We start from the raw sequence: 55,879 nt of genomic DNA, 5'->3' as shown, positions 1-55,879 counted from the left end.
GCCTCGCCGGCGAACGCAGCCCCCTGCGAGGACCGCGCGAGTTCCTCGTCGCGGGCGCGCGCCTTGGCGAGCGCGTCCTCAAGGTGAGCGGCGCCCTCGGGCAGGGCGTCGGGGAAGAACTCGATCGTCGGCGTGAGGCGGATGCCGAGACCCTTGCCGACGTGGCTGCGGATGCGACCGCGGTTGTCGGCGAGCGCCTCGGCGGTGGCGGCGCGCTCGGCGTCCGAGCCGAAGACGGTGTAGAACACCGAGGCGTTCTGCAAGTCGCCCGTGACGCGCACGTCGGTGATCGTGAGGAAGCCCACCCGCTCGTCCTTGAGACGGAACTCGACGAACTCGGCGACGAGCGACTTGATGCGGTCAGCGACCTTACGGGCGCGAGCCTGGTCGGCCATGGGATCCTCCTTGAGCCGGGCGACGTTTTCGCCCCAACCCTATGTGATGTGTCGGGGCGTGAGCACCATGGTTTTCGCGTGTGTGGCAGCTGTCGGCTCCGGCGTTTCGCCGAGCAGTTGCCGTGAGACGACGGGGTGCTGAGCCCGCCGTGGTCCGGGTGGGTTCAGCCCTTGCGGGCGACCACGATGTCGCGGTCGATCGAGGCGTCGACACGGTGACGGAACGCGTCCTCGTCGAGGCCGGCGGCAGGTGCCCCGTGGCCGTGGACGACCGAGAACCCGTGCGCGTCGAGCACCTCGGCGAGTTCGGCGGGTTTCACGACGTGACGGTTGTAGGCGAGGCCGACCGTGCCTCCCGTGCGCAGGGTGTCGTGCCAGGACGGCAGCGCTCGCTCGAGGAGCTGCACCGGCGAGCGGTCCAGCTTGTCGCCGTGGGAGCCGTGCTGGACGCCGTAGGGCGTGTCGGCGACGACGACGTCGACGCTCGTCTTGCGCATGACACGCCCGAGCCGGGTGGTGTCGACGTTGAGGTAGGTGACCTGTTGGGTGCGTCCGGCCTTCCAGTCGTCCTTCGTCGGTGCGGTCTCGAGTTCGAGCGCCCGCCCGAGCGTGCGGCCTTCGCGACGCACCTGGCTGGCATCGATCTCGTGCTTGAGGCGGTGGGAGCGAAGCCACGTCGTGATGAACGCCTGGTAGGCCTCGAAGTCCTTCTTGTCGAGGTCGACGCCGGTGACGTCGATACCGCGCAGGAGGCAGGTGTTGAGGGTGGTGCCGCGACCGCACAAGGGGTCGAGCACGTGGAGGGAGCCGTCGAGCAGCGCCTGCGGGCGCTTTGCGAGCGCAGCGGTGACGTTGAGGAGAAGGTGGGTGAACTGCTCGTTCGTCTTGCCCTGGTACTTCTGGATCGTGACGAGGTCGTCGCTGTAGGGGCGACGACGTTCGAGGGCCGTCGGGCGCAGCAGCCCGTCGGCCGAACCGAAGAGGGCGAAGGCGCCGCTGGCCTCGCTCACGACGCGGGTGAGCAGGTCGTCGTCGCCTTCGATGTTGAGGTAATCGACTCCGGCGACGGTGACGGGTCGTACGCGGGCGTCCAGGCCCAGAGCGTCGGCCATGACGGTGATCTCCGCGGCGTTGAGCCGCGCAGCGTCTCCGGCGTAGACGCGGTTCGACGAGGGTGCGAGGAGCAGGAGGCGCCCGTCGGGCGCGGTGTCGAGCGATGAGCGAAGCTCGGGCTGGGTCTCGTCGGCGGCGTTCTCGGAATTCACGGGCTCCAGTGTGCCGCAGTGACAACCCCGACCCCGAATCCGCGGCGTTCGGCCAGGCGACGAAGGTCCAGGCTGCGGGAGCTCAGATCTCCAAGTCGAGAGTGCGGAACGCGGCCACCATCGAACGGAGATGCGACTTTAGAAGCCCACATGCGGAAAGCCCAACACTCCCCATGCCCGAACCACGCTGGAAGCGGACTCCGCAGAACAAGCGAAAGCCCCCACGAACCCCGAGCTTGCGAGGGGTCGTGAGGGCTTTCGCTTGTGATGCGGCCCGAAGGGCTGTCGCACCGAGGCTGAATCCCGAGCTTGCGAGGGATTCAGACCGGAAGACGGCCCAAGGGAACGCACTCAGACCGGAAGACGGCCCAAGGGAAGGACTAATCCCTCGGCTTCTCCCGCATTTCGTACGTCGTGATGAGGTCACCGACCTGGACGTCGTTGTGCGAGCCCAGGTTGATACCGCACTCGAAGCCTTCGCGGACCTCGGTGACGTCGTCCTTGAAGCGACGCAGACCGGCGATCTCGAGGCTTTCGGTGATGACGACGCCGTCACGCGTGATGCGTGCCTTGGAGCCGCGCTTGATCTCACCGCTGCGCACCATGGATCCGGCGATGTTGCCGAACTTGGACGAGCGGAAGATCTCGCGGATCTCGGCGGAACCGAGCTCGTGCTCCTCGTACTCCGGCTTGAGCATGCCCTTGAGGGCCTGCTCGATCTCGTCGATCGCCTGGTAGATGACCGAGTAGTAGCGGATCTCGACGCCTTCCTTCTCGGCGTATTCGGCGTTCTGGCCTTCGGCGCGAACGTTGAATCCGACGATGATGGCGTTGGAGGCGACTGCGAGGTTGATGTTGTTCATCGTGATCGCGCCGACACCACGGTCGATGATCCGCAGGTCCACGTCGTCGCCGACGTCGATCTGCAGGAGCGCGTCCTCGAGGGCTTCGACCGAACCCGACACGTCACCCTTGAGGATGAGGTTGAGGGTTTCGACCTTGCCTGCAGCGAGCTGCTCGTTGAGGTCCTCGAGGCTGATGCGCTTGCGAGCCTTGGCGAGCGAGGCCTGACGGTCTGCCGCTTCACGCTTCTCGGCGATCTGACGGGCCGTGCGGTCGTCCGGGGCCACGATGAACGTGTCACCGGCGCGCGGCACGGAGGCCAGACCCGTGACGAGCACGGGACGGCTCGGGCCGGCTTCCTGAACGTTCTCGCCGTGCTCGTCGAGCATGGCGCGAACGCGTCCGTAGGCCTGGCCGGTGACGATGGCGTCACCGACGCGCAACGTACCGGACTGCACGAGAACCGTTGCGACGGCACCGCGACCACGGTCGAGGTTGGCCTCGATCGCGACACCGCGGGCGTCCTTGTCCGGGTTGGCGCGCAGGTCGAGCGCGGCGTCGGCGGTGAGCAGGACGGCCTCGAGGAGGCTGTCGATGTTCTGCCCCTGCTTGGCCGACACGTCGACGAACATCGTCTCACCGCCGTACTCCTCGGCGATGAGGTTGTACTCGGTCAGCTGCTGACGCACCTTGGCCGGGTTCGCGCCGTCGGCGTCGATCTTGTTGACCGCCACGACGATCGGCACGTCGGCCGCCTGGGCGTGGTTGAGCGCCTCGATCGTCTGCGGCATGACGCCGTCGTCGGCCGCGACCACGAGGATGGCGATGTCCGTGACCTTCGCACCACGGGCACGCATGGCGGTGAACGCCTCGTGACCGGGGGTGTCGATGAAGGTGATGGGACGGTCGACGCCCTCGTGCTCCTTGTGGACCTGGTAGGCACCGATGTGCTGCGTGATGCCACCGGCCTCGCCCTTGCCGACGTCCGCGTTGCGGATGGCGTCGAGCAGGCGCGTCTTACCGTGGTCGACGTGACCCATGACGGTGACGACCGGGGGACGCTGCTCGAGCATCTCGTCGTCCTCGCCCTCGGCCTCGGCCTCGAGGTCGATGTTGAACTGGGAGAAGAGTTCCTTCTCCTCGTCCTCCGGCGAGACGACACGGATGTCGTAGCCGAGCTCGGCACCGAGCAGCTGGAACGTGTCCTCGTCGAGCGACTGCGTCGCCGTGGCCATCTCACCGAGGTGGAACAGCACGGTGACGAGGCTCGCCGGGTTCGCGTCGATCTTGTCGGCGAAGTCCGTCAGGGACGCACCGCGGCGCACCTGGATGACGGTCGAACCGTTGCCGCGCGGGACGCTGACACCGCCGATCGACGGAGCCTGCATCTGCTCGAACTCTTGACGCTTCGCGCGCTTCGACTTACGACCGCGGACCTTGCTGCCGCCGCGACCGAAGGCGCCCTGGGTGCCGCCGCGACTACCGGGGCCACGACCGCCACCGCCGGGACGACCGGCGAAGCCGCCGGGACGACCGCCGCCACCGGGGCGACCTGCGCCACCACCGCGGGCCGGGCGCTCGCCCGGACGCGGAACGGCAGCCTGCGACGGCATCATGCCCGGGTTCGGGCGCGGTGCGCCGGAGCCACCCGCGGGACGGGGGCCACCTGCACCGGCCGGACGCGGACCGCCCGCACCAGCGGGACGGGGACCGCCCGCACCGGCCGGACGCGGACCGCCCTGACCCTGACCACGGTTGCCGGGACGCGGCATGCCCTGGCTGGGCGCGAACGGGTTGTTGCCCGGACGCGGGGAGCCGCCTTCACGGCCGCCGCCACGACGATCGCCCTGCGGACGCTCGCTGCGGCCCATGCCCTGGCTCGAGCTGAACGGGTTGTTACCCGGACGCGGAGCGCCGGGGCGCGGTCCGGGACGTCCGGCACCGGGACGCTCGTTGCGAGCAGGCGCGGCCGGAGCCGGCTTCGGCGCTGCAGGGCCGGGCTTCGCAGCGGGAGCCTTGGGTGCCGGCGCCGGCGTTGCAGCCTCCGACTTCGGCGTCGCGGGCTTCGCCTCGGCGGGCTTGGGAGCCTGGGCCTCGCGCTTGGGCTCCGGCGACGGCGCGGGAGCCGGGGTCCCGGCCTTCGGCGCAGGCTTGGATGCCGGTGCCTTCGGGCCCGGCTTGGGGGCGCCCGGCTTCGCCGCGGACGGCGTTGCCTTCTTCGCGGGCGCGCTGGACTTGTCGTCCGCGGACTCGCCGCCTGCCTTCGTCGGCTTCGGCGGGTTCTCCTTGATCTTGCGCACCACGGGCGCCTCGATCGTGGAACTTGCGGACTTCACGAACTCGCCTTGCGCCTTGAGATGCGCAAGGAGTTCCTTGCTTTCGACTCCGAGCTCTTTGGCGAGCTCGTGGACTCGAACCTTGGCCACGTTTCTCCTGTCGGTTTTCGACGGACCGCCAAGGCTTCGAGCCCGGCAGACCGTCAGTTGAGGGTGCTCATCGCTGAGAACTCATCGGGTGCTCATAGCGTCAAACCCGCTTTCGGTCACTGTCGTGGAAGTCCCCCTGCGGGTCCTTCCGGTGTTTTCGTCGTCGTACGACGTGGAACGGATCTCCCGTTCCACCTGTTCCGCCAGCGCGTCGGTGGAAACCGCCGATCGCAGGCGAAGTGCCCTTCCCCAAGCGCGGCGGGTCGTGGCCTGGGAAAGGCACGTCTCGTCGGCGTGGAGCCACGCTCCCCTGCCCGGCATCGCCTTGAGCGAGTCGAGTACCAGGACGGCATTCTCATCGCACACGATGCGCAGCAAAACGGAACGGCCGCCCTTGCCCCGGCATCCGATGCAGGTGCGCTGCGGTTCGGACTTTCGGGAGAGCTCGACATCCGTGTCGGTCACGTTGATCACGTCACCAACCTTCTGTCTGTCACCGTTCGCCCCCTAGCCTACCTGTTCGCCCCCGGGGCAGGAAAACGCGAAATCCCCCGGGTGCACTCGCACACGGGGGATTTCCGGCCCGGATCAGCGCTCGTCGGCAGCCGCCGGAGCGCCCACGGCAGTGTCCGGACGGATGTCGATGCGCCAGCCGGTCAGCTTGGCCGCGAGGCGGGCGTTCTGGCCCTCCTTGCCGATCGCGAGGCTGAGCTGAAAGTCGGGCACGATGACGCGCGCAGCGCGCGCCTTCGGGTCCGTCACCTCCACGGACTCCACGCGCGACGGCGAGAGTGCAGCCGCGATGAACTCCTCGGGCTGGCGGGAGAAGTCGACGATGTCGATCTTCTCGCCCTGCAGCTCCGACATGACGGCGCGCACGCGCTGACCCATGGGGCCGATGCAGGAGCCCTTGGCGTTGACGCCGGGCTGCGTCGCGTGCACGGCGATCTTCGTGCGGTGTCCGGCCTCGCGGGCGAGCGCCGCGATCTCGACGGTGCCGTCGGCGATCTCGGGCACCTCCATCGCGAAGAGCTTGCGCACGAGGTTCGGGTGGGTACGCGAGAGGGAGATCTGCGGGCCCTTCGGACCGCGTCGCACGGAGACGACATAGCAGCGAATGCGCTCGCCGTGGCGGTAGACCTCACCCGGCACCTGCTCGGCGGCCGGGAGGATGCCTTCGATCGTGCCGAAGTCGACCTTGACGAACCGCGAGTCGTTGCTCTGCTGGATCGTGCCGGCGACGATGTCGCCTTCCTTGCCGACGAAGTCACCGAGGATGGCCTCGTCCTCGACGTCGCGCATGCGCTGCACGATGACCTGGCGCGCCGTGCTCGCGGCGACGCGACCGAAGTTCTTCGGGGTGTCGTCGAACTCGGGGCCCGGCTCGCTCCAGGTGCCGTCCTCTTGCTTCTGCCCGTCCTCGCGCGCCCAGACGACGACGTGTCCGCTCTTGCGGTCGAGCTCGACGCGGGAGCGGCGGTAGGCGCCCTCCTCCTTCTGGTACGCGAGCAGGAGGGCCTGCTCGATCGCCGGGACGATGACGTCCATGGGGATCTCGCGCTCCCGCTCCAGGGCGCGCAGTGCTGCCATGTCGATGTCCATCAGACGTCCTCTCCCACGCCGTCGGTGTCGCCACCGTGCGTGAATTCCACCTGCACCTTGGCACTGGTGATCGTTGGGTACTCGAGTCGGGTCGGCTCGGCCGAGGCGTGGCCGCCGGCCTTCTTGCCGCCCTGCTCGGGGGTGACGACGATCTCGGTGGTATCGGCGGACGTGAGGCGTCCGGCGATCTTCGAGCCGTCGTCGAGGGTGATCGCCACGAGTCGCCCGACGTTGCGGGCGAAGTGGCGGGGTTCGGTGAGCGGGCGGTCGGTGCCCGGGGAGCTGACCTCCAGAACGTAGGGCTGCTCGCCCATGACGTTCGTGGCGTCGAGCTCGTCGCTGACGACGCGGGTGGCGTCGGCGACCTCGTCGAGCGTGACGGGAGCAACCGGCTCCGTCGTGGCCGTGTCCATCGCCACGACGCGGTCGAGGAGGATGCGCACGAGGCGACGCTTGCCCGCGGGCACGACGGTGACGTCCTCGACGAGTATTCCCAGGGGTTCGAGCTTGGGTGCGAGGGTTTCGATGATCGTTCGTTCCGCGCCTGCCACCGGACCTCCTGGAGTTGTCGTCACGCACCCGAGCGAGGGTGCGAAATGCGCGAGCACTCGGCCCGCGCGCGTCCACCTTACCGAACCTGACCCCCACGGGACACGTGCCTTTGGGGTGGGTCGGCTCTGCCTGAGGTCACAGCCCGCCGGCAGTGAGGCCGCGACGACGCAGCAAGCTGCGCTCGATCGGGCTGAAGAGCAGCAGTTCCACGGCCAGACCGACAGCAAGGACGAGAGCGATCGCGGCGACGACCGTCGGCATGTCGGAGTTCGCCTGTCCCTGGCTGAGCATCGAGCCGAGACCGAAGCCCAGTTCGGGCGAGGAGACGATGAGTTCGGCGGCCATGAGGGAACGCCACGCGAAGGCCCACCCCTGCTTGATACCGGCGAGGTAGGTCGGCATCGCGGCGGGAAGCAGGACGTGACGTACCAGCTGCGTGCGCGACGCACCGAGCGTCCGGCCGGCCCGTTCGAGCAGCGGTGGCACTTGGTCAAGGCCGCCGATGAGGCCCATCGCGATCGACGGCACCGCGGACAGCAGGATGACGGCGTAGATCGTCGTGTCCGTGAGGTAGAACATCATGACCGCGAATGGCACCCACGCCACCGACGGCAGGGACTGGATGGCGGCCAGCAGGGGCCGGAAGGCCTTGCGCGCCAACCGGTGACGCCCCACGAGCAGGCCAAGCGCGCTGCCCAACACGACGGCGACGAGGAACCCGATCACCCCGCGGCGAAGGCTCACCCAGATCGCCGAGAGCGCGTCGCCCGAGGTGAGCGAGCGCCACAGCGCGGCAGCAATGTCGCCCAGCGGCGGCAGGGCCCACGTCGGCTTCACCTGCAACCAGACGAGGCACTGCCACCCGAGGGCGACGAGGGCCAGCGCGCCGAGCGGCGCGAGGACGGACGTGAGGTCGACGCGGCGACGCTTGGGTCGCGCCTGGCCCTCAAGACGGTCGAGGCCCGAGGTCACGTCGGCGTCGCTGATCGCCGGCGTGGCGCGCACGACGGAACGGTGTCGGTGCGCATCGACCTCGAACGGGTCCTCCGCGTAGCTACGGCTCGAATCAGGCGTGGGCATGGCGGCTGATCTCCTCTCGCAGTCGGGCGGTGATCTCACGGGAGAGGTCACCCACGCCCGAGTCCTCGATGATGCGCGGGTGTGGCAGCTCGACGTCCCACGTCCGCGCCACGCGACCGGGGCGCGAGGAGAGCAGGACGACGCGCTGGCCGAGGCGCACGGCCTCACGCACGTTGTGGGTGACGAAGACGACTGCCATCTGCTCGCGCTGCCACACCTCGGTGAGCTCGCCGTGCAGGAGGTCACGGGTCATGGCGTCTAGGGCGGCGAACGGTTCGTCCATGAGCAGCACCCGTGCGTTCTGGGCCAGCGCTCTCGCCATCGCGACGCGCTGGCGCTGACCGCCGGACAGCTCGTGCACGCGACGGCCGCCCGCACCGGCGAGGCGCACCGTCTCGAGCAGCTCTTCGGCCCGTTCGCGGCGCTCGGGAGCCGCCACTCCCCCGAAGCGCATCGGGGCCTCGACGTTCTCGCGGGCCGTGAGCCACGGGAACAGCGCGCTCTCCTGGAACATGAGCGCGGGCTGCGGTCCGTCGACCTCCACGACGCCGGATGTAGCGGGTTCAAGTCCCGCAACAATCGACAGGAGTGTCGACTTGCCACAGCCGGAGGCTCCGAGGACCGAGACGAACTCACCCGGCGCGACGTCGAGGTCGATGCCACCGATGGCTTCGACGGCATCCTCGCCGTGGCCGAAGACCTTGCGCAGCGCGCGCAGTGAGACGGCCGGGCGCACGTCGCGCTCTTCCGGGCTCCTCGGCGCGGACCGGCGAAGGTCGGGTCGGGTGTCGGTCATGTCAGGCCTTTCCTCGTGCGCCGTAACCGCCGTCGGCGGCGCGCTCAAGACCGCGTGCGGCGAGCGCTCGGTTGAGCGGCGCGAGATCCGCGATGCCGTGCAGATTCGGTTTCACCTCGATACCGCCTGTGGCCCAGGTGTGCTCGGCCACCTCGGCGATGTTGGTGAGCATCGGATCCCAGCCGAACTCGACACTCGACATGGCGCGATCGATCACGGTGGGCTTGAGCTTCTTGCCAGCGATTCGCTCGATCTCGGAGTTGAGCAGGGTGGCCGCCTCGTCGCGGTGCGCCCGGATCCACCGCACCGTGTCGACATGCGCGCCGAGCAGCGCCTCCACCTGCTCGGGGCAGCGGCGGCGGTAGTCCTCGGACACGACGACGCACGTCGTGGCGAAGCGCCCGCCCGGCCACCTGGTGCGCTCGTCGACGAGGACGTGCGCCCCCGCCTCCTCGACGAGTCGCGACACCCACGGTTCGGCCTGGTAGGACGCGTCGAGACGGTTCTGCTTGAACTGGTCGAGAGTCTGGCTGTTCGCCATCCACAGCACCTCGACCGCGTCCTTGCCGGAACCGGTCGCGATGCCCTTCTCCCGCAGCAGCGTCTTGAGCGCAACGTCCTGAGTGCCGCCGAGCTGCGGCGTCGAGACCCGACGGCCGCGCAGTTCTTCGACGCTCTCGATGCCCTTGCGTGCCACGAGTGCGGCGCCCCCGGAAGCACCACCCGCCACGAGCCGCACGCCCTGACCTTTCGTCCGCACCCACGCGGTGATCGCCGGGTTGGGTCCGAGGTACGCGACGTCCAGTGCGCCGGCGAGCATCGCCTGAACGGCCGAGGGGCCGCTCGGGAAGATCTGTGGCTCGAGACGCACACCGGGCAGACGCTCGGCGAACGTGCCCCGAGCCATGCCGGCCACAGCCACACCGTGCGTCACATTGGCGAAGTAGCCGAGGCGAAGCCTGTGCGGGGACGCCTCCGCTGCACCGCACGCGGTGAGCGCGGGCAGGGCGAAGGGCGCCCCCACCGCTGCCGCGAGAACGGCACGTCGCGAGGGACGATCGAGGGTGGTCATGTCAGCCGGCCAGCCAATCCTCTTCGGACTCTTCCTCCGGCTCCTCACCGGCGACCTGTGCCCCGAGGCCGAGGTCGGCCCCGACCATGCCGCCACCGATCGTGGCCCCGCTCGCAGGATCGATGACGAGGAAGGCACCCGTGCCGCGGTGACGGGAGTAGGCGTCGACAGCCACCGGCTCCGCGAGGTGGAGCACGACCTGGCCGATGTCGTTGAGGCCCAACGAATGCGCCCCGCCGGCCGGGTGCCACGTGCTGTCCTCGACGTCCCAGTGATGCGTGACATCGGTGAGGACGGCTCGCACCACCTTCGTTCCCGCCTTGACGAGAACACGCTGGCGCGGCGTGGTCGAACCTTCGGCGAGCCACGCCACAACACCCTTCAGCTCGCTCGTCACGTCGGGTGCATCCGCCTCGGACTCGACGACGAGGACGTCACCGCGGGCGACGTCGAGTTCGTCGGCCAGGCGGATCGTCACGGATTCGCCGGCGCCCGCCTCCTGCGCCGAGCCCGTGGGTGTGTCGATGCCGATCACCCGTGATCCCAGACCGAGGGTTGAGGCACGCACGACGTCTCCGAGACGCACGACGCCGGACGTGATGCGTCCGGCCATCCCCCGGTAGTCGGGGTGGTCACTCGTTCGCGGGCGGATGACGAGCTGCACCGGCATCCGGAAGTTCTCGACCCGCAGGTCGCGAGCCACCGGAAGGTTCTCCAGCAGCGCGAGCAGAGGCTCGCCCTCGTACCAGGCAGGGGCCGGCGCGACGACGCCCTCTCCCGTGAGTGCCGACAGCGGGACGACGGCGACGTCGCCCGCCAAGCCGACCTTCTCGACGAGGTCACGGGTGTCGCGGGCAACCTCGTCGAAGCGCTCCTCGGACCAGTCCACGGCATCCATCTTGTTGAGCGCGAACACGACGTGCGGCACGCGCAGCAACGCCATGAGAGCCGCATGCCGGCGCGTCTGCGCCGAGACGCCGTGCCGCACGTCGACGAGAATCACCGCCGCGTCCGCCGTCGACGCGCCCGTCACCATGTTGCGGGTGTACTGGACGTGGCCCGGGGTGTCAGCCAGGACGAAGGTGCGCTGCGGGGTCGAGAAGTAGCGGTACGCCACGTCGATCGTGATGCCTTGCTCCCGCTCCGCACGCAGACCGTCGGTCAGCAGTGCGAGGTCGACGGTGTCGGCTCCGCGCGACGTGCTCGCCGCGACCATGGAGTCGAACGTGTCGGCCAGGATGTTCTTCGTGTCGTGCAGCAGACGCCCGACGAGGGTGGACTTGCCGTCGTCGACGCTGCCCGCGACGACGAGGCGCAGTTGTTCCGGAGCCGCCGTGGCACCGCTGGCGTCATCCGGCTGTGATGGCACCGCAGCCTCGGGGCCCGTCACCAGTCGCCCCGTGGGCGTCATGTGGGTCGTTGTCATCAGAAGTACCCCTCTCGCTTGCGGTCTTCCATCGCGGCCTCGGAGAGGCGGTCGTCGGCGCGTGTGGCGCCCCGTTCGGTGAGGTGGCTGGCGGCCACTTCGGCGATGATCTCGGCGGTGGTTCGGGCACTGGATTCGACTGCGCCGGTGCACGATCCGTCACCCACAGTGCGGTAGCGGACGCTCTTGGTCACGACCTTCTCGTCAGGGCGCGGACCGAACCACGGGCCCGACGTGAGCCACATGCCGTCGCGTTCGAAAACCTCGCGATCGTGGGCGAAGTAGATCGGCGGGAGCGCGACGTTCTCGGCCTCGATGTAGCGCCAGATGTCGAGCTCGGTCCAGTTGCTCAGCGGGAAGACGCGCGTGTTCTCCCCCGGCGCGTGCCGCCCGTTGTAGACGTTCCACAGCTCGGGTCGCTGATTGCGCGGATCCCATCCGCCGAGCGCGTTGCGCACGGAGAAGATGCGTTCCTTGGCGCGTGCCCGATCCTCGTCACGACGTGCGCCACCGAGGAGCGCGTCGAACTTCTGCTCGGCGATCGTGTCGACGAGCGGCACCGTCTGCAGCGGGTTGCGCGTGCCGTCCGGACGCTCGGTGAGGCGTCCGTCGGCGATCCAGTCCTCCACGGCCGCGACGTGCAGCCGCAGGCCGTGGCGAGCGACGACCTCGTCACGGAAGGCGATCACCTCGGGCAGGTTGTGTCCCGTGTCGACGTGGAGCAGCGTGATGGGCAGCGGCGCCGGCGCGAGCGCCTTGAGCGCCACGTGGAGCAACACGGCCGAGTCCTTGCCACCGCTGAACAGCAGTGCAGGACGGTCGAACTCGGCGACGACTTCACGGATGATCTCGATGGCCTCCGCCTCGAGAGCGCGGAGCGTCGAGGCTTCGGCGGGGTTCGTCGGGGTGTGCTCGAGCACGGTCATGACAGGGTCCTTTCCGACTCGCCGGACAGAAGGAGGGCGAGCACTTCAGCCGCTGAATCACGCACGCTGCGGCCCTCGGTCTCGAGGCAAAGATCAGGGTCCTCGGGAATCTCGTAGGGGTCGTCGACCCCGGTCATCGCAGGGATTTCGCCAGCGCGGGCCTTGGCGTAGAGGCCCTTGACATCGCGTCGTGCGCACTCCTCGAGCGAGGTTGCGACGTGGACTTCGACATAACGGGCACCGCTCGCCTCGTGGCGTGCTCGGTTCTGCTCGCGGGCGTCCGCATACGGGGCGATGACAGGCACGACGGCCCAGACTCCGTTGCGTGCCAGCATGTCGGCGAGGAAGCCGACCCGCGTGACGTGCGTGGTGCGGTCCTCGCGCGAGAAGCCGAGTCCCTTGCTCAGGGATTCGCGCAGTTCGTCGCCGTCGAGGAGTTCGACCCGCTCGCCCCGGGCGCGCAGGGCCTCCACGAGCTCGTGGGCGATCGTCGACTTGCCGGCACCGGAGAGCCCGGTCAGCCACACCGTTGCGCCGCTCACAGGTTGATCCCGCATTCGGTCTTGTCCTGGCCCGCCCAGCGGCCGGCGCGAGCATCCTCTCCGGGTGCGACCCGGCGGGTGCACGTGGCGCACCCGATCGAGGGGTAGCCCTGGGTGAGCAGGGGGTTACTGATGACGCCGTACGCCTCGATGTACTCCTCGACGTCGGTGTCGCTCCACGCGACGATGGGAGCCACCTTGATCCGTTCGCGGCGCTCGTCGAAGCTGACCACCGGGGTGTCCCGGCGTGTCACGGCCTCGCTGCGCCGCACCCCCGTCGCCCACGCCTCGTACCCGTCGAGTGCATCGTCGAGCGGGTGCGTCTTGCGCAGAGTGCAGCACAGGTCCGGGTCACGGGAGAACAGGTCCTTGCCGTGGCTCGCGTCCTGTTCGGCCACGCTCTGGGTCGGCGTGAGGTTGCGCAGGGTGATGTCGTACTCCTGCGCGACCCGGTCACGCGTCGCGATGGTCTCGGCGAAGTGGTAGCCCGTGTCGAGGAAGAGCACGTCCACACCCGGCATGACACGTGACGCCAGGTGCGGCAGAACGGCGTCCTGCATCGAACTCGCGACGGCAAACTTGTCACCGAACTCCTCGCGCGCCCAGTCGAGCACGCGGATCGTCGGAGCTCCGTCGAGATCGCGGCGAGCAGCCTCCGCCACGGATCGCAGGGTCTCTGCGTCACGGACGGCGCTCATCGCAGAGCCTCCTCGTCCGCGCGACGAGCCCAGTCGCCGAAGGTCTCGCTCACCTCACGCTGTTCGACGAACCGGGTGACGACGCGTTCGACGTAGTCGCCCAGCTCGGTGGCGACCACCTTGTGCGCGCGCAGCTTGCGCCCGACGACGAGGTCCTCCCCGAGACCGCCTCCGAGGTGCACCTGGTAGCCGGGCACCTGTTCGCCGTTCTCGTCCGTGACGATCTGTCCCTTGAGGCCGATGTCGGCCACCTGGATGCGGGCGCACGAGTTGGGGCAACCGTTGAGGTGGATCGCGATGGGGTGTTCCAAGACCTCGTTGAGGTGTGCCAGACGCGTCTCCAGTTCCTCGACGAGGTCGGCCGCGCGCTTCTTCGTCTCGACGATGGCGAGCTTGCAGAACTCGATGCCGGTGCACGCCATCGTGGCGCGACGCCAGTGTGACGGGCGGGCCTCGAAGCCCAGCGGTCGCATCGTGTCGACGAGTGCCTCGACGTTCTCGTCGGCCACGTCGAGCACGACGAGCTTCTGATAGGGCGTGAGTCGCACCCTGGCCGATCCCGCAGCTTCCACGGCGTCTGCGACGGCCGCGAGCGCCGTACCGCTCGTGCGACCGGCGACGGAGGCGAAGCCGACGAAGTTGTCGCCGTCCTTCTGGCGGTGCACACCGATGTGATCGATCGTGTGCTTCGGCGTGGGCGCTGGCGGCCCGTCGACGAGCTTTCGACCGAGGAACTCCTCCTCGAGCACCTGCCGGGTGCGCTCGGCGCCCCATTCCTCGACGAGGTACTTGAGGCGCGCGCGGTTGCGCAGGCGTCGGAAGCCGTAGTCACGAAAGAGCTTGACGACGGCGAGCCACACCTCGGGCACCTCGTCGAGGGGCACCCAGGCACCGAGGCGCAGGGCAAAGAACGGCTTGGTCGACAGGCCACCGCCGATCTGCAGGTCGAAGCCCGGTCCGTGCTCGGGATGGATCGAGCCGACGAAGCTGATGTCGTTGATCTCGGGCGCCATGTCGGGCAGCCATGCGATCGCCGTCTTGAACTTGCGCGGAAGGTTGGCCAGCTCGGGGTCGCCGACGTAGTGCTTCTTGATGTACTCGAGCGCTGGGGTGGCATCGAGCACCTCGTCGGGGTGCACGCCGGCCACGGGCGAACCGAGGGCCGTGCGGGTGCAGTCTCCGCACGCTTCCATCGTGTCGAGGCCGACGGCTTCGAGGCGCTCCCAGATCTGCGGCACGTCCTTGACGTCGATCCAGTGGTACTGGATGTTGTGCCGGTCCGTGATGTCGGCGCTGTCGCGGGCGAAATCGGTGGAGATACCGGCGAGGACGCGCAGCTGTTCGGTGGTGAGCTGACCGCCGTCGATGCGCACGCGCATCATGAAGAACTCGTCGTCGAGTTCCTCGGGCGGCAGCGTTGCCGTCTTGCCGCCGTCGATACCCGGGCGACGCTGCGTGTACAGACCCATCCAGCGGAAGCGGCCACGCAGGTCGGTGCCCTCGATCGTGTCGAACCCACCGGCCGCGTATTCCTCGAGGATGCGGCGGCGAACGTTGAGCGGAGCGTCGGCCTGCTTGAAGACCTCGTTCGGGTTGAGGGGGTCACGTTCCCCGAGGGCCCACTGGCCTTCGGGCTTGCGTGCACGGCCCTTCGGGCGGGCCTGGGTCGTCGCCGTCATCACTACTCCTCGCATCGGCCTCATAACCTTTACTTTTGCATCACCCAACTGCAACTAATGACTACCGAGCGGTCCACACTGTGAACGCTCCCCCGTCGTCCGTGGGACGATGAGCGCATGCCGTCTGCTCGTCCCCCTCACGCGCTCGCCCGTCGCACCTTCGTCGCAGCCGCGCTCGTCGCACCGCTCGCCGGGTGCGGGCTCCGGCTCGAGAGTGACGCCCCCGTTCCCGGCCCCAAGGCGGAGCCCGCGCCTGACACGAAACCGCTCGAGCAGGTTCGCGCCTGGCTCGTCGAAGCGATGACGGCCGCGGAGCGCGAGACCGTACACCATGCCCAGGCCGGAACTGCGCAGAAGTTGCATAACGCCCAACTCGACCGTCTCGACGCGACGCTGAAGGGCCTGGGTGCCACGACGCTTCCGTCGGTGACCGCAACCGGCACACCGAGTGCTCCGCCGACGAGCTCGAGTTCGTCGACCCCCGCGAGCACGCCGAGATCCACGCCCGAGCAGGTCCCGCCGTCGGCATCCCCCTCGGCCTCGCCCACCGGCGAAACGACGTCGTGGACGAAGGCCGAGAGCGTCTGGGCCGGAGCACAGGCAGCAGTCGTCCTGCAGCGCGTCAGCAGGAACTCACGGCCGGTCGCCCTGGCGATCGCTGCCGCGAGTCTCGCGTCGTTACGACCCGCCGACATCACCGTCCGGTGGCCCTCGACCATCGCCATGCCCCGAACCGACGGCATTCTCCTCGCGTCCGTCGAAGCAGTCATCGACGCCCTCGAGTGGTCGGCGGCTCGCACCAAGCTCTCCGCGCGCGAGGAGATCACCGCGCAGCTCGAGTGGGCCTATGCTGCGCGCTCACTCACCCAAGCCGGCATGCCCGCGCAGGCCGCCGGCAAACGCGCGCCCTGGCGTACGTACTCCACCCACGCGCAGGCTCACGACGTGGCCCGGAAGGCCGCGTTGGGAGTCGTGTCGGGCGCTGCCAAGGTCTCGTCCTCCACGAAGAGCGCACACGAAGCTGCGGGGTTGCTCTCGGTCTGGTCCGGGGCGGCTGCGGTGGCCGAGCAGCTGGGCGAACCGCTACGTCCACTTCCCGGACTCTCCGCCTGATGGGTCGTTCGCCACGACCTACGATGCGTCCCATGCAGCCCCGCGCCCACGCCACCGCCGCCGTCCTCACGGCCGCGCTCGTTCTCGCCGCGGGATGCGCCTCGGGCTCGTCGGCATCGTCGCCGTCGGCCACCTCGGCGAGCAGTCACTCCTCCTCCGAGTCGAGCACCACACCGAACTCGCAGGCTCCCTCCAATTCGGGCACTTCCTCGATCCCCGCGCCGAAACCGGTCACCGGCAAACCCGCCACGATCACCATCGGTGCCTCCGGTGACCTCATCGCCCATGCGAGCACCGTCGCGCAGGCGCGAGCGGCCGCGGGCGGGCGGGGCTACGCCTTCGCCCCCTTCTTCGCAGCCCTCAAACCGACGGTCGAGGCCCCGACGATCTCCATCTGTCAGATGGAGAATCCGCTGTCGCGCACGAACACGGATCTTTCGGTCGAGTACAGCTTCAACGCGCCACGCGAGTTCGCTACAGCGACGCGATCGATGGGCTTCGACGGGTGCAGCACGGCCAACAACCACACGTGGGACCGGGGCCAGCAGGGCATGGAGGAGACGCGCGAAGTCCTCGCGGCCAACGACCTCAAAGCCTCCGGCCCCGGGACGAAGGCAGGCGAGAAGGGCCAGCCCGTGTTCTACGAGGCCAACGGTCTGAAGGTCGCGCAGCTGTCGTACAGCTACAGCCTCATCAACGCTGTCGGCGACCAGTGGAGCGTGCCGAAGGAAGCGCCGTGGTTGAAGGACGCCATGTGGTTCACACGCACGTCCAAGGGCGTCGTCAAGGATGCCGCCGCAGCGCGCGCCCAGGGCGCGGACCTCGTGCTCGTCTCCATGCACTGGGGTTATGAGTACGAAGGGGTTAACGCTCAGCAGAAGCAGGTGACGGCGGAGCTGATGCGCTCCGGCCAGGTCGACTGGATCATCGGCAACCACCCGCACGTCGTGCAACCCTGCGACAAGGTGAACGGTCGCTATGTGACCTACTCGCTCGGCAACTTCTTCAGCGGGCAGATCGCGGCGATCAAGCCAGGAACGGCCGACGGAGCGTTCGCCGCCGTGACCTTCGAGCGGACGCAGCCGGCAAGTGGAAACAGTCGATGACGTTCCAGCCGACCTACCAGAACCAGACGACGCGACACGTGGAACTGGCGAGCCCGACCTCGAACGCCGACTCCTACCGCAAGACAGTCAGGACGATGGGTCTCATGGGCTGCGACGCGAAACCGGCGAGCTGAGCCGTCAGACGAGCCCGAACTGGTGCGCTGTGTCGTAGCCGATCTTGACCACGAACGCGCCCACGACGAGCACGAAGACGACGCGGACGAACCCGGCACCCTTCGACACGGCCGTGCGCGCGCCGATGTAGCCGCCGGCGAGGTTGGCCAGCCCGAGCACGAGCCCGACCTTCCACATCACCGCTCCGGCGGGGATGAAAACGACGAGGGATGCCAGGTTGGTGGCGAAGTTCGCGAGCTTCGCCTTGGCCGACGCCTCGAGGAAGCGGTATCCGAGCAGGCTCACGAGGGCGAAGACGAAGAAGCTGCCCGTGCCGGGGCCGAGAGCGCCGTCGTAGAAACCGACGCCGAGCCCGATGGCCGCAGCCGTGCCGTAGTGACGGCGCGTTCCGGCGTGACGCAGGTTCTCGAGCTGTCCCATGGACGGCTTGAGGAGGGTGTAGGCACCCACGCAGACGAGCACGACGAGGATGATCGGGTTGAAGGCCGAGCGCGGGATATGGCTCGCGACGGCGGCGCCTGCCACCGAACCGACAAACGCGAAGCCCGCCAGCGGTAGGGCTGTGCGCAGGTCAGGTTTGACTCGGCGCAGATACGTCGCGGAACTCACCGACGTGCCGCAGATCGAGCCCAGCTTGTTCGTCGCGAGCAACTGTGCCGGGGCAGCGTGCGGAAACGCGACCATGAGAGCGGGCAACTGCACGAGCCCGCCACCGCCGACGACGGCGTCGATCCAGCCGGCGCAGGCAGCAGCCAGGCCGAGCAGGACGAGGGTCATCAGCTCCGGGTCGTTCACCACGACATCGTCGTGCAGCCACTCGGCTGCGGCAACTCGGTCTCACGCGCGACGCGGCCGGGTCTACACACGCACGAGGGCCCCGACATCGGCGCCGGGGCCCTCGTGGGCGAGAAGGAGAGCGCGGATCAGCCGCGCACGTCCGTGACGACGGCCTGCGTCAGCTCTGCAAGGGGGACGTCACGCTTGTCGCCGCTGCGGCGGTCCTTCACCTCGACGACGCCGTCGGCCAGGCCGCGGCCGAGCACGACGATCGTCGGCACGCCGATGAGCTCGGCGTCCTTGAACTTCACGCCGGGGCTCACCTTCGGGCGGTCGTCGTAGAGCACGTCGAGACCCTGTGCCTCGAGGTCGGCTACGACCTTCTCGGCCTGCTCGTAGACGGAGGCGTCCTTGCCCGTGGCGACGACGTGCACGTCGAACGGTGCGATGTGGCGCGGCCAGATGAGGCCGAGCTCGTCGAGGTTGCTCTCGGCGATGGCGGCCACCGCGCGCGAGACGCCGATGCCGTAGGAGCCCATCGTCACCGTGACGAGCTTGCCGTTCTCGTCGAGCACCTTGAGACCGAGGGCCTCGGCGTACTTCGTGCCGAGCTGGAAGATGTGCCCCATCTCGATACCGCGTGCGAGCGTGAGCGGCCCGGAACCGTCGGGCGCCGGGTCGCCTTCCTTGATCTGCGCGGCCTGGATCGTGCCGTCAGCGGTGAAGTCACGGCCGTGCACGAGGTCGATGACGTGCTTGCCGGCTTCGTCCGCGCCGGTCACCCACGCCGAGCCCTCGGCGATGCTCGGGTCGAGCAGGTAGCGGATGCCGCTGCTGTTCGACTCCCCCAGGACGCCCGGGCCGATGTAGCCCTTGGCCAGCATCGGGAAGGTGGCGAAGTCCTTCTCATCGAAGGCCTCGACGTCGGCCGGCGACACCTGCGCCTCGAGACGCTTGGCGTCGACCTCGCGGTCACCGGGCACACCGATGGCCAGGGGTTCACGCGTGCCGTCGGGGTGGACGAGCATGACGAGGACGTTCTTGAGCGTGTCGGCGGCGGCCCACTCACGGCCGTCCGTGCGCGGATGGTTCGCGTTGAGGGCCGCGACGAGCGTGTCGATCGTCGGGGTGTCAGGTGTGTCCTCGACATGCGCGGCGCCGGCGGTCACCTCGATGGGCTCGGCCTGCGGCACGACGACGGCCTCGACGTTGGCGGCGAATCCCCCGGGGCTGCGCACGAAGGTGTCCTCACCGTGCGGGCTGACGGCGAGGAACTCCTCCGAGGCGCTGCCGCCCATGGCGCCGGAGTCGGCGTGGACGGCGACGTACTCGAAGCCGAGGCGGTCGAAGATCTTGACGTACGCACCGCGGTGCTTGAGGTAGTTCTCCTCGAGGCCCTCGGGCGTGTGGTCGAACGAGTAGGAGTCCTTCATGATGAACTCGCGTCCGCGCAGCAGACCGGCGCGGGGACGCGCCTCGTCGCGGTACTTCGTCTGGATCTGGAACAGGATCGTGGGCAGTTCCTTGTAGCTCGAGAACATGTCCTTGACCGTGACCGTGAACATCTCCTCGTGCGTGGGGCCGAGCAGCATGTCGACGCCCTTGCGATCGGCGAGGCGGAACAGGTTCGGGCCGTACTCCTCCCAACGACCCGTGGTCTCGTAGGGCTCACGCGGCAGGAGGGCGGGGAAGCTCAGTTCCTGACCACCGATGGCCTCCATCTCCTCGCGGACGATGGCCTCCACCTTGCGCAGCACCTTGAGGCCCAGCGGCAGCCAGGTGTAGATGCCGGGGGCGGCGCGACGCACATAGCCCGCGCGCACGAGCAACTGGTGACCCGGCAGCTCGGCGTCCGAAGGGTTCTCGCGAAGCGTTCGCAGGAACAGGTTGGACATGCGCTGTGCCACGTTGGCTCTCCTCGATCTCGGGTGACGAGCCCACCTACGGGGCAATCGTCATACCGGCCAATGATAGTCGGCCAGAACCCCCGAAACTCACCGCCTCCGCTGCCATGATGGCGGTATGCAGATCAACCTTCGCCACAACCCCTCGTTCGCCGTGGCCCGCATGTTCCTCGCGCCCGGAGAGCCCGTCCAGGTCGAGTCCGGCGCGATGATGGCGCACTCCCCCGGCGTGCAGATCTCGAGCAAGGCAGCGGGCGGCGTCATGCAGGGCCTGAAGCGCTCCGTGCTCGCCGGTGAGTCATTCTTCACCACCACCTACACGGCGCCCCAGAACGGGGGTTGGGTCGACGTTGCCGGCGTTTTGCCCGGCGACATCCTGCCGATCGAGATGCGCCCCGACCGCCCGTTCTTCGTGGCTCGCGGTAACTGGATGGCGAACAGCTACGGCACGGATATCTCCTCGAAGTTCGGCGGCATGGGCAACCTTTTCGGTGGTGAGGGCGGCTTCGGTCTGCAGGCCAGCGGCGAGGGTCTCGTCCTGCTGTCCGTCTACGGCGCCATCGACATCGTTGACCTGCAGCCCGGCGAGCAGGTCGTCATCGACACCGGGCACGTCGTGGCGTACGACCTCAACATGCAGTTCCGCACCCGCCGCGCCGTCGAGGGCAAGTCGATCCAGTCGATGAAGTCCGGTGAGGGTCTGGTGTTCGACTTCGTCGGCCCCGGCCGCGTCTACCTGCAGTCGCGTAACCCGTCGGCATTCGCCGCGTGGGCGTCCAGCATCGCCCCGAGCGGCAACCAGTCCGGCGGCCTCGGCGGCGTCTTCAACGCCTTCAACTGACGCCGTCCCCGACGCGCGAGGAGGGCGCGCACCGCCTACTGGCGGTGCGCGCCCTTCGGTCTGAACAGCACGCTCGCCCGCATCGCCCCAGTAGAGTCGCCGCGTGCCCAACAATCCGCACGACCGACTCGCGTCCCCGGCTCCCCTCGTCCTGCGGGGTCGACGCTTCGACGCGCGACACCCGGCCGTCATGGCGATCGTCAACCGCACCCCCGACTCCTTCTACGCCGGCAACCGACACTCTGATCTCGACGACGCCCTGACGGCGCTCGAGACTGCGGTCTCCGAGGGCGCGGACATCATCGACGTCGGCGGAGTACGGGCAGGCGGCGAGGGTGCGTGGGTGAGTGCGGAGGAGGAAACGGACCGGGTTCTGCCCTTCCTCCTCGAGGCCCGGCGGCGTCATCCCGACGTGGTGCTGTCGCTCGACACGTGGCGCTCCGAGGTCGTCCTCGCCTGCGCCGACGCGCAGATCGACCTCGTCAACGACACGTGGGCCGGGCACGACGGTGAGCTCGCCACCGTCGCGGCCCGAATCGGGGCAGGCATCGTGTGCAGTCATACGGGCGGGCTGCCCCCGCGCACCGACCCCGTCGCCATCACCTACGGCGACGACGAGCTCGACGTCGTGAATGACGTCGTGCGAGGCCTCGCCGTGGAGGCGGACCGAGTGCGCGCTGCGGGTGTGCCGGACGAACGCATCCTGCTCGACCCGACGCTCGACTTCGGCAAGACGACCCGCCACTCCCTCACGGTGCTATGCCACAGCGCCGACGTCGTCGCGCTCGGCCTGCCGGTCATGCAGGCCATCTCACGCAAAGACTTCGTCGGGGAGAGCCTCGACCTCCCGGCCGACGAGCGGCTCGAGGGGTCGCTCGGGGCCACCGCCGTCGCGGCGTGGCTCGGTGTGACTGTCTTTCGTGCTCACGACGTGCGTGCGACGCGAAGGGTGCTGGACATGGTGGCCTCGATCCGCGGCGATCGACCGCCTGCCCGCGCCGTCCGTGGTGAAGCGCCCGACGGCGTGGAGGCAACGCTGCTGCGTCACCCGCGGGGCTGAACGTCGCAGCCCTAGGAGCGGCTCTCTCTAGCCGCGGCCGCCCCGAGCAATCGCGACGCTCGAGCGGATGAGCGGCCACTGCAGCGGAAGACGTGCCACGCTCAGGGCGCGCTGCACCTGACGCTGCGGCGTGCTGCCACGGCGCGTGATGCGCGAGTGCGCCTGACGCACCATCTCGACGTTGGCGGGGAACACCGCCACGAGCAGAGCAGCCGACGCGGCGCCTGCAACCTCACGGGTGCGCGGCGTGAGCATCCCTGCTGCACAGGCCAGTTCGGCGACACCACTGACATAGACGAGCTCACGACGTCGCGGCAGTTGCTTCGGCACGATGCCCTCGAACACCTGAGGCTTGACGAGGTGGATGACGCCGGAGACGACGTACGCGCCGACAAGGCCCCGCGCCACCGGCGTGAGGTGAGTGATGTTCGCTCGCAATTCCATGACGATCTCCTAGAGGATGACGGTGGCGAAAGTGCCCACGCGCTCGAAGCCCGCCGTGAGGTAGGCACGCAGCGCCGGGAGGTTGTAGTCGTTGACGTAGAGACTCACGGTATCCGCATGAGCCTGCTCGACGAGGTCGGCGACGGCGGCCATGCACGGTGCGGCGAGACCGCGCCCTCGATGGCTCGGCGCCACCCAGACGCCCTGGATCTGCGCCACGCCCGACGCGAGCGAGCCGACATCGGCCTTGAACACGATCTCGTCACCTTCGGTGACGACGTAGGTGCGCCCCTGCTCGACGAGACGCGCGATGCCGGCGCGGTACACCGCGTCGCTGCCGACGTACGGGCGATACCCGATCTCCTCGGTGAACATCGCAGCGGCAGCGGGAACGAGAGCGTCGAGGTCGTCACGCCGTGCCGGGCGGACGCGCCGGTCGGGAGTGACCCCGGTCTTCTCTCGCGCCGAGCGCGACGCCAACATGAGAGGTTGCTCGGGTCGGTAGGACATGGGCTCACCGAAGGAGCCACGCAGGTGGTTCCACAGGGCAAGCGTCTGGTCGGCCGGACCGAAGAGCGAGGCAAAGCGCCGCTTGCCGCGCCGAAGGCGACTCGCGTACCGGGCGACGTCCTCGGACGCGAGGTTCACCGGCACGACGTTGGCCGAAGCCCACACCATCGAGCGCAACGGCGAGCCGCCGAGACCGAAGGCCACTCCCCCGGCGCCGAGCAGGCCTTCGTCGAGACGTGCGGCGACGAAGACGTTGTGGACGCGGTCGAGGTCGCACAGCGCACGGGCGTCGTCGACGTCGGCCGCACTGAGCGTCCGAACGCCGGAGGTGCGCAGCATGAGGGGCGTCAGCTGACGGAGACCGAGGGCGCGCCGCCCTCGGCGTCCTCGCCCATCTCCTCGGCGATGCGCATGGCCTCTTCGATGAGGGTTTCGACGATCTGCGACTCGGGCACCGTCTTGATGACCTCACCCTTGACGAAGATCTGGCCCTTGCCGTTACCGGAGGCGACGCCGAGGTCGGCCTCACGGGCCTCGCCCGGACCGTTGACGACGCAGCCCATGACGGCGACGCGCAGCGGCACCTCCATGCCTTCGAGGCCCTTAGTCACCTGCTCCGCGAGCGTGTAGACGTCGACCTGCGCACGGCCACAGCTGGGGCAGCTCACGATCTCGAGCTTGCGCGGCTTGAGGTTGAGCGACTGCAGGATCTGGTTGCCGACCTTGACCTCTTCGACCGGCGGGGCCGACAGGCTGACGCGGATCGTGTCACCGATGCCGCGCGAGAGCAGGGCGCCGAATGCGGTGGCGGACTTGATCGTGCCCTGGAAGGCGGGGCCGGCCTCGGTGACGCCGAGGTGGAGCGGCCAGTCGCCGCGCTCAGCGAGCATCTCGTAGGCGCGCACCATGACGACGGGGTCGTTGTGCTTGACCGAGATCTTGAAGTCGTGGAAGTCGTGCTCCTCGAAGAGGCTCGCCTCCCAGACGGCCGACTCGACGAGCGCCTCGGCGGTCGGCTTGCCGTACTTCTCGAGCAGACGCTTGTCGAGCGAGCCGGCGTTGACGCCGATGCGGATGGAGACACCCGCGTCCTTCGCCTCCTTGGCGATCTGCTTGACCTGGTCGTCGAACTTGCGGATGTTGCCCGGGTTGACGCGCACGCCTGCACAGCCCGCCTCGATGGCGGCGTAGACGTACTTGGGCTGGAAGTGAATGTCGGCGATGACGGGGATCTGCGCCTTGCGCGCGATAGCGGGCAGCGCCTCCGCGTCGTCCTGGCTCGGGCAGGCCACGCGCACGATGTCGCAACCAGACGCCGTGAGCTCGGCGATCTGCTGGAGCGTGGCGTTGATGTCCGTCGTCGGCGTCGTCGTCATCGACTGCACGGAGATGGGTGCGTCACCACCGACGTCGACCTTGCCGACCTTGATCTTGCGGGTCTTGCGGCGGGGCGCGAGGACAGGTGCGGGGGCCGAGGGCATCCCAAGAGAAACCGGCATGCCCCAATCCTAAGCCTGCCGACAGGATGCCCGCTCCCCGCCGGCTGGGAATCGCCTCTGCCCGGCGGACGTTGGCCCGAACGTGACGACCCCTCAGCCGCTGATGCGTCTGTACCCGGCGAGTGAGCGCTCGGAGCAGCGCGTCGACGGGATGCTCGGGCGCTTCTCCTTCCCGTTCGCGGGCAACTTCGACCTCGCCAGGTACGCGCACGGCGCACTCCTCGTGCACAACGACGACATCATCGATCCGGGCGGTGGCGTCGACCCGCACCGCCACAGCGAGATGGAGATCGTCACGTGGGTCGTCGAGGGCGAGGTACGCCACACCGACACCGCCGGTCACACCGCGCACCTCACCGCAGGCACGATGCAGCGCATGAGCGCGGGCACCGGCATCCTGCACTCCGAACTCAACCCGAGTGACTCAGACCCCGCGCGCGTCGTTCAGATGTGGGTGCCACCGGACACCCCGCGCCTTCGACCTGCCTACATGCAGCGCCACCTGAGCGACGCGCTGGACGAGGCCGCACAGGAAGGCCGCGTCGTGACCGCGCTGTCCGGGCGTGAGGGCGAGGAGCCGGGGCTCGCCATCGCCAACCACTGGGTGGCACTCGACATCGCCAGGGTTCTACCCGGTCGCGAGGTGTCGTTCACGGCGGCACCGCACACGCACCTCTACGTCACGCGAGGCGCGCTCGAGGTGAGGGCCGACGACGTCGACACCTCGATCGAGGCCGGTGAGGGGGATGCCGTGCGCGGCTCGTGGACCGGCGCCCTCACGGCGCGTTCGACGAGCGACGACGTCACCGAGGTGCTCGTCTGGCGGATGCACGCCAACTTCTGAGCGGTACGTCCCGATCAGTTGAACGTGATCGGCTTGACGACGTCGGCGTAGATGAGCAGCACCGACATACCGATGAGCAGGATCGAGACGGCGTACGCGATGGGCAGAGCCTTGGTCACGTCGGCGTAGACCGGCCCGGTGATCCCACGAGCACGGGCGATGGGGCGCTTGATCGCCTCCCACAGGGCACCCGCGATGTGGCCACCGTCGAGGGGCATGAGCGGGATGAGGTTGAAGACGAAGAGCGCCAGGTTGAGCGAGGCCAGGAGATTGAGCAGCAAGAGCACCTTTTGCCCGAGCTCCACCTGCTTCGACTCCGCCACATCACCGGCGATGCGCGTGACACCGACGACGGAGATCGGGCCGTTCGGGTCGCGCGCCTCGTCACCGAACGCCGCCTTGGCGACGCCCTGCATCTTGGAGGGAATGTTGAGCACGACGCCGGCGGTCTGCTTGAGGCTCTCGCCGAGCATCGGCACTGCGGCCGCCGGGTTGTCGCGCTGAAGGGTGACCTGCCCGATCGACAGCCCGACGAATCCGGCGTCGACCATGACGTCCTTGCCGGTGGCGTCGGTGACGGGGTCGCCCTTTGCGTCGAGCTTGACGACCTTCGTCGTCTTCGGGGTGACGGTGAGCGTGACGTTCTTGCCGTCACGCTCCACGACGAACGGAATGGGCTTGTCGCCATTTTCCCGAATGACGCGCGTGGCGTCGCGATTGCTCGAGACCTTCTGACCGGCGACGGAGACGATCTCGTCACCGAGCTTGATGCCGCTCGAGGCGGCCGGTGCTTCCTGACCGGCGGGGCACTCCGCGCCGTCGGCGACCTTCGTCAGACACGTGGTGAGCGAGGTGACCTTGGTTCCGGCAAGCTTGGGCATGCCGACGCCGGAGACCATGACGACGAGCACGACGGCGGCGATGACGAGGTTCATGAACGGCCCGCCGAACATGACCGTGACCTTCTGCCATGTCTTGAGCTTGTAGAACACCCGGTTCTCGTCGCCGGGGCGCATCTCCTCGTACGACTGCTCACGCACCTCGTCGGCGAGTTGGGTGAAGCGGCCGGTCGACGAAGCCCGCACGGTGCCTTCGGGATCGCCCGCCTTCGGTGGATACATGCCGATCATGCGCACGTAGCCACCGAGCGGAATGCCCTTGATGCCGTACTCGGTCTCCTTTCCGTGGCGCGACCAGATGGTCGGGCCGAAGCCGATCATGTACTGCGGCACGCGCACGCCGAACTTCTTCGCGGGCAGCATGTGCCCGCATTCGTGCAGGGCGATCGAGAGCGCGACGCCCACAACCATGAAGAGCACACCGGCGAGGAACAACATCAGCGGGCCACCTTGTCGATTGCATCGTGGGCTGCGGCTCGTGCCCACGTCTCGGCGGCGAGGACGCCGTCGACGTCGAGTTCACCACTCGTTGCTGTGTGTTGCCCGACGACCTTCTCCACGGTGTCGACGATGTCGAGGAACCCGATGCGCCGATCGTGGAAGGCCTCGACGCACTCCTCGTTCGCGGCGTTGTAGACCGCCGGATAGGTGGCCCCGGCGGCGCCGACCTCACGAGCGAGGCGCACGGCGGGGAACGCCTCGTCGTCGAGGGGTTCGAAGGTCCAGTTCATGGCCTTGGTCCAGTCGATCGGCGTTTCGACGTCAGGGATGCGGTGCGGCCAGTCGAGCCCCATGGCGATGGGCACGAGCATCGTCGGCAGACCGAGTTGAGCGACAACCGCGCCGTCGTGGAACTCGACCATCGAGTGGATGTACTGCTGGGCGTGCACGACCGTCTCGACCCGCTCGATGGGGATGTCGAAGAGCAGGTGCGCCTCGATGACCTCGAGGCCCTTGTTGACGAGGGTGGCCGAGTTGGTCGTGATGACCCTGCCCATGGCGAAGTTGGGGTGCTTGAGCGCCTGCTCGGGCGTGACGTCGCCGAGTTGCTCGCGCGACAGGCCGCGGAAGGGGCCGCCGCTGGCGGTGACGACGAGCTTGCGCACCTCGTGCGCGGCGCCGGAGGTGAGCGACTGTGCGATGGCCGAGTGCTCGGAGTCGACCGGAACGATCTGTCCGGGCTTCCCGAGCTTCTTGACGATCGGGCCGCCAACGATGAGCGACTCCTTGTTCGCGAGCGCCAACGTGCTGCCCGCTTCGAGGGCGGCGACGGTGGGGCGCAGGCCGATGGAACCGGTGATGCCGTTGAGGACGACGTCGGCTCCGACACCGGCCGCGTGGACGGAGGCGTCGTCACCGACGACGACACGGCTGACCGCGCGCTTGCCCGTCGCCTGGGCGGCATCGGCGATGAGGCTCTCGAGCTTCGCCCGGTCACCCGCTGCGATGCCGACGAGTTCGACGTCGAACTCGACGGCCTGCTGTGCGACGAGCTCGAGGTCGCGTCCGCCCGCGCTGAGCGCGACGATGCGGAAGCGCTCGGGGTTGGCCCGGACGATCTGGCACGCCTGAGTGCCGATCGAGCCGGTGGAACCGAGGAGGGAGACGGTGCGCTGCGTTGTCACGTCGTCCATTGTGACGGACGGCTCCGACAATCCCCCACCGACGATGCCGACGCCTGCCGTCCGCGCACCACCGATTTCGAGGCACACACTTTCCATATCGGAAAGTCAGGGGTAAACTTTCCACCATGGAAAATCACATGGAAGCTCAGGAAGCCCTTCGGGACGTGCAGCTGACGCGTGAGCGCACGGCCGATCGTCTCGTCACGCCGCGCTGGTACCACCCCACGCTGGGCCTTGCCGTTGCCGCCGTGTGCCTCGCCGTGGGTCTCGGCACGTCGCCCACCGGCGTGGCGGTCATGCTCGTGGTGTGCCTTCTCGCCGCAGCGACCATGGGCGCTCTGGTGCGGGCCTACCGCGATCGAACGAACGTGTGGGTCGGTCCCGCCCAGGCACGCGGCTCGGCGCGACACTGGTGGATCGGCTACGTCGTCGTCCTCGTCGCGTGCATGGCTGTAGCCGTTCTGCGCGGCGCGTTCGACTGGAGTTACGGCGTGAACGTCGTCGCAGCGGCGGTCGCGTTCGTTGCCACGGTCGTCATGGGACGACGAGTCGACGAGGCTCTGCGTGACGGCATCCGTTCGGGCGGCGTGCAGGCGGCGTCGCGTTGAGCGCTGTGACGCCGGCGTTCGACGAGGTGATTCACGCGCCGATCCGGTTGCGCATCTGCGTCATGTTGGCGCCGGTCGCCAGCGCGGGGTTCCAGGGTCTGCGCGAGGATCTGGACGTGGCGGACAGCGTGTTGAGCAAGCACCTGAAGACGCTGTCGGAGGCGGGCTACGTTTCGCTGCGCCGCGAGGGTGCGAAGGGCAAGCGGCCGACGACGTGGGTGACGCTGACGAAGGCGGGCCGCCAAGCCCTGAACGGCCACCTCGCGGCCTTGGAGCAGCTGGCAGCCCAAGCTTCGTCCGTAACCGCGGACAACGTGACCGCGGACAAATAGCCAGCCAAAGAACGGAAGCCGCAACACTCTTCGGAAACAGCACCACGCTGGAAGCGGACCCGTCGAGCGACTGAGTGAGCGAACCGACCGCCGAGCTTGCGAGGCGGAAGGTCGCTCACTCAGTCGCGAAGACGCCCGAAGCGCCGTCGCACCGAGACAGGCCCCCTAGGGCCTGGCCGGAAGACGGCGCAAGGGAGGACTCAGCACTCGATGACGTTCACCGCGAGCCCGCCGCGGGCCGTCTCCTTGTACTTGATGCTCATGTCGCGGCCGGTTTCGCGCATCGTCTTCATGGCCTGGTCGAGGCTGACGGTGTGTTTGCCGTCGCCGCGCTTGGACAGGCGCGCGGCGTTGATGGCTTTGACCGCTGCGATGGCGTTGCGCTCGATGCAGGGGATCTGCACGAGGCCGCCGACGGGGTCGCACGTGAGGCCGAGGTTGTGTTCGATGCCGATCTCGGCGGCGTTCTCGACCTGTTCCGGGTTTCCGCCGAGAACTTCGCAGAGCGCTCCGGAGGCCATGGCGCAGGCGGAGCCGACCTCGCCCTGGCAGCCGACCTCGGCGCCGGAGATGGAGGCGTTCTCCTTGAAGAGGATGCCGATGGCGGCGGCGGTGAGCATGAAGCGCACGATGCCGTCGTCGTCAGCGCCACGCACGAAGGTCGTGTAGTACTTCAGCACCGCGGGGATGACGCCCGCGGCGCCGTTCGTCGGTGCGGTGACGACGCGGCCGCCGGCGGCGTTCTCCTCGTTGACGGCCATGGCGAACAGGTTGACCCAGTCCATGATGTCGAGCGGGTCGACGTGGTCGCCGGGGCCGACCTGGGCGTTGAGGGCGCGACGGATCGCGGGGGCGCGGCGTGGGACCTTGAGGCCGCCGGGCAGCGTGCCCTCGGTGGAGAAGCCGTTCTCGATGCACTGGTCCATGACGGACCACAGGTGCAGCATGCCGGTGCGCACCTCGTCGGCGGAGCGCCACGCGAGTTCGTTGCGCAGCATGACGTCGCTGATCGACAGACCCGTGCGCTCACACACGGCGAGCAGTTCCTTGCCGGTGGAGAAGGGGAACTCGACCTGCGTCGTGTCCTGGACGACGCGGTCGGCGCCGAGGGCGTCCTCGTCGACGACGAAGCCGCCGCCGACGGAGTAGTAGACGCGCTCGACGAGGGTGTTCCCGGCGTCGTCGAGGGCGCGGGCGATCATGCCGTTGGGGTGACCGGGCAGCGTCTTGCGACGGTGCAGCACGAGGTCTTCGTCGTCGAGCGGAAGCTCGCGCGTGCCGCCCAACATGATGAGGTGCGACTCCTTGACCTCACGGAAGCGGTCGTCCGCAGTGTCGGTGTCGACCGTCTCCGGGTCCTCCCCCATGAGTCCGAGGACGACGGCCTTGTCGGAACCGTGGCCGTGGCCCGTCTGCCCGAGCGAGCCGCAGAGTTCGACCTGCACTCGGGCCGCGTCGTCGAAGTGGCCTTCGCTTCGCAGGACGTCGAGGAAGCGTGCGGCTGCCCTCATCGGGCCGACGGTGTGTGAGGAGGAGGGCCCGATTCCGATCGAATAGAGCTCGAATGCGCTCAGTGCCATGCGTCACCATCCATCATGCGGACAGATTGGCACACATCTCGGGCGGATTCCCAGTTGAGACGAATCACGAGGTGATCGGCCTCGCCGCAGGCGAGCCGGTAGGCTCGACGACATGACCTCAACAGATCGTGAATTCGACGTAATTCTTTTCGGCGCAACAGGATTCGTCGGGGAGCTCGTAGCCGCAGACCTGGCCGCCCACGCACCCGCCGGCACCCGAATCGCCCTCGCCGGGCGCACCCGCTCTAAAGTTGAGACGGTTCGTCAGAATCTCGGCGCGAACGCCGCGGGATGGGGCATCGTCGCGGCCGATTCGAACGACGAGGCGTCGCTGCGAGCTCTCGCCGAGAGCACACGCGTCGTCATCTCGACGGTCGGTCCGTACGCCCGCCACGGCCTGCCGCTCGTCGGTGCCTGCGCGAACTCGGGCACGCACTACGTCGACCTCACGGGCGAGGTGCTCTTCGCCCGCGACTGCATCGACCACTACGACGAGGCGGCTCGCGCCTCGGGCGCGCGCATCGTCAACTCGTGCGGCTACGACTCGGTGCCCTCCGACCTGTCGGTCTTCCTCGCCGCCGAGGCCGCCCGCGAAGCCGGCGACGGAGAACTTGAGGACACGACGGTCTACGCCTCGATGAAGGGTGGCATGAGCGGTGGCACCGTTGCCTCCGCCATGCAGCAGGCCGACGACATCGCCTCGCAGCCGGAGCGCCGCAAGATCGCGGGCGACAAGTTCTCCCTCTCCCCCGAACGCAGCAGCGAGCCGAAGGGCGAGTACAAGGACTCGCTCAAGATCGCCTACTCCGACGACATCAAGGCGTGGACGGCGCCGTTCCTCATGGCCTCGTACAACACGCGCATCGTGCGCCGCAGCAACGCGCTGTTCGGCCACGGTTACGGCAAGACGTTCCGCTACCGCGAGGTGATGAAGGCGGGTGCCGGCCTCAAGGGCCGCGTGCGCGCGTTCGCCATCGCAGGCGCTCTCGCGGGCGGTTTCACCGCGCTCGCGAGCCAGAAGGCACGCCCCGTCGTCGAGCGTTTCGTGCCGAAGCCGGGCACCGGCCCGGACGAGAAGTCGCGCATCAACGGGTTCTTCCGGATGGACCTTCGCACCACGACGACGACGGGCGCGCACTACCGCAGCATCGTGGCCGCCCAGGGCGACCCGGGCTACAACGCCACCGTCGTCATGCTCGCCGAGGCCGCGCTCACGCTGGCCGAAGGCGACCTGCCGCAGCTGCCGACCGGCGCGGACGGCGGAGTGCTCACCCCCGCCGTCGCGCTCGGCATGCCCTACGTCGAGCGCCTGCGGGCGCGCGACTTCACGCTCACGGCGACGAAGCTGGCCTGAGCCTCAGGCGTCGCGGGGGCCGAGCACTCCGGACAGGGCGTCCAGCACGCCCGCGTCCTCGATCGTGCCCGGCACCTGCGGCGTCTCGCCGTCGGCCATCTGGCGCATCGTCTTGCGCAGGATCTTGCCCGAACGGGTCTTGGGCAGCGCCTGGACGACGTCGACCGCGCTCAGCGATGCGAGTGCACCCACCTCGTCACGCACCCGCGTCCGCAGTTCGTCGACGAGCGTCTCGATCTCGGCGTCGCTGAACTCGCGTCCCGACTTGAGCACGACGAGGGCCCGCGGCACCTGCCCCTTGAGCGGGTCGGCCACACCGATGACGGCGCACTCGGCCACGGCCGGGTGCCCCGCGAGCGCCGCCTCGAGCGAACCCGTCGAGAGGCGGTGACCGGCGACGTTGAGCACGTCATCGGTGCGGCCCATGATCCACACGTACCCGTCCTCGTCGATGTACCCGCCGTCACCGGTGAGGTAGTAGCCGTCGAAGGCGGACAGGTAGGAACTGACGTAGCGCTCGTCGTCCTGCCACAGCGTCGGCAGCGTGCCCGGGGGAAGCGGCAGCTTGATGCAGACGGCGCCCTCGGTGTTCGGCTCGAGCACCGCTCCGTCCGGGGAGAGCACCTGGACGTCGTATCCCGGGCTGGGCTTCGTCGCCGAACCGGGCTTGGCCTCGAAGGTCTCGATGCCCGTGGGGTTCGCCACGATCGGCCAGCCGGTCTCGGTCTGCCACCAGTTGTCGACGACGGGAACGCCGAGCTTCTCGCGCGCCCACGTGTAGGTGTCGGGGTCGAGGCGTTCGCCCGCGAGGAACAGCGTCCGAAGCGTCGAGATGTCTCGTTCGGCAAGGAGCTCCGCGTTCGGGTCTTCCTTCTTGATGGCCCGAATGGCGGTGGGGGCGGTGAACAGGCCCGCCACCTTGTGTTGCTCGATGACGCGCCAGAAAGCTCCGGCGTCGGGCGTGCCCACCGGCTTGCCCTCGTAGAGCACTGTGGCGAGGCCCGCGAAGAGCGGCGCGTAGACGATGTAGGAGTGCCCCACGACCCAGCCGACGTCGCTTGCCGTGAACCAGACGTCGCCGGTGCGCATGCCGTAGATGTTCGCCATCGACCACGTGAGCGCCACGGCGTGACCGCCGTTGTCGCGCACGATGCCCTTGGGGCGACCGGTGGTTCCGGAGGTGTAGAGCACGTAGAGCGGATCGGTGGCCTCGACGGCGACGCACCCGGCGGGCTGCACCGCGCCCGGCGCCATGACCTTCTCCCAGTCGAAGTCGCGCTCGCCCATCTCGGCCTCGTACTGCGGGCGCTGGACGATGACGCAGTGGGACACCTCGTGCGTCGCCTTCTCGAGGGCGGCGTCCAGCATCGGCTTGTACTCGACGATGCGTGTGCGCTCGACGCCGCAGCTGGCCGACAGGACGACCTTCGGCTGCGCGTCGTCGATGCGGGCAGCGAGCTCGGATGCCGCGAAGCCACCGAACACCACGGAGTGCACGGCGCCGACGCGGGCGCACGCGAGCATCGAGATGACCGCCTCGGGGATCATCGGCATGTAGATGACGACGGGGTCGCCCTTCTCCACGCCGAGGGCCTGGAGCACACCGGCCGCACGGGCCACCTCATCGAGGAGCTGCGCGTACGTGAAGGTGCGCACCTCGCCGGTCACGGCGCTGTCGTGGATGAGCGCGAGCTCGTCGGCATTGCCTGCGATGACGTGACGGTCGAGCGCGTTGTAACAGGTGTTGAGCCGGGCCCCGGGGAACCAGCGGTAGAGCGGGGCGCTGCTCGAATCGAGCGCCTGCTTCGGCGGCGAGATCCAGTCGACGCCCCGGGCAGCCTCGAGCCAGAAGCCCTCGGGGTCGTCGATGCTGCGCTGGTACGTCTCGGCGTAGGTCACATCGTTGTCGGCCATGAACACATCCTGCCCGCCGCCAACGGGTTACGCGTGAGTTCATTCCGACGTTTGTGCCAAGGTTGGCGCATGCTTCGCGAAATCCATTCGGCGGCCGAGCTCGACGAGGCCCTCGACGGTTCCGTCAGCCTCGACGGCTTCCGACTTCAGAACGTCGACCTGAGCGGTTCGGCCGGCACCCGCCTGCGCGAGGCGGCGGACCGCTTCGACGGCCTCGTCGTGCTGGGCGGTCAGGTACCGGGCGATCTCGCCATGGATCTCACGCGCCGGGGCGCCATCATCTTTCCGGCGGACCCCGGCGCGCCGGTGGACGCCTATCGTCACGCGCTCTACTCCCCCACCGAGCTGTACGACGGCCTGGAGCCGTCCGGGTACGAGGCGACTCCCGACGCCCGCGCCTACGCGTGGTTCGGTGACTGCGCGGCCCGTCACGACGCCTACGCGACGGCGCTGCGAGCGCTCCACGACGACTCGATGCGCGACGCGCTCCAGGAGGCCCTCGACGGTCGGCGCACGGTCGGCATCATGGGTGGGCACGCGATGTCACGTGACGAGGCTGCCTTCCTGGAGATCGCGCACCTTGCGCGGCGTCTCGCGGACGCAGGCCTCGTCGTTCTGACCGGCGGCGGGCCGGGCGCGATGGAGGCGGCCAACCTCGGCGCCGCGGATCGCACGGGGCGACTCGACGAGGCCCTCGATGTCGTGGCGCAGGTGCCCTCGTTCCGCCCCGACATCGGCGCGTGGGCGAGCGCAGGATTCCGCGCGAAGGAGCTGCTCGGCTCGGGCGACGACCTGCGCAGCGTCGGCATCCCGACGTGGTTCTACGGCCACGAGCCGCCCAACGTGTTCGGTGATGCCATCGCCAAGTACTTCTCCAACGCGCTGCGCGAGGACGACCTCCTCGCGGGTTCGAACGACGCGGTCGTCGTCCTCGAGGGCGCAGCCGGCACGGTGCAGGAGATCTTCCAGAGCGTCACGCCGCTCTACTACGCCCCCGACGACGCGCCGCTGCCCGACCTCGTCCTGGTCGGGCAGCGGCAGTGGACCGAGAAGGTTCCGGTGTGGCCGGCGCTCACAGCGCTGAGCGAAGGCAAGCGATTCGCCGAACACCTGCGCCTCGTCGAGACGCCGGGTGAGGCGCTCGACATCGTGCTCGCGCGGGCCTGACGTGACGAGCGATCAGGCGAAGACGACGGTACGGCGTCCGCGCAGTACCACGCGGTGTTCGACGTGCCACATGAGAGCACGCGCCAGCGCCATCGCCTCGAGTTCCTGACCCGCGGTCGACAGCTGGGCGGGCGTCATGCGGTGGTCGACGCGGCGGAAGTCCTGCTCGATGATCGGCCCCTCGTCGAGGTCCGCCGTCACGTAGTGCGCCGTCGCACCGATCACCTTGACGCCGCGCTCGTGCGCCTGCGTGTACGGCTTGGCGCCCTTGAAGCTCGGCAGGAGCGAGTGGTGGATGTTGATGACGCGCCCTGACAGGCGCGCGCACAGGTCCTCCGAGAGCACCTGCATGTACCGCGCGAGCACGACCGTGTCGGCCTTCGTCTCCTCGATGATGCGCAAGAGCTCCGCCTCGGCCTGCGGCTTGGTCTCCTTCGTCACCGGCACGTGGTGGAACGGCAGCCCGTACCACTCGGCGACGCCCCGGAAGTCCTCGTGGTTGCTCACGATGGCGACGACGTCGATGGGCAGCTGCCCCGTGGAGACACGGAACAACAGGTCGTTGAGGCAGTGCCCCTGCCTGCTCACCATGAGCACGACCCGCTGACGTTCGCTGGCGTCGTGCAAACCGAGCGTCATGTCGAACTCCTCGACGACGCGCGCGAACGACTCCCGCACCGTCTCGACATCCGTGGGCTCCCCCTGGCGCGTGAGGTGCATACGCAGGTGGAACTCCCCCGACGTCGGGTCGGCGAACTGCTGGCTGTCGGCGATCGACAGGTCGTTCTCAAGCGCCACCCCGGAGACGGCATGCGTGATGCCGGTGCGGTCGGGGCAGCTGACGGTGAGGACGAACTCGCGTCCGGCTTCGCTCATGGGGTCTTCTTCGATCGATCTGACGAGGTTGCGGGTCAGCGTAACCTCGGCCCGGCTATGGCCGGGAAGGCGTCTCGCGAGCCTTCCTCAGCGCGGCTCGCGGGATGATCCGCGTGACTCAGGCCGTGCTCGCGGCCAGCTGACCGCACGCGCCGTCGATGTCGGAACCGCGGGTGTCACGCACCGTCGTCGGGATACCCCCGGCGCGCAGGCGCTCGACGAAGTTCTGCTCGACGCCCTTGCGCGACGCCGTCCACTTCGACCCCGGCGTCGGGTTGAGCGGAATCGGGTTGACGTGCACCCAGCCCTTGCCGCGCGCGTTGAGCTTCTTGGCGAGCAGGTCAGCGCGCCAGCCCTGGTCGTTGATGTCCTTGATGAGGGCGTACTCGATGCTGACGCGCCGACCGGTGGTCTTGAAGTAGCGGTAGGCCGCATCCAGCGCCTCGTCGACGCTCCAGCGCGTGTTGATGGGCACGAGTTCGTTGCGCAGTTCGTCGTCGGGCGCATGGAGCGAGAGCGCCAACGTCACCGGGATGCCTTCCGCGGCGAGCTTGTCGATGGCCGGCGCCAGCCCGACGGTCGACATCGTGATGCCGCGCGCCGACATGCCGAGGCCCTCGGGGGCCGGGGCCGTGAGGCGCTTGATGGCGTCGATGGCGCGGCGGTAGTTGGCGAGCGCCTCCCCCATGCCCATGAACACGACGTTGCTCACGCGCAGCGGGTGCTCGCGGTCCTCCTCCTCGAGGCCGGGCAGTTCGCCGGAACGAAGGAGGCGGGCCCCGGCGACGACCTGCTCGACGATCTCGGCCGTCGAGAGGTTGCGGGTGAGGCCCTCCTGGCCCGTGGCGCAGAAGGGGCAGTTCATGCCGCAGCCGGCCTGGCTCGAGATGCACATGGTGACGCGGCCCGGGTAACGCATGATGACGCTCTCGACGAGCGCACCGTCGTGGAGGCGGTGGACCTGCTTGAGCGTGTTGCCGCCGTCGGCGACGAGCGTCTTGACGCTCGTGAGCAGCGGCGGCATGAGACCCGAGACGATCTCCTCGCGGCCGGCCTTCGGCAGATCCGTCATCTCGGCCGGGTCGGCGACGAACCGCTCGAAGTAGTGCGTCGAGACCTGCTTGGCGCGGAAGGCCGGAAGCCCCAGCTCCTTCGCGAACGCCTGACGACCGGCGAGGTCGAAGTCGGCGAGGTGCTGCGGCGGCTTGCCCCGGCGGGGTGCGGTGAACGTCAGCTGCCCCGGCGCCGGCCGGGTTGTGGGGGTGGGAAGGTCAGTGGTCATCGAAGGTCTCCTTCGCTGGGATCACGCGGCGAACGCGGTGAGCACGGCCCACGTCACGGGCGCGGCGAGCACGAGCGAGTCGAGGCGGTCCATGAGGCCGCCGTGGCCGGGGATGAGGTTGCTCATGTCCTTGATGCCGAGGTCGCGCTTGATCATCGACTCGCACAGGTCGCCGGCCGTCGCGGCCACGACGACAGCCGAGCCGAGCAGGATGCCCACCCAGAAGGGAGCGTGGAGCACGAGCGTCACCGAGAGCACGCCCACGACGACGCAGCTCGCCCATGACCCGGCGAAGCCCTCCCAGGACTTCTTCGGGCTGACGGTAGGTGCCATCGGGTGCTTGCCGAACATGACGCCGGCGGCGTACCCGCCGATGTCGCTGCTGATCGTCACGAGGATGAAGACGATGATGCGGCTCACGCCGTCCGGAGCATGGAGGAGCATCATCGCGAACGACACGAGTGCCGGGACGTAGAGGGCGATGAACGCGGCCGCCGCCGTGTCGGCGGCGTCCTTGTTGGCGAGCGCCCCCCACAGGATGAACACGAGCACGCTGCCGACGAGCGCGGCCAGCATGGCCGACGGACCCATGACGTAGGCCGCCACGGGAATGACGGCCGCCGCGACGAGCGTCGGCGCCCAGGAGGGGCGGAAGTGGCCCGACGGCATGACCCGTAGCAGCTCGTGCGTGCCGATCACCGACGCCGTCGTCGCGAGGACGACGAACAGCTCCTTGCGGACGAACAGCGACACGAGCACGAGCCCGCCGAGAACGAGCGCAGCCAACACTGCGGCCCGCAGGTCACGGCCGGCCTTGTTCTTCTTCGGAGCCGATGCGGGCGCAGCAACCGACCCCGCGCCGGGTGGCGGCGGGTTCGGTGGTGTTGCTGATGCAGGCATCGGGCTTTCGAGCACGAACTCGGGGTCAGACCTCGAGAAGCTCGGATTCCTTGCCCTTGAGGAGCGCGTCGATCGTGTCGACACGCTTCTTCGTCAGAGCGTCGAGGTCCTTCTCGGCGCGTGCGCCCTCGTCCTCGCCGATCTCCTTGTCCTTGACCAGCTTGTCGATGTCCTGGTTCGCCTTGCGGCGCACGTTGCGGACGCTGACGCGGCCGTTCTCGGCCTTGTCCTTGGCCATCTTGATGTAGTCCTTGCGGCGCTCCTCGGTGAGGGCGGGCAGGATGCAGCGGATCTGGTTGCCGTCGTTGCTCGGGTTCACGCCGAGGTCGGAGTCGCGCAGCGTCTTCTCGATCTCGGAGATGGCCGACTTGTCGAACGGAATGATGAGGATCGTGCGCGCCTCGGGCGTCTGGAACGACGCGAGCTGCTGCAGCGGCGTCGGAGCGCCGTAGTAGTCGACCGTCAGTCGGTTGAACATGGCGGCGTTCGCACGGCCGGTACGGATGGACGCGAAGTCCTCCTTGGCGGCGTCGATCGCCTTGTCCATCTTCTCCTCGGCCTCGAGGAGGATCTCGTCAATGTCCATGGCTTCGCTTCCGTTCGTCGTTTCTCTCGATCGCACGCCCGAATCAGGACGCGGCGACCAACGTTCCGATCTTCTCACCCTGCAGAGCGCGGGTGATGTTGCCTTCGCCTTCCATGCCGAACACGACCATGGGCAGCTTGTTCTCCATGCACAGGCTGAACGCGGCGGCGTCGACGATCTTGAGACCGCGCGCCAGGGCGTCCGCGTGCGTGACGGTGTCGAGCTTGACCGCTTCGGGGTTCTTGCGCGGGTCATCGGAGTAGACGCCGTCGACGCCGTTCTTCGCGACGAGCACGGCGTCACAGTGCGTCTCGAGCGCACGCTGGGCCGAGACGGTGTCGGTGGAGAAGAACGGCATGCCTGCACCCGCGCCGAAGATGACGACGCGGCCCTTCTCCATGTGACGGATCGCGCGGCGCGGGATATACGGCTCCGCGACCTGCGTCATCTCGATGGCGGACTGCACGCGCGTCTCGATGTTCTCCTTCTCCAGGAAGTCCTGAAGAGCGAGGCAGTTCATCACGGTGCCGAGCATGCCGATGTAGTCGGCGCGGCTGCGGTCCATGCCCTTCTGCTGCAGTTCGGCGCCGCGGAAGAAGTTGCCTCCACCGACGACGACCGCGACCTGGACGCCGGAGCGGACGGCCGGAGCGATCTGACGGGCGATCGCACGCACGACCTCCGGGTCGACGCCGACACTTCCGCCGCCGAAGACCTCGCCCGAGAGCTTGAGCAGCACTCGCGTGTAGGGGGTGCGCGTCTCGCCGGTGACCGGCTGACCGCTCGGAATGTCGCTCATTTCGCCTCCTGGCAGGCTCTCGGACATGCGTCGAGCAATACTTTCACACGCGTCACGGCCAGCGGAAACGAGCGTCACTCCCCCGGCGCATAGGTGGCCCGCATGGTGCGGGAGGTTCCGGGCGCCAAGGTGACGGCGTTGTCGCGCACGTTCGCCGTTTCGAGGCAGACGAAGCCTGGCCACGCGTCGTCGGGGACGTCGCCCATGGCCGAGGCCTTCTCGATGTGCGGATTCCAGACGACGACGTCACCGCTGCCCTCGCGGGTCAACGTCAGCAGGCTGCGTGCGGCGTCGTCACGCGACACCAGGCGCAACGGGGCGTCCTCGAGGTGGACGATCGAGTCGACCTCACCGTCGAACACGACGGCACCGTCCTGGGTGTGGGTGCGCCCTGTGAGCTGGTCGAGCACCGAGGCACCCTCGGCGCCCTCGACGGCGACCTGCCGCACGTCGGCGACCCTGAGGTAGGTGTGCAGGGCCGCCTCGACCGTGACGTCCACGGAGCCCTCGTTGACGGCGCCCAGCTCGAGGGCCAAGGCTTCCCCGAAGGTGACCACGTAGCGTGTCACGAGCCCCTCCGGCCAGTGGTCACCGCCCGGGGCACCCGCGACATCGGCATGCGACAACTCGAAGTGCAACCGCACGGTCTCCGCATCGTCGTCCGCCTCCACGAGACGCCACGGCACCACACGCGCCGGACCGTGCGACGGCTTCATCTCACCCGAAACACCCGACCCGAACCAGGGGAAACAGACCGGCACGCCACCACGGATCGCCGACGCGCCCGCCTTCGCGAGAGGGCTCATCCACAACATCTCGTCCCCACCGACCGGGACGAAACTCGTGACGTGCGCTCCGTGCAGCTGAACCACACCCGACGAGCGGAGGCCGTCGACCCGCAGAGCATCGCCGCCGCCGAGGCCGTCGATGCGGGTGACAGAAGCGGGGAGCTCAGCCGTGAGGTTGGTCATGGGGTCACGGTAGCGGGTGGGGTTGAGCACTGGGCACGACAAAGCCCGCTCCCTGCCGCGTGGGCTGGGAGCGGGCTGAGTCTGTACGGTCACCAGTCAGACGCTATTTTTTCTGGCGTCTGACTGCGCACTCGGCTTCGGCCGCCGACAAAGCTCGCTAGCGCTCGCCACGTCGACAACCTTCGCCTCCTGCTTGTCAGACGCCGACCTTAAAGCGAAGGAAGCCCTTCACCTCTGCACCGGCCTCCTCGGCCACCTTGGCGACCGACTTCTTGGCGTCCTTGGCGAACGGCTGCTCGAGCAGCACGTTCTCCTTGAAGTAACCGTTGACACGGCCTTCGATGATCTTCGGCAGAGCAGCCTCCGGCTTTCCCTCCTCCTTGGCCGTGGCCTCCGCGACGCGACGCTCGTTCTCGACGACGTCAGCGTCGATCTCGTCACGCGTGAGAACCGAGGGGGAGAACGCGGCCGTGTGCATCGCGATGTCACGCAGCGTCGTCTCGTCGCCGGAACCGGCCACCAGAACACCGATCTGAGCCGGGAGGTCCGGGCTCGTCTTGTGCAGGTAGGAGACGACGACGTCGCCCTCGAGGCGACCGACGCGGTTGACGACGATCTTCTCGCCGATCGTGGCGTTGGCTTCGTTGAGGACGTCCTCGACGCTCTGGCCGTTCATGTCCGACTTGAGCAGTTCCTCGGCGTTCGTCGCCTTGACGGCAACGGCCTGCGCGAGGACCTGGTCGGCGAGGGTGATGAACTTGTCGCCCTTGGCGACGAAGTCCGTCTCGCAGTTGATCTCGACGAGGGTGCCGACGCCACCCTCGACCTTGGCCGTCACGAGGCCGTTGGAGGCCGAGCGGCCCTCACGCTTCGTGACGCCCTTGAGGCCCTTCACGCGAAGGATCTCGGTGGCCTTGGCCTTGTCGCCCTCGGCCTCGTCGAGAGCCTTCTTGACGTCCATCATTCCGGCGCCGGTTGCTTCGCGCAGCGCCTTGATGTCAGCGGCGGTGTAGTTCGCCATGTTTTTCGCTCCTCGGTGAGTCGAAAGAATGCTGTGGTGGTGCTCGGTCACCCGCCCGCCGTCACTCTGGTCGAGAGCGACGGCGGGCGGATGACGAAGCGGTGAAGGTCTGGAAAATCAGGCCTGCGAGTCGGCGATGGCCTGAGCCTGCTTCTCCTCGGCCTTGGCCAGAGCAGCGGCCTCGGCCGGGTCCTTCGTCGCGGCGGCGGCCGTCGAGTCAGCAGCTTCCTTGACGGACGTGGCGCCCGTCTCGGTGTCGGTCTTCGCAGCGGCGTCCTCGGAGGCGAGAAGCTCGCGCTCCCACTCGGCCATCGGCTCGTTGGTCGTGGCGGCGTCGCCCGCCTTGCCCTGCGAGCGAGCCATGAGACCGTCGGCAACGGCGTCGGCGATGACACGCGTCAGCAGCGTCACGGAGCGGATCGCGTCGTCGTTGCCCGGGATCTTGTAGTCGACCTCGTCGGGGTCACAGTTGGTGTCGAGGATCGCGATGACGGGGAGGCCGAGCTTGCGGGCCTCGTCAACCGCGAGGTGCTCCTTCTTCGTGTCGACGATCCACACGGCGGAGGGAACCTTGCTCATCTCACGGATACCGCCGAGGACGAGCTCGAGCTTGGCCTTCTCACGCGAGAGGAGCAGGAGCTCCTTCTTCGTGTAGCCGGAGCCGGCAACGTTGTCGAAGTCGAGGGTCTCGAGCTCCTTCAGACGCGTCAGGCGCTTGCTGATCGTCTGGAAGTTGGTGAGCATACCGCCGAGCCAACGGTGGTTGATGTACGGCATGCCGACGCGGGTGGCCTGCTCGGCAATGGACTCCTGAGCCTGCTTCTTGGTGCCGACGAACAGGATCGTGCCGCCGTGGGCGACCGTCTGCTTGACGAACTCGTAGGCGTCGTTGATGTAGGTCAGCGACTGCTGCAGGTCGATGATGTAGATGCCGTTGCGCTCCGTCATGATGAAGCGCTTCATCTTCGGGTTCCAACGACGGGTCTGGTGTCCGAAGTGGACGCCGCTCTCGAGGAGCTGGCGCATGGTGACGACGGCCATGCCGAAGTCCCCTTTCATTAGAGGTTTCAGTTCTTGCAGCCGGATTGCTGCCCTGGTGACCCGATCGACGGCCGCCGGCCCCATTCCCCTCGCAGAGGTTCACGGTGTCGGACTGCTGGACGTCGACCTCGCTTCACGCGCGGCCCGTTACCGGGTCGCGCCGTCGCAAAGAAGGTCACGCGAATTCGTCTCGTGAGCCTCGCTCCTCTTCGTCAACCCACCGGGGCGAGTGAACGCATCCGAACGTGGACACACAAGACGTGCCTCCAGCCTACCGGTTGGGTTGCCCCGCCAAGAAATCGGCCCGAATGCCGGTCGGCTACGGTGAGGCGATGACCGGAAAGCGCTCTTCCATCACTGCTCCCGCGGGCGGAACGATCTTCGCCCGGATGACTCAGTTGGCCACCGAGACCGGCGCGGTCAACCTCGGCCAGGGCTTCCCCGACTCCGACGGCCCCGCCACGGTGCGCGACACCGCGATCGAGGCGATCAACGGTGGCCACAACCAGTATCCGCCGGCGCGGGGCACCGGCGAACTGCTCGCCGCCATCGCCCGGCACCAGCAGCGGTGGTACGGGATCGAGCTCGACCCGGCGTCCGAGATCCTCGTGACGACCGGCGCCACCGAGGCCATTGCGGCGTCGGTGCTTAGCCTCGTCTCCCCCGGCGACGAGGTCGTCATGTTCGAGCCGTACTACGACTCGTACGCCGCCATGGTGGAGCGCGCCGGCGGTGTGCGCCGAACGGTGCCGCTGCGTTTCCCCGACTTCGCCGTCGACGAGGCCGCCCTCGAAGCGGCCTTCAGCGAGCGCACGGCCGTCGTGCTGCTCAACACGCCGCACAACCCGACGGGCAAGGTGTTCACCCGCGAGGAGCTCGCGTTCATCGGCGAACTCGCGACGCGTCACGACGCGATCGTCATGTGCGACGAGGTGTACGAGCACCTGGCCTTCGCGCCCCACGAGCACGTGCCGATGGCGACGCTGCCGGGCATGGCCGAGCGAACCCTCACCTTCGGCTCGGGCGGCAAGACGTTCAACACGACGGGCTGGAAGATCGGCTGGGTCACCGGCCCGGCCGACCTCGTCGCCGTCGTCAACGGGGCGAAGCAGTACGTCACCTTCGGTACCGGCACTCCCCTGCAGCTCGGCATCGCGTCGGGTCTTGAGATGTCCGACCATTTCTTCACCGGCTTGCGCGAGGACATGGCGCTTCGACGTGACGTGCTCGCCGACGGCCTGCGCGCTGCCGGCTTCGACATCGTCCTCCCGCAGGGTGGCTACTTCGTCCTCGCTGATGCCGCTCCGCACGGCGTCACGGACGCTGAGCAATACGCGCTGGAGCTGCCGGAGGCGGCGGGCGTGGTTGCTGTTCCGGCGTCCGTGTTCTGTGACGACGCCGAGGCGAGCGGCATGGCGAGTGTCATGCGTTTCGCGTTCTGCAAGAAGCGTTCCACGATCGACGAAGCCGTGAGGCGGCTTGTGGACACGTACGGCCAGCGGGCCTGAGGGGCCTCTCGAACAGACATTTCCACAGGGCACCAGTTGCTCAGCTGCCGGTGAGCAGGGCAGGCAATCGAAGCTGAGGGCATGTCACCTGCCCGCCTTCGTCCTGCGCTCGTCGGCGGCGTCGTCGTGCTCCTCGCGAGCAACGCAGCAGCGTCACCGCCCACTCGGGCGCCTGTGCCCGCGGCTCAGAGCAGCTCCCCGACGCGCGACGCCGTTGCTCCGTCCGAGCGGTTTGCCTGGCCTGTCGACCCGCACGTCGTGACGCGGCGGTTCGACCCTCCCGAGGTGAAGTGGGGTGCGGGCCACCGCGGTGTCGACCTTGCGACGACGCCAGGCACGTCGGTCAAGGCGCCCTCGGACGCCACTGTGACGTTCGTCGGCACGATCGCGGGACGTCCGGTCATCACGCTGCGCCATCCGGAGGGGTTCGACACGACGTACGAGCCGGTGGCGGCGGACGTCGAGCGTGGCGACCACGTGAGCAGAGGCCAGGTGATCGGCGAGATCACTTCCGGCGGTCACTGCGAGAAACGCTGCCTGCACTGGGGGTACAAGGTGGCCAAGGACGCCTACCGCGACCCACTGACGCTGGTCTCGGGCATTCGGCCCGTACTGCTGCCGCCGCTGTGAGCGGTGATCAGGCCCGTGGGTGCGCCTGGACGTAGCCCGCGCGCAGACGCTCAGCCGACACGTGGGTGTAGATCTGCGTCGTCGACAATGAGGCGTGCCCGAGATACTCCTGCACCGTTCGCAGGTCGGCGCCGCCCTCGACGAGGTGCGTCGCGGCACTGTGGCGCAGACCGTGGGGCGCGAGATCGGGTGCTCCCTCGACGGCGGACGTGGCGGCGTGGACGATGCTGCGCACCTGGCGCTGGTCGATGCGCCCGCCGCGCACGCCGAGAAACAGAGCCTTGCCGGAGGCGGCTTGCGCGAGCGTGGGACGCCCCGTCGATCGCCAGAGGCGCAACGCCGTTTCGGCCGGCGCGCCGTAGGGCACCATGCGTTCCTTGCGACCCTTGCCCATGACACGGACGAGTCGATTCGTCTCGTCGAGGCTTGCTTCGTCGAGAGCCACGAGTTCACCGACGCGCATCCCCGTGGCGTAGAGGAGCTCGAGGACGGCGGCGTCACGGAGCGCCACGGCGCGCGTCGTCGGATCGCTCTCGCCGCCCGCCCTCTCGGCTGCATCGCTGGAGCGCGTCTCCCCGGTACCTCCAGCACTCGTTCTGTCGCGCGCGGCGTCGAGGATCTGCGCGGCTTGCGACGCCTGCAGCACGTCCGGCAGCGACGCGTGCCGCTTCGGCGCCGTGAGCCGAAGCGACGGATCCGTCGCCATGACGCCCTGCTTCTTCGCCCACCGACAGAAGGTGCGCGCGCTCGAGACCCGGCGGGCCACCGTCGTGCGTGATGCGCCGCTCTCACTGACGCCCGCGAGCCATCCGCGCAGGTGGGTGAGTGTGAGATCGCCCCAGAAGCCGACGCCCACCTCGTCGAGGTGATGGCGCAGGCTTTCCAAGTCGCCCGCGTACGCACGCACTGTGTGGGGCGAACGCTCACGTTCTGCGCTGAGGTGATCGAGGAAGCGTTCGATCACGCTGGCGGCCGGTCCGGACATGGTTCGAGGGTAGTGCGCGACCTCCACGTCCTCGCTGCACCGACACTGTCACGCCTTGCGCCACGCACCGTCCACCTTCTCGGCCAGCCCCGCAGCGAGAAGCTCGCCGAGTGCCGTCAGCACCTCCCTGGGAGTCCTGCCACAACTCGTCGCGACGTGGTCGACGCTCGCAGCGCGGCGCACCGGCAAGGCATCCCAGACGGCGCGAGCCGTGGCGCCCACCGCATCCTCCGGTTTGACGAGCGCAGGGAGGGTGTCGCGCGTCGTCTGCTGTGCCCCGTACCCGGCCATCAACTCGATGACGTCGTCGGCCCCGGTGACGAGCACCGCCGCGCCGTCGCGCACTAGCTCGTGGCAGCCGGCGCTGGCGGCCGAGGTGACCGGCCCTGGCACGGCCCCGACGACGCGTTGGATCTCCTCGGCGCGCCTGGCCGTGCTGAGCGACCCCGAACGCAACCCCGCCTCGACGACCACCGTGCCCGGCGTCAGCGCGGCGATGAGTCGGTTGCGGTGCAGGAAGCGTTGCCTCATCGGAGCGAATCCGAGCGGCATCTCACTCACGATGGCTCCCCGCTCTCGGATGGCGCTGAAGAGTGCGTCATGAGCGCTCGGATAGAGGCGGTCGACCCCACCGGGCAGAACGCAGACAGTGCCGGCGTCGCCGGCGAGGGCCCCACGATGCGCCGCGGCATCGATGCCGAAGGCCCCGCCTGACACCACGGCCACGCCATGGCTGCCAACCCCGAGAGCGATCTCGGCGGCAACGCGCTGGCCGTAGTGGGTGGCCGCCCTCGCCCCGACGAGGGCGACGGAGCGCTCGCACAACGACCGCACGTCGGCCTCGCCGACGACGAAGAGGGCGTGCGGCGGCTGAGGGAGATCGTCGAGTCGCTCGGGCCAGCCGTCGTACGAGGGCAGGAGAATGCGAGCGCCGAACGTCTCGATGCGCCGCAGTTGCTCGGGAAGGTCGAGCTGTTCCAGGCGGGCGGCGAAATTGGTGAGTTTCTCCGGGTGCGTACGCACCGCGGCGAGCGCCTCGGGGTACCCCACGCCGTCGATGAGCAGCTGGGCCTTGGCATCGCGCGGTTCTGCGATGTGCGCCCACACGAGGCGGGCGAGCTGTTCGTCCTGCTCGGCTGCGTCACGCCAGGCGTGCCCCGTTCCTGACAGAAGGTCGTTGCGGGAGGTCGTCGTGGTCATGCTGCTTGCTGCCCTTCTCTCAGAGTGAGGGCGGCGTAGACGTCGTCCTTCGTGGGTTTGTCTGCGCCTCGTAGGTCGCACAGGGTCCAGGCCAGGCGCAGTGTGCGGTCGTAGCCGCGCAGGGTGAGGTTTCCGGTGTCGAGGGCGGCGTCCAGCGTTGCCGTGTCTGCCGGGGTAAGCGACCACGGCGAGGAGCGCAGGATCGAACCGGGCACCTCCGCGTTGAGCGCCAGCCCCAGTGGCGCCCAACGGCGCGCTGAGCGCTCGCGCACCTCACGCACCCGCGCGGCCACCTCCTCGCTGCTCTCCCCCGGCCCGCTCGCGAGATCGGCTCGCGTCACAGCAGGCACCTGGAGGTGGACGTCAATGCGGTCGAGTAGCGGCCCGGAGAGGCGTTTGAGGTATTCGCGTCGGGCTCGAGTTGCGCACGAACATCCCGCACCTGAGCCGGTGTAGCGCCCGCACGGGCACGGATTGCTGGCGACGACGAGCTGGAAGCGTGAGGGAAACCGCACCGATTGCTGGGCCCGGGTGATCGTGACGAAGCCACGCTCGAGGGGCTGACGCAGCGCGTCGAGCACCGGCCGCTTGAACTCCGGCGCCTCGTCGAGGAACAGCACGCCAGCGTGCGCTTCGGTAATGGCTCCGGGGCGGGGCCGCCCCGTCCCACCGCCGACCAACGCCGGCATCGTGATGCTGTGGTGGGGCGCGACGAAGGGCGCACGCTCCTTGAGCGCCTGCCCGTCGACCTTGCCGAGCACCGACTGGACGCTCGTGACGACGAGAGCTTCCTCCCGTGAAAGCGGCGGCAGGATGCTCGGCAGGCGGCTGGCGAGCAAGGTCTTTCCCGCACCGGGCGGACCGATCATCGACACGTTGTGACCACCGGCGGCAGCCACCTCGATGGCAGCCCGTGCCTCGTACTGTCCGACGACATCACGCAGGTCGCCGGTCTCCTCCGGCTCGGCCTCCTCGCCGGGTTCCGGCCACGGCAGGTCGAGCGTCTTGCCCTGGGCGCGCACGCGGTGGAAGGCGACGACATCCGACAGCGAACGCACGGGGTGCACCCGAATACCGCTGACGAGCGATGCCTCGGCTGCGTTCGCGGCGGGCACGAGCAACTCACGCACGTTGCCCGCAAGCGCGGCGACACACGCCGGGAGGACGCCGCGCACCTCCCTGACGCTGCCGTCCATGCCGAGTTCGCCGATGTGCCCCACGCGGGCGACGTCAGCCGGGTCGAGGGAACGGGTTGCCGCGAGAATCGCGACAGCCATGGCGAGATCGAGGCCGGCCCCGGACTTCTGTTCCGAGGCAGGAGCGAGGTTGATCGTGAGACGGGTGTCGGGGAACGTCAGCTCCGACTGCGTCATCGCCGAACGCAGACGGTTCGGCGCTTGTGACACCGCCGTGTCCGGCAGCCCGGAGATGACGACCTTGGGCAGCCCTTGCCCGACGCTCACCTCGACATCGACGACGAGACCGTCGATGCCGGTGACGACGACGGCCTTCGTCTTGCCGAAGCTCACAGGATCACCCGCTTGCGGTGATCGATGCGGGCCCTCTCCCCCGCCCATTCGACGCCGATGACGTCAACACGTACACCGCGTGCCCGCACCTCGTGTTCGGCGGCCCAGAGCCCGGCCAACCGCCTCAGGCGCCGATGCTTCTCCTCGGTGACGGCCTCGACCGCGCGTCCGAAGCGCAGCGAACGACGCGTCTTGACCTCGACGACGACGAGTTCGCCACCGTCGATCGCGACGAGGTCAATCTCCCCCTCACGGCAGCGCCAATTGGTGTCGACGACCTCGTAGCCGCGGTTCTCCAGGTACGCGCGAACGAGCTCTTCGCCGTCCCGCCCCAGGGTTCGGCGCGCCTCGGTCGCCGCAGACCGCGACGCCGCGGCCCTCGTGTCGTGGTCCATGTCCACCACCTCCGGGACCAGCAAAGGTCTCGGAGGTTCTACTGGTCACCTTCGGAAGCAGCGGACCTGTGGAGAAGGCCGCTCGGGTGCTGACGAGCACCCCGTGAGCGTCACATCTGTGGGCGAATCAGGTGCAGTCGGGGCCGTCGGGGATCTCGAGGTCGTTCTTCGACAGTTCCTCGACGTTGACGTCCTTGAACGTCACGACGCGCACGGTCTTGACGAAGCGCGCGGGGCGGTAGATGTCCCACACCCACGCGTCCTGCATCGTGACGTCGAAGAAGACGTCGGCGCCCTCACCACGCACCTTCATGTCGACGGCGTTGCACAGGTAGAAGCGACGCTCGGTCTCCACGACGTAGCGGAAGAGCCCGACGACGTCGCGGTATTCGCGGTAGAGGGCCAGTTCTTGCTCGTTCTCGTACCGCTCGAGGTCCTCGGCGCTCATGCCTGCGTGCTCCTCACGTCATGGTGTGCTTCGGGCACCTGCTGGTCTTCTGCCTCGGCCGCGCGGAAGGTCTTCCACGAGCGACGGTGCAACTCACACGGCCCGTGCTCGGCGATCGCCGCCAGGTGTCCGGGCGCCGAATACCCCTTGTTGATCTCCCACCCGTAGACTGGGTGGCCGGGGGCAGCCTCGGCCATCATGGCATCACGCTCCACCTTCGCGAGCAAACTTGCCCCGGCCACCGACGAGCACCGCATGTCGGCCTTGATCTGGGTGACTACCTCGGGTGCACCCCCGACGACGTCCACTGCGTCGAGAAGTCCGAGCAGGCCGACGCTCTCGGGTTCGGTGAGCCAGTCGTGCTTACCGTCGAGGATGACGACGTCCGGCGTCACCTCGAGGGCCGCGAGCGCCCGGGTGCCGGCGAGACGGAGTGCCCGTGTCATGCCCATCTCGTCGATCTCGGCGGGGCTGGCGTGCCCGACGGCGCCTGCGACGGCCCATCGGCGCACCTTCGCAGCCAGCGCCGGACGCTTGGGTTCGGGCACGAGCTTGGAATCCTTGACGCCCTGCGGCACGGTGCCCGTCGTCGCGGAGACGACGCAGACGCCCACGCTCACCGGCCCCGCGAGGGCGCCGCGGCCCACCTCGTCCATGCCGGCGATCAGTGTTCGCCCGTCGCGCAGCAGTTGCCGCTCGAGGCGCAGGGTGGGCGTCTTCGACGGGGTACGAACCGCCACGTCGGGCCTCCTCTCGGCGTCCGGGCTCACGAGCCCGACCAATACTTCCACGCCACGCGACCGACCACCTTGTCCACGGGCACGTACCCCCCGCCGGGGTCACCGAGATGGTTGCGGGAGTCGTCGGAGTCATCTCGGTTGTCGCCCATGACGAACAGCTTTCCCTCGGGCACGCGCACAGAGAACGGCTGCGCCGAGGCTCGCTTCGAGCCCCACCCGAGGTACGGCTCGGCCACACGTCGACCGTTCACCGTGAGCACGCCCTTGTGGTCGACGACGACGTGATCGCCGCCGACACCGATGATCCGTTTGAGGTAGTCCTGCTCGTCCGGGCGGAACCCGAGCCATCCGGCTGCGGTGTCGATGACGGCGAGCACGCCGGAGCGCTCGGCCGGCTGATAGAGAGAACCCTCACCGGAGAACACGATGACGTCACCGCGACGCACGTCGGCACGCTTGTCGACGAGGATGCGATCGCCGACCCCGTAGTTCGGTTCCATCGAACGCGAGGGCACTGTGAACGTCTCGAACCAGAGGGCGTGGACGAGCAGCATCACGGCGACGACGAGACTGAGGCCGCCGACGACCCATCGCCGCCGGGGAACGCCGAAGGCGTGACCTCGTCGTGAGGTCACGCCTTCGGGCGAGCGACCGGACGCAGCGTGACGCTTCATCGCAGGGTCGCTTCGGGTCGACGCGAGGTTCAGGCCTTCTTGGCCGGAACGGCGTCGCGCTTCTCCTTGATCTTGGCAGCCTTGCCGCGCAGGTCGCGCAGGTAGTACAGCTTGGCGCGACGCACGTCACCGCGCGTCAGGACCTCGATCTTGTCGATGACCGGGGTGTGCACCGGGAAGGTACGCTCCACGCCGACGCCGAAGGAAACCTTGCGGACGGTGAAGGTCTCGCCGACGCCGCCGCCGTGGCGGCGGATGACGACGCCCTTGAAGACCTGGACACGCGAGCGCGTGCCTTCGATGACCTTGACGTGGACGTTCAGCGTGTCACCGGCGCGGAAGTCGGGGACGTCGGAACGCAGGCTCGCCGCGTCGATCGCGTCGAACTTCTTCATGTTCTACTCAAATCTGTGGCACGCGCAGGTTGCCACGGTCAGGCTCGGCCGGGGGCCGAGTTGCTGTCGGTTGCGCGTCCCGTCGAGTCTCATGGTCCGGCATGTTCGGTGCGGTGATGCCCGAGATGATCTGGATCAAAACCCCGGGGGTACCGACCGGCCGTGCCACTCCCCCTGCGGCGGGGACTCGTCGTGACAAGACGCAAGAACTCATCTTGCCAGAGCCGGAGTGATCGCAGGAAATCGCGCGACCCAATCCCCCGAGAACCTCAGACCCGACGTCGCTTCTCCAACGCCAGGAGTCCACGCTCGTCGGCGCCATCCCCCACGACGCGGTACTTCGCCTTCTTGTAGATGGCCATGTTGCGTTCTCGGTCCGCCCCTGTCGTGAGCCGGAATCTCCGCACAGCAGGCGGCGCCTGGTCCTCGGCAAACTCCAGAAGGGCACGGCCGAGTCCGCGTCCTTCGAGATCAGGCGCCACCATCAGCCGTCCGATCTCCCAGGTCGTGTGGTCGTCTCCCGTGACCTTGGCACGAACGGACGCGACCAGACGACCTCCCGCTCGCACCACCCAGGTGTTCCACTCGTCCATGGACGCTGCGAGCTGCTCGACGGTCTCGGCAGGCGCACCCCACCAGGATTCCTCGGGCGAAGCTGCGGCGACTTCGGGAGCCCAGCACGCGCGCTGGAGGGTCATCAGTTCGCCGAGATCCGCGGGGGCGATGGGTACTGCTTCGATGAGCGATGGGGTCAAGGCTGCGGAGGCGTGCAACAGGTCCGGACGCCGCGCCGCCGTTCGTTCGAGCCGCTGCTGGTGACGCCAGGCGGCGACCTTGGCGTGGTCACCCGAGAGGAGCACGGCCGGCACCTCGCGATCGCGCCACGTTGCAGGCTTCGTGTACACCGGGTACTCGAGCAGCCCGTCCTCGTGAGACTCCTCGACGAGCGACTCGGCGTTGCCCATGAACCCCGGCAGCAGTCGCGCCGCAGCTTCGATCATCGCGAGGACGGCGACCTCACCACCGTTGAGGACGTAGTCGCCCAGCGAGATGACGCGCACTGGCATGACCTCTGCGGCGGCCTCGTAGACGCGCTCGTCGATGCCTTCGTAGCGGCCGCACGCGAAGACCAGCCAGTCCTCGTCGGCGAGCTCGCGCGCCACCTTCTGGGTGAGCACCTCTCCCCCGGGCCCCGGCACGACGAGCGTCGGGGTGCCGTCGCGGAGACCACGCACGCGCTCCAGCGCCTCCCACCAGGGCTGGGGTTTCATGACCATGCCGGCTCCGCCGCCGTACGGCGTGTCGTCGACCGTGCGGTGACGGTCGTGGGCGAAGTCGCGCAGATCGTGCACAGCGATGTCGAGGAGCCCCTTGCGCTGCGCCTGCCCCGGCAGGCTGAGATTCAGCGGTTCAAGGTACTCCGGAAAGATCGAGATGATGTCGCAGCGCACGAATCAGGCTTCTTCGACGTCGTCGGAGTGAGCATCGGTGGGGCGTCCCAGTTCCAGCAGGCCGGGCGGCGGTGTGACGACGATGCGGCGCTCGTCCTCGTCGACCTCCGGCACGATCTCCTCGACGAACGGCAGGAGAACGTCGTAGCCGTCCACCCCGTCGACGACGAGCAGGTCCTGCACCTCCCGCGATTCGAGACCCTTGACAGTTCCGACGGCCGTGCCGTCCTCGAGGACGACGCCGAAGCCGAGCAGGTCTTCCTCGTACCAGGCGTCGTCCTCGACGAGTTCGTCCGCGGCCGCAAGCAGGTTGATGCCGCGTAGCCCCTCGGCAGCGGTGCGGTCGGGAGCCTCCTCGAACGCCAGGAGGTAGATGCCGTTGTGGACGCGCGTCGACCGCAGCGTCAGCGGTCCGCGGTGAGCGGGGTCGGTGACGAAGGCTGCCCCGGCGACGAAGCGTTCCTCGGGCGAATCGGTGTGCACCTGCACCGTCACTTCACCTTTGAGCCCGTGGGCCTTTCCGATTCGTGCGACGACAACTTCATCCATGCCTCCATTCTGTCAGGACATGCCCACCGCTTCGTCGTCCCCGCGGGCAGGGGCGATTCCTACTACGGTTGGGGCAGGACTCACACGGAGGAGAGAACATGAGCAACCCCATTGACCCCCAGAACAACCCGCAGCAGAACTACGGCAACCAGCCGAACTACGACGCGAACGGCCAGTCGCAGGCTCCCTACGGCCAGGGCAGCCAGGCTCCCTACGGTCAGCCCGGTCAGGATGTCTACGGTCAGCAGGCGCAGGGCGGCTTCGGCCAGCCCGGTGGCGCGCCGTACCAGGGCATGACGATGGAGAACAAGAAGGCCCTGCCGGCCCTCATCTGCTCCTTCCTCGGCCTCCTGTGCGGCATCCTCTCGATCGTCGGAATCGTCCTCGGCGTCATCGCCCAGAAGGAAATCCGCGAGAGCAACGGCATGCAGACGGGCGCTGAGAAGGCCAAGCTGGCCATCATCGTCGGCGCCGTCGTCACCATCCTCAACCTGGGTATCGGTATCTGGGTGGCCACTCAGGGCTGACCCCGGCACGAGCGACGAAGGGCTGCATCCCCACCGGATGCAGCCCTTCGTCATGTTCACATCAGGGATAGAAGGCCGCGCCGATCGGCAGGTTCCGATACAGCGAGAAGGCGACGCACACCGCGATCAGCACCGGCGCCACGACACCCCGCTGCACCGGGAACATCCACGGACGCGTGCTGCCGGTCCATCGATCCCGAACAACGCTGATCCACCACGCGAGCACCAAGGGCACGGCACTCACGAGGAGCGGATTGCTGAAGAAGGCATCGACGATACGCAGGTTGGTGAGGTCGTTCACGGCACGCAGGCCGCCGCAGAAGGGGCAAGCAAGACCGAACAGCGCGATGGACGGGCAGCGTCCCCACGACGCATCGACGTGAGGATCACGCAGGTACAGGAGGCCGGAGGCCAGCGCCAAGGAACCGGCGACGACGAACGGCCCCAAGAGACGGCGCTCCCGAGGGCGCTGGTCTCGGGCCACCATCGTTTCGGTCACCCTTCAAGGCTACCTTTTCGCCTGCCGGCGGCCCGGCATCCCCTCCAGACCCGAAGAACACGAAGCAGCCCTCCCACCTCATCGAGGTGGGAGGGCTGCTTCGTCGGTGCACCGGCTCAGCGCGAACGGTCGGTGTCGACGATGTCGACGCGAACCGAACGGCCACCGGCCAGCGCGGAGACCACGGTGCGAAGGGCGGACGCCGTTCGACCGGAACGGCCGATCACGCGACCGAGGTCGTCCGGGTGGACGCGAACCTCGAGGAGTTCACCCCGTCGTCCGTCCTTGTGACGCACGACGACGTCGCCGTCATGGTCGACGATGCCCTTGACGAGGTGCTCCAGTGCTTCTTCGAGCACGAGGATCAGGCCTCTTCGGTCTTCTCGGCCTCAGCTGCGGGAGCCTCTTCGGCCTTCTCCTCAGCCTTGGCCTCGTCAGCCTTGGGCTCCTCGGCCTTGTCGGCCTTCTTCTTGGCCGTCGTGGCGCCGCCCTTGGAGGTGTCGGCGTTCTGAGCGGCCTTGAGAGCGGCTTCGTAGAGGGCCTTCTTGTCGGCCTTCGGCTCGGCCGTCTTCAGCGTGCCCTCGGCACCCGGCTCGCCCTTGAACTTCTGCCAGTCACCCGTGATCTTGAGGAGCGCGGCGACCTGCTCGGTCGGCTGCGCGCCGACGGAGAGCCAGTACTGCGCGCGCTCGCCGTCGATCTCGATGAGGCTCGGCTCTTCCTTGGGGTGGTACTTGCCGATCTCCTCGATGGCACGGCCGTCGCGCTTCGTACGGCTGTCCATGACGACAACGCGGTACTGGGGCTGACGGATCTTGCCGAGGCGCTTGAGGCGGATCTTGACTGCCATGGTGGCGGTCTCACTTTCTGTGTAGGTGAACCACGGCGAGACCGCTCGAGCGAACGGGCACGAGCGCAGCCTGACGCGAAGGAAATTTCGCGGATGACCGACGTCGACCGGCGTCCGAACGGGGAACCGTGATTCGGGGTAGGCGTGCATCCGGCCGATTGCCGGGCGCACGGGTACAGCTTCATTCTGCCAGAAGCGAGCCCACCCGCCGAATCCCCTCCCCTCCGTCAGCCGTCCTCGCGCGCGTGCCGCTCGAGGAACTGGTAGACCTCGGTGTCGTCGACGCCGGGGAACGTGCCGGGCGGCATGGCGGCGAGCAGGTGCGAGTGCACGCGAGCGCTCGGCCAGGAGCGACCGTCCCATCGGCTCGCAAGTTCCTGTGGAGGGCGCGTGCAGCACGACGGGTCGGGGCAGCGCGAGAGCGAACGCTCGGTCGTCTCCCGGCCGCGGAACCACTTGACGTGCTGGTAGGGCGTACCGACGTTGACGGAGAACAAGCCACTCGGCGTGCGGTCCACGAACGCCGAGCACCAGTACGTGCCCGAGCGCGTGTCCGTGTACTGCTGGTAGGAGCGCGACAGGTCGGGCTGATCGAAGACGGCGCGCGCCGTCCAGTGCTTGCACACGCGCTGGCCCTCGATCGCGCCCGTGGCGTCGGTCGGGAACTGGATGCCGTCGTTCTCGTACGCCTTGTAGATGACGCCGTCGGAGCTGATGCGCATGAAGTGCACGGGGATGTCGAGCACCTTCGTCGCGAGGTTCGTGAAGCGGTGCGCCGCCGTCTCGTAGGAGACGCCGTAGGCATCGCGCAGATCCTCGATGGAGATGTCCTTGGCCTCCTTCGCGTCGAGAAGGCGGCGCCCCACCTCCTTCTCCGGCATGAGCACGGCGGCGGCGAAGTAGTTGATCTCGACGCGCTGGGAGAGGAACTCCGCGTAGTCGGCCGGCACCTCGTGGTCGAGCACGAGATGACCGAGGGCCTGCAGGGCGAGAGACCGTGCGTCGTGCT

General features: G+C 68.4%; 58 protein-coding genes (2 of these 58 running past the window's edge). 13 read left to right on the top strand and 45 right to left on the bottom strand.

Going from position 1 to position 55,879, the window contains the following annotated elements:
* The 14 genes from rbfA to IM689_RS04870 all read right to left on the bottom strand — a co-directional run.
* Positions 1–395 carry the 5' portion of a 30S ribosome-binding factor RbfA gene (gene rbfA / locus IM689_RS04935; protein WP_047312022.1) on the bottom strand. Its footprint begins 40 nt before the window's first position, so the window shows 395 of its 435 coding nt (coding positions 1–395); it begins with the start codon at positions 393–395; its stop codon lies beyond the left edge, outside the window.
* Between the two features lie 164 nt (positions 396–559).
* Entirely contained in the window at positions 560–1,660 is a 1,101-nt protein-coding gene (locus tag IM689_RS04930; protein ID WP_319803806.1) for a TRM11 family SAM-dependent methyltransferase, read from the bottom strand.
* Positions 1,661–2,040: 380 nt separating this feature from the next.
* The gene (gene infB, locus IM689_RS04925; RefSeq protein WP_193643121.1) at positions 2,041–4,929 is read right to left on the bottom strand and encodes a translation initiation factor IF-2; all 2,889 of its coding nucleotides are present in this window, start codon (positions 4,927–4,929) and stop codon (positions 2,041–2,043) included.
* An 81-nt stretch (positions 4,930–5,010) separates the two neighbouring features.
* Entirely contained in the window at positions 5,011–5,403 is a 393-nt protein-coding gene (locus IM689_RS04920; protein WP_319803805.1) for a YlxR family protein, read from the bottom strand.
* 114 nt (positions 5,404–5,517) lie between these two features.
* Positions 5,518–6,531: a transcription termination factor NusA gene (nusA, locus tag IM689_RS04915; RefSeq protein ID WP_047312020.1), complete on the bottom strand. Its 1,014-nt coding sequence runs from the start codon at positions 6,529–6,531 to the stop codon at positions 5,518–5,520.
* Entirely contained in the window at positions 6,531–7,082 is a 552-nt protein-coding gene (locus IM689_RS14870) for a ribosome maturation factor RimP (RefSeq protein ID WP_193643120.1), read from the bottom strand. Before IM689_RS14870 ends, nusA begins: the two co-directional genes overlap by 1 nt.
* A 136-nt stretch (positions 7,083–7,218) precedes the next feature.
* Positions 7,219–8,163, bottom strand: coding sequence for an ABC transporter permease (locus IM689_RS04905; RefSeq protein WP_193643119.1), 945 nt, complete (start codon positions 8,161–8,163; stop codon positions 7,219–7,221).
* On the bottom strand, positions 8,150–8,959 hold the full coding sequence (locus IM689_RS04900) for an ABC transporter ATP-binding protein (protein WP_193643118.1): 810 nt from the start codon (positions 8,957–8,959) through the stop codon (positions 8,150–8,152). The genes IM689_RS04905 and IM689_RS04900 overlap by 14 nt, the downstream gene beginning before the upstream one ends.
* Before the next feature lies 1 nt (position 8,960).
* Complete coding sequence (locus IM689_RS04895; protein WP_193643117.1) at positions 8,961–10,031, bottom strand: ABC transporter substrate-binding protein; 1,071 nt, start codon at positions 10,029–10,031, stop codon at positions 8,961–8,963.
* Between the two features lies 1 nt (position 10,032).
* The gene (locus IM689_RS04890; RefSeq protein ID WP_227484463.1) at positions 10,033–11,457 is read right to left on the bottom strand and encodes a sulfate adenylyltransferase subunit 1; all 1,425 of its coding nucleotides are present in this window, start codon (positions 11,455–11,457) and stop codon (positions 10,033–10,035) included.
* On the bottom strand, positions 11,457–12,383 hold the full coding sequence (gene cysD / locus IM689_RS04885; protein WP_193643116.1) for a sulfate adenylyltransferase subunit CysD: 927 nt from the start codon (positions 12,381–12,383) through the stop codon (positions 11,457–11,459). Before cysD ends, IM689_RS04890 begins: the two co-directional genes overlap by 1 nt.
* Positions 12,380–12,925 (bottom strand): adenylyl-sulfate kinase, encoded by a 546-nt coding sequence (cysC, locus tag IM689_RS04880; protein ID WP_319803804.1) that lies wholly within the window; start codon positions 12,923–12,925, stop codon positions 12,380–12,382. The genes cysD and cysC overlap by 4 nt, the downstream gene beginning before the upstream one ends.
* Positions 12,922–13,623, bottom strand: coding sequence for a phosphoadenylyl-sulfate reductase (locus IM689_RS04875; protein ID WP_129665260.1), 702 nt, complete (start codon positions 13,621–13,623; stop codon positions 12,922–12,924). The genes cysC and IM689_RS04875 overlap by 4 nt, the downstream gene beginning before the upstream one ends.
* Positions 13,620–15,302 carry a nitrite/sulfite reductase gene (locus IM689_RS04870; RefSeq protein WP_193643114.1) on the bottom strand — a complete coding sequence of 561 codons (1,683 nt, stop codon included), beginning with the start codon at positions 15,300–15,302 and terminating at the stop codon, positions 13,620–13,622. Before IM689_RS04870 ends, IM689_RS04875 begins: the two co-directional genes overlap by 4 nt.
* 117 nt (positions 15,303–15,419) lie before the next feature.
* Here IM689_RS04870 and IM689_RS04865 point away from each other — a divergent pair, with 117 nt between their 5' ends.
* Genes IM689_RS04865 through IM689_RS04855 form a run of 3 tightly spaced genes read left to right on the top strand, consistent with a single transcriptional unit; the run spans position 15,420 to position 17,655 of the window.
* Positions 15,420–16,415 (top strand): hypothetical protein, encoded by a 996-nt coding sequence (locus IM689_RS04865; RefSeq protein WP_193643113.1) that lies wholly within the window; start codon positions 15,420–15,422, stop codon positions 16,413–16,415.
* A gap of 32 nt (positions 16,416–16,447) precedes the next feature.
* Positions 16,448–17,521: a CapA family protein gene (locus IM689_RS04860; protein WP_193643112.1), complete on the top strand. Its 1,074-nt coding sequence runs from the start codon at positions 16,448–16,450 to the stop codon at positions 17,519–17,521.
* Complete coding sequence (locus IM689_RS04855) at positions 17,518–17,655, top strand: hypothetical protein (protein WP_193643111.1); 138 nt, start codon at positions 17,518–17,520, stop codon at positions 17,653–17,655. Before IM689_RS04860 ends, IM689_RS04855 begins: the two co-directional genes overlap by 4 nt.
* A gap of 4 nt (positions 17,656–17,659) precedes the next feature.
* Here the strand turns inward: IM689_RS04855 and IM689_RS04850 are convergent, their stop codons facing one another.
* Positions 17,660–18,451, bottom strand: a complete 792-nt coding sequence (locus IM689_RS04850) for a TSUP family transporter (protein WP_319803803.1) — start codon at positions 18,449–18,451, stop codon at positions 17,660–17,662.
* 128 nt (positions 18,452–18,579) lie between these two features.
* On the bottom strand, positions 18,580–20,340 hold the full coding sequence (locus tag IM689_RS04845; protein ID WP_193643110.1) for a proline--tRNA ligase: 1,761 nt from the start codon (positions 20,338–20,340) through the stop codon (positions 18,580–18,582).
* A gap of 115 nt (positions 20,341–20,455) precedes the next feature.
* Between IM689_RS04845 and IM689_RS04840 the strand changes: the two genes are divergently transcribed.
* Both IM689_RS04840 and folP read left to right on the top strand, forming a co-directional pair.
* Entirely contained in the window at positions 20,456–21,178 is a 723-nt protein-coding gene (locus IM689_RS04840) for a TIGR00266 family protein (protein ID WP_193643109.1), read from the top strand.
* A gap of 103 nt (positions 21,179–21,281) precedes the next feature.
* A complete protein-coding gene (folP, locus tag IM689_RS04835) occupies positions 21,282–22,238 on the top strand; it encodes a dihydropteroate synthase (RefSeq protein ID WP_319803802.1) in 957 nt (318 codons plus the stop codon).
* A gap of 27 nt (positions 22,239–22,265) precedes the next feature.
* Here the strand turns inward: folP and IM689_RS04830 are convergent, their stop codons facing one another.
* The 3 genes from IM689_RS04830 to ispG are packed head-to-tail and all read right to left on the bottom strand — an operon-like array spanning position 22,266 to position 24,691.
* Positions 22,266–22,682 carry a DoxX family protein gene (locus IM689_RS04830; protein ID WP_193643108.1) on the bottom strand — a complete coding sequence of 139 codons (417 nt, stop codon included), beginning with the start codon at positions 22,680–22,682 and terminating at the stop codon, positions 22,266–22,268.
* 9 nt (positions 22,683–22,691) lie between these two features.
* Entirely contained in the window at positions 22,692–23,531 is an 840-nt protein-coding gene (locus IM689_RS04825; protein ID WP_193643107.1) for a GNAT family N-acetyltransferase, read from the bottom strand.
* Between the two features lie 8 nt (positions 23,532–23,539).
* Complete coding sequence (gene ispG / locus IM689_RS04820) at positions 23,540–24,691, bottom strand: flavodoxin-dependent (E)-4-hydroxy-3-methylbut-2-enyl-diphosphate synthase (protein WP_047312006.1); 1,152 nt, start codon at positions 24,689–24,691, stop codon at positions 23,540–23,542.
* Between the two features lie 82 nt (positions 24,692–24,773).
* Here ispG and IM689_RS04815 point away from each other — a divergent pair, with 82 nt between their 5' ends.
* Complete coding sequence (locus tag IM689_RS04815; protein ID WP_193643106.1) at positions 24,774–25,535, top strand: pirin family protein; 762 nt, start codon at positions 24,774–24,776, stop codon at positions 25,533–25,535.
* Between the two features lie 14 nt (positions 25,536–25,549).
* Here the strand turns inward: IM689_RS04815 and IM689_RS04810 are convergent, their stop codons facing one another.
* Together IM689_RS04810 and dxr are read right to left on the bottom strand one after the other, a co-directional pair.
* On the bottom strand, positions 25,550–26,872 hold the full coding sequence (locus tag IM689_RS04810) for a M50 family metallopeptidase (protein ID WP_193643105.1): 1,323 nt from the start codon (positions 26,870–26,872) through the stop codon (positions 25,550–25,552).
* The gene (gene dxr, locus IM689_RS04805; RefSeq protein WP_193643104.1) at positions 26,872–28,068 is read right to left on the bottom strand and encodes a 1-deoxy-D-xylulose-5-phosphate reductoisomerase; all 1,197 of its coding nucleotides are present in this window, start codon (positions 28,066–28,068) and stop codon (positions 26,872–26,874) included. Before dxr ends, IM689_RS04810 begins: the two co-directional genes overlap by 1 nt.
* Positions 28,069–28,184: 116 nt before the next feature.
* Between dxr and IM689_RS04800 the strand changes: the two genes are divergently transcribed.
* Both IM689_RS04800 and IM689_RS04795 read left to right on the top strand, forming a co-directional pair.
* The gene (locus IM689_RS04800) at positions 28,185–28,667 is read left to right on the top strand and encodes a hypothetical protein (protein WP_193643103.1); all 483 of its coding nucleotides are present in this window, start codon (positions 28,185–28,187) and stop codon (positions 28,665–28,667) included.
* 5 nt (positions 28,668–28,672) lie between these two features.
* Positions 28,673–28,999 (top strand): transcriptional regulator, encoded by a 327-nt coding sequence (locus tag IM689_RS04795; RefSeq protein ID WP_193643102.1) that lies wholly within the window; start codon positions 28,673–28,675, stop codon positions 28,997–28,999.
* Between the two features lie 200 nt (positions 29,000–29,199).
* Here the strand turns inward: IM689_RS04795 and IM689_RS04790 are convergent, their stop codons facing one another.
* Positions 29,200–30,579, bottom strand: a complete 1,380-nt coding sequence (locus IM689_RS04790) for an L-serine ammonia-lyase (RefSeq protein ID WP_193643101.1) — start codon at positions 30,577–30,579, stop codon at positions 29,200–29,202.
* Positions 30,580–30,691: 112 nt separating this feature from the next.
* Between IM689_RS04790 and IM689_RS04785 the strand changes: the two genes are divergently transcribed.
* A complete protein-coding gene (locus IM689_RS04785) occupies positions 30,692–31,933 on the top strand; it encodes a saccharopine dehydrogenase family protein (RefSeq protein WP_193643100.1) in 1,242 nt (413 codons plus the stop codon).
* A 3-nt stretch (positions 31,934–31,936) separates the two neighbouring features.
* On the opposite strand, the gene IM689_RS04780 is transcribed toward IM689_RS04785, so the two are convergent.
* Entirely contained in the window at positions 31,937–33,847 is a 1,911-nt protein-coding gene (locus tag IM689_RS04780) for a propionyl-CoA synthetase (RefSeq protein ID WP_193643099.1), read from the bottom strand.
* A 69-nt stretch (positions 33,848–33,916) separates the two neighbouring features.
* Between IM689_RS04780 and IM689_RS04775 the strand changes: the two genes are divergently transcribed.
* Entirely contained in the window at positions 33,917–35,014 is a 1,098-nt protein-coding gene (locus IM689_RS04775) for an LOG family protein (RefSeq protein WP_193643098.1), read from the top strand.
* Between the two features lie 12 nt (positions 35,015–35,026).
* Here IM689_RS04775 and purU read toward each other — a convergent pair whose 3' ends face one another.
* The 8 genes from purU to rpsB all read right to left on the bottom strand — a co-directional run bounded on the left by purU (position 35,027) and on the right by rpsB (position 42,490).
* Complete coding sequence (gene purU / locus IM689_RS04770) at positions 35,027–35,890, bottom strand: formyltetrahydrofolate deformylase (RefSeq protein WP_047311998.1); 864 nt, start codon at positions 35,888–35,890, stop codon at positions 35,027–35,029.
* 118 nt (positions 35,891–36,008) lie between these two features.
* The gene (gene rlmN, locus IM689_RS04765) at positions 36,009–37,172 is read right to left on the bottom strand and encodes a 23S rRNA (adenine(2503)-C(2))-methyltransferase RlmN (protein WP_047311997.1); all 1,164 of its coding nucleotides are present in this window, start codon (positions 37,170–37,172) and stop codon (positions 36,009–36,011) included.
* A 21-nt stretch (positions 37,173–37,193) separates the two neighbouring features.
* On the bottom strand, positions 37,194–38,072 hold the full coding sequence (locus IM689_RS04760; protein ID WP_193643097.1) for a phosphatidate cytidylyltransferase: 879 nt from the start codon (positions 38,070–38,072) through the stop codon (positions 37,194–37,196).
* A gap of 25 nt (positions 38,073–38,097) precedes the next feature.
* Complete coding sequence (gene frr, locus IM689_RS04755) at positions 38,098–38,658, bottom strand: ribosome recycling factor (RefSeq protein ID WP_047311995.1); 561 nt, start codon at positions 38,656–38,658, stop codon at positions 38,098–38,100.
* A 43-nt stretch (positions 38,659–38,701) separates the two neighbouring features.
* Positions 38,702–39,457 (bottom strand): UMP kinase, encoded by a 756-nt coding sequence (pyrH, locus tag IM689_RS04750; protein ID WP_047311994.1) that lies wholly within the window; start codon positions 39,455–39,457, stop codon positions 38,702–38,704.
* Positions 39,458–39,531: 74 nt separating this feature from the next.
* Positions 39,532–40,428 carry a D-hexose-6-phosphate mutarotase gene (locus tag IM689_RS04745; protein WP_193643096.1) on the bottom strand — a complete coding sequence of 299 codons (897 nt, stop codon included), beginning with the start codon at positions 40,426–40,428 and terminating at the stop codon, positions 39,532–39,534.
* A 196-nt stretch (positions 40,429–40,624) separates the two neighbouring features.
* Positions 40,625–41,449: a translation elongation factor Ts gene (tsf, locus tag IM689_RS04740; RefSeq protein WP_193643095.1), complete on the bottom strand. Its 825-nt coding sequence runs from the start codon at positions 41,447–41,449 to the stop codon at positions 40,625–40,627.
* A 117-nt stretch (positions 41,450–41,566) separates the two neighbouring features.
* Positions 41,567–42,490 carry a 30S ribosomal protein S2 gene (gene rpsB / locus IM689_RS04735; RefSeq protein WP_193643094.1) on the bottom strand — a complete coding sequence of 308 codons (924 nt, stop codon included), beginning with the start codon at positions 42,488–42,490 and terminating at the stop codon, positions 41,567–41,569.
* A 332-nt stretch (positions 42,491–42,822) separates the two neighbouring features.
* On the opposite strand from rpsB, the gene IM689_RS04730 reads away from it, so the two are divergent.
* Together IM689_RS04730 and IM689_RS04725 are read left to right on the top strand one after the other, a co-directional pair.
* Positions 42,823–43,998 (top strand): aminotransferase class I/II-fold pyridoxal phosphate-dependent enzyme, encoded by a 1,176-nt coding sequence (locus IM689_RS04730; RefSeq protein WP_129665230.1) that lies wholly within the window; start codon positions 42,823–42,825, stop codon positions 43,996–43,998.
* Between the two features lie 81 nt (positions 43,999–44,079).
* Positions 44,080–44,628: a M23 family metallopeptidase gene (locus IM689_RS04725; RefSeq protein WP_193643093.1), complete on the top strand. Its 549-nt coding sequence runs from the start codon at positions 44,080–44,082 to the stop codon at positions 44,626–44,628.
* Between the two features lie 7 nt (positions 44,629–44,635).
* Here IM689_RS04725 and IM689_RS04720 read toward each other — a convergent pair whose 3' ends face one another.
* The 10 genes from IM689_RS04720 to rimM form a co-directional block, all read right to left on the bottom strand.
* Positions 44,636–45,613 carry a tyrosine recombinase XerC gene (locus tag IM689_RS04720; protein WP_193643092.1) on the bottom strand — a complete coding sequence of 326 codons (978 nt, stop codon included), beginning with the start codon at positions 45,611–45,613 and terminating at the stop codon, positions 44,636–44,638.
* A 48-nt stretch (positions 45,614–45,661) separates the two neighbouring features.
* Positions 45,662–46,813, bottom strand: a complete 1,152-nt coding sequence (dprA, locus tag IM689_RS04715; RefSeq protein WP_129665224.1) for a DNA-processing protein DprA — start codon at positions 46,811–46,813, stop codon at positions 45,662–45,664.
* Positions 46,810–48,342 carry a YifB family Mg chelatase-like AAA ATPase gene (locus IM689_RS04710; protein WP_193643091.1) on the bottom strand — a complete coding sequence of 511 codons (1,533 nt, stop codon included), beginning with the start codon at positions 48,340–48,342 and terminating at the stop codon, positions 46,810–46,812. The genes dprA and IM689_RS04710 overlap by 4 nt, the downstream gene beginning before the upstream one ends.
* Positions 48,339–48,737: a YraN family protein gene (locus IM689_RS04705; RefSeq protein ID WP_118912713.1), complete on the bottom strand. Its 399-nt coding sequence runs from the start codon at positions 48,735–48,737 to the stop codon at positions 48,339–48,341. The genes IM689_RS04710 and IM689_RS04705 overlap by 4 nt, the downstream gene beginning before the upstream one ends.
* A 127-nt stretch (positions 48,738–48,864) precedes the next feature.
* Positions 48,865–49,185 (bottom strand): DUF2469 domain-containing protein, encoded by a 321-nt coding sequence (locus tag IM689_RS04700; protein WP_193643090.1) that lies wholly within the window; start codon positions 49,183–49,185, stop codon positions 48,865–48,867.
* Positions 49,182–49,925, bottom strand: coding sequence for a ribonuclease HII (locus IM689_RS04695; protein ID WP_047311984.1), 744 nt, complete (start codon positions 49,923–49,925; stop codon positions 49,182–49,184). The genes IM689_RS04700 and IM689_RS04695 overlap by 4 nt, the downstream gene beginning before the upstream one ends.
* 26 nt (positions 49,926–49,951) lie before the next feature.
* Entirely contained in the window at positions 49,952–50,599 is a 648-nt protein-coding gene (lepB, locus tag IM689_RS04690; RefSeq protein ID WP_193643089.1) for a signal peptidase I, read from the bottom strand.
* A 29-nt stretch (positions 50,600–50,628) separates the two neighbouring features.
* Positions 50,629–50,994: a 50S ribosomal protein L19 gene (rplS, locus tag IM689_RS04685; RefSeq protein WP_118912716.1), complete on the bottom strand. Its 366-nt coding sequence runs from the start codon at positions 50,992–50,994 to the stop codon at positions 50,629–50,631.
* A gap of 269 nt (positions 50,995–51,263) precedes the next feature.
* Complete coding sequence (gene trmD, locus IM689_RS04680; RefSeq protein ID WP_193643088.1) at positions 51,264–52,445, bottom strand: tRNA (guanosine(37)-N1)-methyltransferase TrmD; 1,182 nt, start codon at positions 52,443–52,445, stop codon at positions 51,264–51,266.
* Between the two features lie 3 nt (positions 52,446–52,448).
* On the bottom strand, positions 52,449–52,994 hold the full coding sequence (gene rimM, locus IM689_RS04675) for a ribosome maturation factor RimM (protein WP_047311981.1): 546 nt from the start codon (positions 52,992–52,994) through the stop codon (positions 52,449–52,451).
* A gap of 98 nt (positions 52,995–53,092) precedes the next feature.
* On the opposite strand from rimM, the gene IM689_RS04670 reads away from it, so the two are divergent.
* Positions 53,093–53,521 carry a DUF4190 domain-containing protein gene (locus IM689_RS04670; RefSeq protein WP_193643087.1) on the top strand — a complete coding sequence of 143 codons (429 nt, stop codon included), beginning with the start codon at positions 53,093–53,095 and terminating at the stop codon, positions 53,519–53,521.
* A gap of 61 nt (positions 53,522–53,582) precedes the next feature.
* Here the strand turns inward: IM689_RS04670 and IM689_RS04665 are convergent, their stop codons facing one another.
* The 4 genes from IM689_RS04665 to IM689_RS04650 all read right to left on the bottom strand — a co-directional run.
* On the bottom strand, positions 53,583–54,020 hold the full coding sequence (locus IM689_RS04665; protein ID WP_082128826.1) for a DUF2752 domain-containing protein: 438 nt from the start codon (positions 54,018–54,020) through the stop codon (positions 53,583–53,585).
* A 116-nt stretch (positions 54,021–54,136) separates the two neighbouring features.
* Complete coding sequence (locus IM689_RS04660; RefSeq protein ID WP_047311979.1) at positions 54,137–54,379, bottom strand: RNA-binding protein; 243 nt, start codon at positions 54,377–54,379, stop codon at positions 54,137–54,139.
* A gap of 5 nt (positions 54,380–54,384) precedes the next feature.
* Complete coding sequence (rpsP, locus tag IM689_RS04655; protein WP_047312203.1) at positions 54,385–54,870, bottom strand: 30S ribosomal protein S16; 486 nt, start codon at positions 54,868–54,870, stop codon at positions 54,385–54,387.
* A 227-nt stretch (positions 54,871–55,097) separates the two neighbouring features.
* Positions 55,098–55,879 carry the 3' portion of a helix-turn-helix transcriptional regulator gene (locus IM689_RS04650; RefSeq protein ID WP_047311978.1) on the bottom strand. It continues 730 nt past the right edge of the window, so only the last 782 of its 1,512 coding nucleotides appear in the window; its start codon lies beyond the right edge, outside the window; its stop codon occupies positions 55,098–55,100.

It is taken from the genome of Dermacoccus barathri, assembly GCF_015070805.1.
Lineage (GTDB): Bacteria > Actinomycetota > Actinomycetes > Actinomycetales > Dermatophilaceae > Dermacoccus > Dermacoccus abyssi.
The sequence above is the reverse complement of the archived record's forward strand: the minus strand, read 5'-3'. Positions and strand labels throughout refer to the sequence as shown.

Excerpts from the sequence above, each read along its gene's own strand:
- nusA (WP_047312020.1), bottom strand. The coding sequence starts at position 6,531 with ATGGACATCGACATGGCAGCACTGCGCGCCCTGGAGCGGGAGCGCGAG.
- IM689_RS04905 (WP_193643119.1), bottom strand. The coding sequence starts at position 8,163 with ATGCCCACGCCTGATTCGAGCCGTAGCTACGCGGAGGACCCGTTCGAG.
- IM689_RS04900 (WP_193643118.1), bottom strand. The coding sequence starts at position 8,959 with ATGACCGACACCCGACCCGACCTTCGCCGGTCCGCGCCGAGGAGCCCG.
- IM689_RS04895 (WP_193643117.1), bottom strand. The coding sequence starts at position 10,031 with ATGACCACCCTCGATCGTCCCTCGCGACGTGCCGTTCTCGCGGCAGCG.
- IM689_RS04890 (WP_227484463.1), bottom strand. The coding sequence starts at position 11,457 with ATGACAACGACCCACATGACGCCCACGGGGCGACTGGTGACGGGCCCC.
- cysD (WP_193643116.1), bottom strand. The coding sequence starts at position 12,383 with ATGACCGTGCTCGAGCACACCCCGACGAACCCCGCCGAAGCCTCGACG.
- IM689_RS04875 (WP_129665260.1), bottom strand. The coding sequence starts at position 13,623 with ATGAGCGCCGTCCGTGACGCAGAGACCCTGCGATCCGTGGCGGAGGCT.
- IM689_RS04870 (WP_193643114.1), bottom strand. The coding sequence starts at position 15,302 with ATGACGGCGACGACCCAGGCCCGCCCGAAGGGCCGTGCACGCAAGCCC.
- IM689_RS04865 (WP_193643113.1), top strand. The coding sequence starts at position 15,420 with ATGCCGTCTGCTCGTCCCCCTCACGCGCTCGCCCGTCGCACCTTCGTC.
- IM689_RS04860 (WP_193643112.1), top strand. The coding sequence starts at position 16,448 with ATGCAGCCCCGCGCCCACGCCACCGCCGCCGTCCTCACGGCCGCGCTC.
- IM689_RS04855 (WP_193643111.1), top strand. The coding sequence starts at position 17,518 with ATGACGTTCCAGCCGACCTACCAGAACCAGACGACGCGACACGTGGAA.
- IM689_RS04840 (WP_193643109.1), top strand. The coding sequence starts at position 20,456 with ATGCAGATCAACCTTCGCCACAACCCCTCGTTCGCCGTGGCCCGCATG.
- IM689_RS04830 (WP_193643108.1), bottom strand. The coding sequence starts at position 22,682 with ATGGAATTGCGAGCGAACATCACTCACCTCACGCCGGTGGCGCGGGGC.
- IM689_RS04825 (WP_193643107.1), bottom strand. The coding sequence starts at position 23,531 with ATGCTGCGCACCTCCGGCGTTCGGACGCTCAGTGCGGCCGACGTCGAC.
- ispG (WP_047312006.1), bottom strand. The coding sequence starts at position 24,691 with ATGCCGGTTTCTCTTGGGATGCCCTCGGCCCCCGCACCTGTCCTCGCG.
- IM689_RS04810 (WP_193643105.1), bottom strand. The coding sequence starts at position 26,872 with ATGTTGTTCCTCGCCGGTGTGCTCTTCATGGTTGTGGGCGTCGCGCTC.
- dxr (WP_193643104.1), bottom strand. The coding sequence starts at position 28,068 with ATGGACGACGTGACAACGCAGCGCACCGTCTCCCTCCTCGGTTCCACC.
- IM689_RS04800 (WP_193643103.1), top strand. The coding sequence starts at position 28,185 with ATGGAAAATCACATGGAAGCTCAGGAAGCCCTTCGGGACGTGCAGCTG.
- IM689_RS04790 (WP_193643101.1), bottom strand. The coding sequence starts at position 30,579 with ATGGCACTGAGCGCATTCGAGCTCTATTCGATCGGAATCGGGCCCTCC.
- IM689_RS04785 (WP_193643100.1), top strand. The coding sequence starts at position 30,692 with ATGACCTCAACAGATCGTGAATTCGACGTAATTCTTTTCGGCGCAACA.
- IM689_RS04780 (WP_193643099.1), bottom strand. The coding sequence starts at position 33,847 with ATGGCCGACAACGATGTGACCTACGCCGAGACGTACCAGCGCAGCATC.
- IM689_RS04775 (WP_193643098.1), top strand. The coding sequence starts at position 33,917 with ATGCTTCGCGAAATCCATTCGGCGGCCGAGCTCGACGAGGCCCTCGAC.
- purU (WP_047311998.1), bottom strand. The coding sequence starts at position 35,890 with ATGAGCGAAGCCGGACGCGAGTTCGTCCTCACCGTCAGCTGCCCCGAC.
- rlmN (WP_047311997.1), bottom strand. The coding sequence starts at position 37,172 with ATGACCACTGACCTTCCCACCCCCACAACCCGGCCGGCGCCGGGGCAG.
- IM689_RS04760 (WP_193643097.1), bottom strand. The coding sequence starts at position 38,072 with ATGCCTGCATCAGCAACACCACCGAACCCGCCGCCACCCGGCGCGGGG.
- frr (WP_047311995.1), bottom strand. The coding sequence starts at position 38,658 with ATGGACATTGACGAGATCCTCCTCGAGGCCGAGGAGAAGATGGACAAG.
- pyrH (WP_047311994.1), bottom strand. The coding sequence starts at position 39,457 with ATGAGCGACATTCCGAGCGGTCAGCCGGTCACCGGCGAGACGCGCACC.
- IM689_RS04745 (WP_193643096.1), bottom strand. The coding sequence starts at position 40,428 with ATGACCAACCTCACGGCTGAGCTCCCCGCTTCTGTCACCCGCATCGAC.
- tsf (WP_193643095.1), bottom strand. The coding sequence starts at position 41,449 with ATGGCGAACTACACCGCCGCTGACATCAAGGCGCTGCGCGAAGCAACC.
- rpsB (WP_193643094.1), bottom strand. The coding sequence starts at position 42,490 with ATGGCCGTCGTCACCATGCGCCAGCTCCTCGAGAGCGGCGTCCACTTC.
- IM689_RS04730 (WP_129665230.1), top strand. The coding sequence starts at position 42,823 with ATGACCGGAAAGCGCTCTTCCATCACTGCTCCCGCGGGCGGAACGATC.
- IM689_RS04725 (WP_193643093.1), top strand. The coding sequence starts at position 44,080 with ATGTCACCTGCCCGCCTTCGTCCTGCGCTCGTCGGCGGCGTCGTCGTG.
- IM689_RS04720 (WP_193643092.1), bottom strand. The coding sequence starts at position 45,613 with ATGTCCGGACCGGCCGCCAGCGTGATCGAACGCTTCCTCGATCACCTC.
- dprA (WP_129665224.1), bottom strand. The coding sequence starts at position 46,813 with ATGACCACGACGACCTCCCGCAACGACCTTCTGTCAGGAACGGGGCAC.
- IM689_RS04705 (WP_118912713.1), bottom strand. The coding sequence starts at position 48,737 with ATGGACCACGACACGAGGGCCGCGGCGTCGCGGTCTGCGGCGACCGAG.
- IM689_RS04700 (WP_193643090.1), bottom strand. The coding sequence starts at position 49,185 with ATGAGCGCCGAGGACCTCGAGCGGTACGAGAACGAGCAAGAACTGGCC.
- lepB (WP_193643089.1), bottom strand. The coding sequence starts at position 50,599 with ATGAAGCGTCACGCTGCGTCCGGTCGCTCGCCCGAAGGCGTGACCTCA.
- rplS (WP_118912716.1), bottom strand. The coding sequence starts at position 50,994 with ATGAAGAAGTTCGACGCGATCGACGCGGCGAGCCTGCGTTCCGACGTC.
- rimM (WP_047311981.1), bottom strand. The coding sequence starts at position 52,994 with ATGGATGAAGTTGTCGTCGCACGAATCGGAAAGGCCCACGGGCTCAAA.
- IM689_RS04670 (WP_193643087.1), top strand. The coding sequence starts at position 53,093 with ATGAGCAACCCCATTGACCCCCAGAACAACCCGCAGCAGAACTACGGC.
- rpsP (WP_047312203.1), bottom strand. The coding sequence starts at position 54,870 with ATGGCAGTCAAGATCCGCCTCAAGCGCCTCGGCAAGATCCGTCAGCCC.